Below are 45870 nucleotides of genomic sequence, written 5' to 3'. Positions count from 1 at the left end.
CCTCGAGCAACTGCCAGCCGGCAGCGTGGTCGGCCGTTGGCGTCGCGCTGACGGTCGAGCAGGTAGAACTCCAGCTCGGCGGCCATCACCGGGTGATAGCCCTCGCTCTTCAGCGCGTCGATGGTGCGCACCAGGAGGTGGCGCGGATCGGCGACGCTGGCGGGCAGGCCCTCGCTCGGGTGCATGCTGACCTGCACCGCCGCCGTCGGGATCTGCCGCCAGGGCAGGCGCACCAGGCTGCCGGACAGGGGGTAGGCGCGGCAGTCGATGTCGCCGACGTCCCAGACCAGGCCGGAGTCCTCGACATCCTCGCCGTTCATTGTCAGCCCCAGGATGGTGCTCGGCAGCGGCCGGCCGCTGCGGTAGACGGCCAGCAGTTCGTCGCGGTGCAGCAGTTTGCCGCGTGGCACGCCATTGGCGTCGAGGATGAACAGTTCGAAGAGTTCGATATCGGGATTGGCGGCCAGGAAATCCTGGGCTTCTTGTTCGCAGGCGAAGTTCATGGGGCTCTCTTGTCGGTCTTGTCCGGTAGCGTCGCGACGCTGGCAGCGGCGCTCCGGCGACGGCAGCGTCGCGGAACGGCATGCAAGCGGCAGGCCGGCCCCGCCGTTGCGCGGGGCCGGAGGGAAATCAGGCGTGACGAGCGTCCGGCGGACGCGCGTGGCGGCAATGCCAGAGCGCCCAGAAGGCCAGTTCGAGAGGGAGGGCGAGCGGCTCCAGTTCCAGCCAGCGGCTGTGCTTGCGGGGTAGACGCGCGGGCGTTCCGGCCGGGTTGGCGGAAGGCTGGTAGGGCAGGGTGCGCGTCGTCGGTAGGTGCATGAAGGAAAACTGGGCCAGGGGTTGGAACAGCCTCGCACAGGCTGACGGGTGAATTAAATGCGCTTTTTACGACCTTTGCTTGAGCGAAATCGAAACCGAAGGAAAAAGAAGGGCGCCCCCGAATGGGCTGAAGAGGCGCCCGGAAAGCGGCTCACCCCTTGTCGGCCTTGCCCGCGGCGGCGGCGAACCTGGCCAGGCGTACGTCGAGATGACGCGGGCGCCGGCCGACGTCTTCGGCGCGCTCCTTGCGGCGGATCGCGTTGCGCACCATCAGCGAACCGACATAGCGGATCGGCTCCGGCGGGAAGCGACCGAGCGGTCCCTGGGTCAGCGGCGAACGGGTCCAGGGATTGTCCAGGCCGAGCGCCAGCGAAGAAAGGATCTGCCCGCCCATGTGGCATGGGCCGACGCCGCTGCCGGAGTAGCCGAAGCCATAGAACACATTGTCGCGGCCGTCGAGCCGGCCGAAGAACGGCAGGCCGGTCACCGAGCGATCCGATGGACCGTTCCAGCTGGCCTCGATGGCGACCTCGGCGAACTCGGGGAAGAACTCCCGCAAACTGCCGCGTAGTTGCCCGAGATACGGTGAGGGGCGGTCGAACACCGGCAGCATGCGTCCGCCGTAGGCGAAGGTGTTGCCGCCCTTGCCGAGCATCAGCCGGCCGTCCGGGGTGTTGTGGTAGTAATGCACGAAGATCCGCGAGTCGAGCACGCTGACCCCGCTGGTCAGGCCGATCTCCTGCAGCAGGTCCGGTCGTGGCTCGGTGATGAGCATGTCGCTGGAGACGATCGCCACGCTGCGTTCGAACTGCGGGAAGGCCCTCGCCATCCAGGCGTTCAGCGCCAGCACCACGCGGTCGGCGACGACCCGCCCGTGGGGGGTGACCACTTCCGCCGGGCGGCCGTGCTCCAGTCCTCGCATCGGCGTACCTTCGTACAGGCGTACCCCCAGTTGCAGGGCGACCCGGCGCAGGCCGCGAACCAGCTTGCCTGGCTGCACCGTCGCGGCAGCCGGCGAGAACCAGCCTTCCAGGTGCCGGCGCGAGCCGGCCAGGCGTTGCACGTCGGCCAGCGGGCGCTTGACGAAGGAGTTGATGCCATGGCGTTCCAGGGCGGCGATCACGCTGTCGGTGCTGCCGACCTGGGCCGGGTTGGTGGCGGTATAGAGGGTGCCGTCCAGCCGGTAGTCGGCCTCGACGTCGTAGCGCTGGCAGAAGGCGCCGATGGCCCGGATGCTGTCCTCGGAGGCCTTGACCAGGCGGATCGCCTCGGTGAGCCCGAACAGCCGTTCCAGGGTGAAGAACTTGGCCGACCAGGACAGCGCGCAGCCGCCGTTGCGGCCGCTGGCGCCGGCGCCGCAGAGGTCGGCCTCGACCAGCACCACGTCGAGCCCGGGATCGTGCTCCTTGAGCATGATGGCGGTCCACAGGCCAGTGTAGCCGCCGCCGACGATGCACAGGTCGGCGCGGGTATCGCCGGCCAGCGGCGGGCAGGGGGCCGCATGTTCGGAGCGTAGGGCCTGGTCCAGCCAGAAGGGTCGGAAGGTCATGGCTGTGCTCTCACTGCGGACGGGCGGCGACGACGATCATTTCCACCCGCCAGCGCGGGTCGATCAACTCGGCCAGGCTACAGGCGCGGGTCGGCGCCCGGCCTTCGGGAAACCACTGGTCCCAGACCTGGTTGAGACCGGCGTAGTCCTCGCGGTGGGCGAGCAGGATGCGTACCGAGAGCACCTGGCCGCGGTCGCTGCCGACGCTCTGGAGCAGCCGGTCGATGTTCTCCAGGACCTGGCGGGTCTGGTCCTGGATGTCACCGCTGGGATCGTCGGCGACCTGGCCGCCGATGTAGAGGGTGTTGCCGTGCAGGGCCATTTCGGCCCGGCGTTTGACGACTTCGAAGCGTTCGATATGCATGAGGGTTTCCCTGGCTTGAAAAGACGCTGGTGGCGCGGCGGGCGCGCCGGAGTCAGGAGCGGATCGGGCGGAAGTCCCCCAGGCTGGGGATGTTCCTGTGGCCTTTCACAACACCGTCGGGTCGGCTGTTCCAGTGCGGGAGGAGCACCGCGGTGGCGATCAGGGCGGCGACGGTGAAGCCGATGAACACCGTGTAGGTGTCGAAATAGCCGGGCAGCAGGCCACCGAGGATCGCGCCCACCGAACCGCAGCCATTGACGAAGCCGGAGGCGGTGCCGGCGGCCTCGCCGGTGCCGAAGTCGATGGCGGCGGAGCCGCAGATCATCGAGTCCGGGCCGTACAGGGTCAGTCCCATCATGAACAGCAGGCCGACCACTATCGGAATGCTGCCGGTGGTCATCGCCGGGACGAACAGCGCCAGGCAGACGGTCAGCGCCAGCAGGCTGATCACGCAGGCCGGCATGCGCCGTGCGCCGAACAGCTTGTCCGAGGCGAAGCCGATCAGGATCGGGCCGAGCAGGCCGGCTACCTCGAAGGCGGTGGGAACGATCGCCGCGCCGACCTTGCCGAGCGCCGGCATGCGTTCGTAGACGATCACCGGTCCCCACAGGAGGATCGCGTAGCGCGCCGGCTTGAGCAGGAAGTAGGCCAGGCCGAGGCAGAGCACCGTGCGGTTGCGCACCACCTTGGCGAGTACCTGCAGGCTGCCGCCGTTGCCGCCGTTGCCGCCGTTGCCGCCGTTGCCGCCTTCCGGCCTGAAGCCGGCATAGCGCACGGCCTCGCTCGCGACCTGCGGTTCGACGGGTGGATGGCCGACGTCCTCCGGGCGGTTGCGCTGCAACAACAGGAACAGCAGGGCCACGCCGCCGACCACCGCGGCGCTGGAGTAGAACGCCGCGTGCCAGGTACCGAACACGCTGTACGCCCACCAGCCGGCGAACGGCGAGGCGACCAGTCCGCCGAAGGCGTAGCAGGTGCTCCACAGGCCGAGCACCCGACCGCGTTCGTGGGTGGCGAAGAAACTGCCGATGTTCTTGCACAGCCCCGACCAGCCGGTGGACTGCGCCAGTCCCTGGACCACCATGCAAGTGGCGAAGATCGGCAGGGTGGCGAAGGTGCCCATGACCAGCGCGGCCAGTGCGGAGATCAGCAGGCCGCCGAACACCACGATGCGCGGGCCGAAGCGGTCGGCCAGCACGCCCCAGGTGAACTGGCCGACGGCATAGGCGGCGAGGTAGATGGCGTCGAGATCGGCCATCGCCATCTTGTCCAACTGGAAGCCCGGATCTTCGGCGATGCCGAGCTTGGCGACGGAAAAGGCCTTGCGGGTGAAATAGAAGGCGGCGTAGGCCAGCCAGGTGATCGCGAATATCTGCAGGCGCCAGCGCTGGAAGCTGGACACGGGAGAGGACGGCAGCGCCGTCCCGGGACGTTGATTCATGGTTCTGACCTCGATCTTGTTATCGGTGCCGGCAGGTGTGAGGGGAACACGCCTTGTTGTTGTTCTGATGAGCACTTCCGCACCGCCATGTCGCGGTGCTTGGTCAGAGGGATCTGGAGTCGGCTTCACCTCCTGGGTAAGGGTTGCGGATGCCCAGGCAGGGGCTGGCTGCCGAGGCGCTGGCGCGCTGTGGTGAAGCGATGGAAACAATTCCGGATAAATAAATGAAATCGATTTATCAAATTTTAAATATAAGTTTTACTTGTTTGTCCGTAGGCCTGGCGCGGCGTGGGTCGAGGAAGTTGACCGAACGGTCATCCCCGTGTGCGCCGCCCATGGCGCGGAACCCCTTGTCCTGCCTGGAGTGGTGAAGGTCCATGTCGGTATCCCATGCGCAGTTGAAGGCTTTCCATGCAGTCGCCGTGTACGGCAGCTTCACGCGCGCCGCCGAGCGCCTGTTTCTCACCCAGCCGGCGGTTTCCGACCAGGTGCGCAAGCTGGAGGAGCGTTACGGCGTGCTGCTGTTCCACCGTAACAAGCGCTCGGTGCGCCTGAGCGAACTGGGCGAGCGCCTGCTCGCGGTGACCCAGCGGCTGTTCGCGATCGAGGCCGAGGCGGAGGAGCTGTTGTCCGCCTCCAGCGCCCTGCGGACCGGCACCCTGACCCTGGCGGTGGATGCGCCGGTGCACGTATTGCCGCAGATCGCGCGTTTCTGCGAGCGCTATCCGGGTATCGCGGTGCGGGTGGAGACCGGCAATACCGACGAGTCTCTGCAGCGACTGTTCAGCTACCAGGCCGACCTGGCCCTGTTGGGCCGGGACGTCAGCGACGAGCGGTTGCTTTCGCTGACCCTGCGCAACGACCCGATCGTCGCCTTCGTTTCGCTCAGCCATCCGTGGGCCGGGCGCGAGTCGATCCGCCTCGCCGATCTCGACGACATGCCGCTGGTGCTGCGCGAGCAGGGCTCGGTGACCCGCCAGACCCTGGAGGAGGAGATGAGCCGCGCCGGCCTGCGGATCCGCCCGGCGATCCAGGTCGAAGGCCGCGAGGCCTCGCGCGAGGCGGTGGTGGCGGGGATCGGCGTGGGGGTGGTGTCGGCCGCGGAGTTCGGCGCCGACACGCGGGTCCATGCGCTGCCCATCGTCGATTGCCAGCGACGCCTGACCGAGACCCTGGTGTGCCTGCGCGAACAGCGCTCGCGGCGGATCGTCGAGACCTTCCTCGACCTGGTCGGCGAGGACCTGTCGGCGCCGAGCTAGGGCGCGGCTTCGCGCAAGCGAAAAAAAGCCCGGCGGATGCCGGGCTTCGAAGTCGTGCTGGCGGGCACTCAGGCCTGCTTCTGTTCCTGCTCCAGGGACCTGTCCAGCTCGCGGCAGGCGCGCTGGATCATCACCTCGGTGATCGGGATTTCCCGGCCCTGGGCGTCGATGATGGCGCCACCGCTGTGCTGCTGCGTATTGAAGGGGATCACGCGGCGCTTGGCGGTATCGGTGTGTTGCGAATTCATTGCCCGTCTCCTCATCAGGTTTATCGGCAGTCTAGGGAGCGCAGATGAAACCGCCGTGACAAACGGCGGATGTCGTGCCGCTCCAACGCGAAAGCCATGGACCATAGCAATCTTGCAGTCGGCGTGCCAGCTTGCCGGCTACCGCTGGGTTTTTCTGGTTATAGTGGTCCGACCGGTGTGGGCGCCCTGGAGTTCGCCCGAGGATGAGTATGGACATGTTTCGCCTGGGATTGGTGGTCAATCCCCTGGCCGGGCTGGGTGGCCCGGTCGCCTTGAAGGGCAGCGACGGGGTGGCTGCCGAGGCCCTGGCCAGAGGCGCCGAACCACGTGCGCTGGAGCGCACCCGGATAGCCCTGGAGTGCCTGTTGCCGCTGGTCGAGAAGATCGAGTTCCTGACCTTTCCCGGGGCCATGGGCGGCGAGTTGCTCGAGCGCATGGGCTTCCGCCATCGCCTGCTCGGCGAGTGGCAGGGAGCGGTCAGCAGCGCGGCGGATACCCGGTTGGCGGTCGAGCGTTTGCAGGAGGCCGGCGTCGCCCTGATCCTGTTCGCCGGTGGTGATGGCACAGCACGGGATGTTGCCGGGGTGGTGCGCGAGCAACAGCCGGTGCTCGGCATTCCGGCCGGGGTGAAGATCCACTCCGGGGTCTATGCCATCAGTCCGCGCGCGGCCGGCGAATTGGCCAGGCGCCTGGTCGAGGGCGGCCTGGTGCGCCTGGCCAGCGGCGAGGTGCGCGATCTCGACGAAGAGGCGCTGCGCGCCGGCCGCGTCGCCGCGCGTTGGTACGGCGAGATGACGGTGCCGGAGGAGGGCCACTTCATGCAGCACGTGAAGCAGGCAGGGATGGAGTCCGAGGAGCTGGTGCTGGTGGACCTCGCCGATTGGCTGGCGGAAAGCTGGGAAGACGGCGTGCGTTATGTGCTCGGACCGGGCTCGACCCTGCATGGCCTGGCGCGCAACCTCGGCCTGGAAACCACCCTGCTGGGCGTCGACGTGCTGGAGAATGGCGCGGTGCTCGCCCGCGACGTCGACGAGGCGCGGCTGTTCGAACTGGTGGACGGTCATCCGGCGTTCCTGCTGGTCACCGCCATCGGCGGCCAGGGCCACGTGATCGGTCGCGGCAACCAGCAGATCAGTCCCCGGGTGTTGCGCGCCATCGGCCTGGAGCGCATGCGGGTGGTCGCCACCAAGCGCAAGCTGGGGACCCTCGGGGGCCGCCCGTTGCTGGTCGACAGCGGCGACCCGGTGCTGGACGACAGCTTCCCGGACGCCATCCGGGTCTGGGCCGGCTACAAGGAAGAACTGCTGTATCCGCTGGGATACGCGAAGGACCAGGACACGCCCGCGGGCGCTTAGGAGGAAAAGGATGGACAAGGACGTATCCGGCGCGCTGCGCCGCCTGTTGCTGCTCGCCATGCTCGGACTGCCACTGGCGGCGGCCGCTGCGGTCGAACCGCAGCGACTGGTGGATGCGGCGCGTGCCCAGGTGGGCGTGACCCTGGGCTACGACCCGGCCTACCGGCAACTGGACTATCCGGGCGGCGACGTGCCGCTGCAGACCGGGGTCTGCACCGACGTGGTGGTCCGTGCGCTGCGTGGACAGGGGCTGGACCTGCAGAAGGCGGTGCACGAGGACATGCGTCGCCACTTCGCGGCCTACCCGCAGCAATGGGGGATGAAAGGCACCGACCGCAACATCGATCACCGCCGCGTACCGAACCTGATGACCTGGTTCAGCCGCCAGGGCCTGGCACTGACGCCGAGCCGCGACGCCTCCGCCTACCGGGCCGGAGACATAGTCGCCTGGCGCCTGGACAACGGCCTGCTGCATATCGGCGTGCTTTCCGATCGCAGGCTGGAGGGCAGGCCGCTGGTGTTGCACAACATCGGTGCCGGCGTGCGGGAAGAGGACCTGCTGTTCCGCTACCAGGTCATCGGCCACTACCGCTTCCCGCAGGGCTGAATGGGCTAGGCAAGCCGCTCCGGCGGCGGATGAGCGTACCTCGATTCCTCCGCCGCCGCCGCTGGACGGCGGGCAAGAAAAAACCGGCCTGCGGCCGGTTTTCCTGTCTGCCCGGGCTCAGCGGTATTCGCAGAGGTAGGCGGTGTCCTGGGCGACCTTGAGCTGGAACTTGCTGTTCGCCGGGACGGTGAACTGGCTGCCGCTGGCGTATTCCTGCCACTCGTCGCTGCCCGGCAGCTTGACCGTCAGCGCGCCGGCGACCACATGCATGATCTCCAGCTGGCTGGTGCCGAATTCGTATTCGCCTGCCGCCATCACGCCGATGGTGGCCGGGCCGGCGGTCATGTCGAAGGCGATGGATTTGACGGTGCCGTCGAAGTATTCGTTGACCTTGAACATGGGCTTCTCCTGAAGGGGTGAACAGGCGGGTTTGAAAAGGCCCGCCAGTATGCCCAAGCCTCGGAAAGGCGTCACTAGGCGGCGCGGGCCTCGTTCAATGCTCCACCGGCAATACCAGCGGCAGCAGCCGTGCGGTATTGCGGGCATCCTCCAGGGCGCGGTGCTGCTGGCCCTGGAAACTCATCCCGGCCAGTTGCAGGGCCGCGTTCAGGCCGACCGGGCGGGGCAGCTGGCGGACTTCGCCGAAGCGTTGCTTGAGATTGACGTGCGGCACTTCGCTGAGCTGGCTGGTCAGCCCGTGCTGGCGCCATTCCTGCTCCAGCTGGCGGCGGTCGTAGTCGCCCCAGCTGGCCCAGCCGGCCAGTCGCGGACGATGCTGGGCGAGCCAGCGCTCGAAGGCTTCCCAGACCGTGTCGAGATGGGCGGCGCCATCGACGTTGGCCTGGCTGATATGCGTGAGGTCGCGGCAGAAGTGGGTCAGCAGCGGCCGCCTGACCGGCCGTACGAAACGCTGGAAGTGATCCAGTTCGCGGGCGTCCGCGGCGGCGACCAGGGTGGCGCCGATCTCGATGATTTCCATTTCCTCCAGGGGCCAGCCGCCTTCCGCGGTAGTGGCCTCCAGATCGATTACCAGCCAGTGAGGCATCGGAGCTATCCATACCAGGGTCCGCGCTGAGTATGGCGGGGCTTCCGGACCTCGGCAAACCGCTGTGCTAGGCTGCGGGATCGGATTTCGAGGAGATGACGGAATGACTGCGGTCGCATTTCTCGGCCTGGGCACGATGGGCTACCCGATGGCCGGGCACCTGCAGCGCGAGGGCTATCACGTCTGCGTCTACAATCGCTCGTCGGCCAAGGCGCTGCGCTGGGTCGAGGAGTACGCCGGACGATACGCCGATACGCCGCGCGAGGCCTGTGCCGGCGCCGAACTGGTGTTCTGCTGCGTCGGTAACGACGACGACCTGCGTGCCGTGGCGCTGGGCGAGCAGGGCGCCTTCGCCGGAATGGCGCCGGGCAGCCTGTTCGTCGACCACACCACCGCTTCGGCGGAAGTCGCCCGCGAGCTGTCGCTGCTGGCTGCCGAGCGTGAGCTGGGCTTTCTCGACGCGCCGGTCTCCGGCGGCCAGGCGGGCGCGGTCAACGGCGCCCTGACGGTGATGGTCGGTGGCGAGGAGGCCTTCTATCGACGCGCCGAACCGCTGCTGCGCAGCTATGCGCGGATGGTCCGGCGAATGGGCGACGTGGGTAGCGGGCAATTGACCAAGATGGTCAACCAGATCTGCGTCGCGGGGCTGCTCCAGGGCTTGGCCGAGGCGCTGCACTTCGCCCAGTGCGCCGGTCTCGACGGCGAGGCGGCGATGCAGGTGATCGGCAAGGGCGCGGCCCAGTCCTGGCAACTGGAAAACCGCCACCAGAGCATGCTGGCCGGAGAGTTCGACTTCGGCTTCGCCGTGGACTGGATGCGCAAGGACCTGTCGATCCTGCTCGCCGAGGCGCGACGCAACGGCGCGCAGTTGCCGGTCACGGCGCTGGTCGACCAGTTCTACGCCGAAGTGCAGGCGATGGGCGGCGGTCGTTGGGATACCTCCAGCCTGATCGCCCGGCTGCGTTCGTGACGCGGCTCAGGCGCGGAAGATGAAGTACACCGCGCCGAGCAGGCACAGGCCGGCCCAGAGGTAGTCCAGTTTCAGCGGCTGCTGCATGAAGTAGACGCTGAACGGGACGAAGACCGCCAGGGTGATGACTTCCTGCATGATCTTCAGTTGGCCGACCGAGAGTTCGGTGTAGCCGATGCGGTTGGCCGGCACCTGCAGCAGGTATTCGAACAGCGCGATACCCCAGCTGATCAGGGCGGCGATGATCCAGGGCTTGCTGTTGAGGGTCTTCAGGTGGCCATACCAGGCGAAGGTCATGAACAGGTTGGAGCAGGCTAGCAACAAGGCGGTTTGCAGCCAGACAGGCATGATGGATGGGCTCCGGAGGGCTGGGACGGCGCAGCCTAATTGGCTGCGGCGATAAAACCAAGTGGGCAGGCATCGGTCGGTAGGGGTTGGTGCTCGGAAAAGGATGAAAGGTATGCGGTTGCACAAGCGCTCGCTGGTCTGGGGGCTCGCGCTGAGCGGGCTGGCCGTCGTGCTGGCGGCCGCCTGGTGGGCGAGCCAGGCGTCGCGGGGGCCGGCTCTGTGGAGCGAGCTGCGGGTGCCGCCGGCGTTTGCCATCCCGCGCGATTTCGACCTGGGCGAATACCGCTTGAGCTGGGGCGGCAAGAGCCTCGCCCTGTCAGTGGCGGGTAGCGCCCGGCCGCCGTTGTGGGAGAGCGAGGGCGGTTTTCTCGGGGCCGGGCGGGAAAGCGCCGGTCGCCTGCAGTTGCGCTGCCAGGAGCAGAGCCTGGAGAGCTTCGAGCTGGTCGGTCGACGCTTGTCCCTGAAGGGGCACCTGCGCTGCGCCGATGGCCGGCTCAGCGCCTACGAGCTGTCGTTCGAGCCGCGCCAGGGCGGCGTGGAGGTGCGCGTCGCGCTGGCGGACAGCGAGCTGAACCGGGTCGCCCTGTCCTGGCGGCGTGGAGCGGGGGAGCGCTTGTCCGGTATCGTCGATGACGAGGCGGAAGGTCGCTCCTGGGTCTTGCCGGCCGGGGTCGCCGGCTACTGGAGTTCCGCTGGCAACGCCTTCCTCGGCCACTCGACGGCGGCGCAATCCCTCGACCTGCGCGAGCCGGGCCGGGTGCAATGGCGGGCTGCGACGGAGTCGGCCAGGGCCTGGCTGTTCGCTGCCGGCAACCGCGAGCAGTGGCAGCTTCGCAGCGCGCGTCTCGAGGCGGAAACGCGCCGCTGATCCGCCGGGCTTGGCGGCGGCCTGGCCGGTCCGTATTCTTTGCGCCCGTTCCGGACGGCTGTCCTGGCCGCTCCTCTGCCAACTTTCGGGCGAGATCCTTCCCATGCAATGTAGAGCCGGCTGCGGCGCCTGCTGCATAGCACCGTCGATTTCCTCTCCGCTGCCGGGCATGCCGGCCGGCAAGCCCGCGGGCGTACGCTGCCTGCACCTGGACGAAAACCATCTCTGCGGGCTGTTCGGCCGACCGGAGCGACCGGCTGTGTGCGGCCAGTTCGGCGCCGATCCGGAAATCTGCGGCGACAGCCGTGAGCAGGCGCTGGCCCTGATCGCGGAGTGGGAAGTCATCACTGCCGCGTGAACGGGTTGGAAGTCTGGCTGTCTCACGCCATACTGCTGCGCATCCTGCGCCGAAGGCTCAGGATCGCGGCTTGCAGGGCGTCGACCGCCCGGCCGGCGAACCGAAAATAACCATAAAGAGAGGAACAGGAACGATGCGTGGCATTTTGCGTATGACCGTGCTGGCTGCCGCAGTGTTCGGGGTGGCCGGCAATGCGCTGGCCGAAGACTGGAAGCTGGCCAAGGACGAGGATGGCGTGAAGGTCTACCTCAGCAGTGTCCAGGGCTCCAAGTACAAGGCTTATCGCGGCGTTACCGACATCAAGGCCGACGTGGCGACCATCGAGGCGCTGCAGGAGGACGTCAAGGGTTCCTGCAAGTGGATCCATGCCTGCGCCGAGATGAAACTCCTGAAGCAGGAAGGCGCCGACGCCTGGACTTACTCGAAGATCGACATGCCCTGGCCGGTCACCGGTCGCGACGTGGTCATCCATGTCACCACCGAGAAGACCGCGGATGGCACCGTGACCCGTCACCTGAAGGCCGATCCGACCTATATCCCCGAGGAAAAGGGCCAGATCCGCGTGCCCAAGCTGGTCGGCGAGTGGAAGTTGCAGCCGAAGGGGCAGGGCGTGACGGAAGTGACCTACCAGGTGGAAACCGAGCCGGGTGGCAGCATTCCTTCCTGGTTGGCCAACAGCTTCGTGGTCGACGCGCCGCTGAACACCCTCAAGGGCCTGCGTAGCGCCGCCGAGAAGCGCTGAGCGCGCCTTCCTTGCAAAAAGACCGCCTCCGGGGCGGTTTTTTTGTGTCCGGAGGAAAGGGGCGGGCACAAAAAAGGCTGCCGAAGCAGCCTTTCTCGCCAGGCGTGACGGGTTTCAGCCGCGATCCTTGAGGGCGGTGAAGTCGCGCTGGGTGTGGCCGGTATAGAGCTGGCGCGGGCGGCCGATCTTGTAGGGACCGGAGAGCATTTCCTGCCAGTGCGAGATCCAGCCGACGGTACGCGCCAGGGCGAAGATCACGGTGAACATGCTGGTCGGAATGCCGATCGCCTTGAGGATGATCCCCGAGTAGAAGTCGACGTTCGGGTACAGGTTGCGTTCCACGAAGTAGGGGTCGTGGCGGGCGATTTCTTCCAGCTTCATCGCCAGTTCCAGTTGCGGGTCGTTGATGCCCAGTTCCTGGAGGACCTCGTCGCAGGTCTGCTTCATGACCTTGGCGCGCGGGTCGAAGTTCTTGTAGACACGATGGCCGAAGCCCATCAGCTTGAACGGATCGTTCTTGTCCTTGGCCTTCTCGACGAACTTGTCGATGTTGGACACGTCGCCGATCTCGTCGAGCATGCGCAGCACCGCTTCGTTCGCGCCGCCATGGGCCGGTCCCCACAGGGCGGCGATGCCGGAGGCGATGCAGGCGAACGGATTGGCGCCGGAGGAGCCGGCCAGACGCACCGTGGAGGTGGAGGCGTTCTGCTCGTGGTCGGCGTGGAGAATGAAGATGCGGTCCATGGCCTTGGCCAGCACGGGGCTGATCGGCTTGGTCTCGCAGGGGGTGTTGAACATCATGTGCAGGAAGTTTTCCGCGTAGTTCAGGTCGTTACGCGGATACATCATCGGCTCGCCCTTGGAGTACTTGTACACCATGGCGGCGATGGTCGGCATCTTGGCGATCAGGCGATGCGCGGAGACTTCGCGATGCTTCGGGTTATTGATGTCCAGGGAGTCGTGGTAGAAGGCCGAGAGGGCGCCGATCACGCCGCACATCACGGCCATCGGATGGGCGTCGCGGCGGAAGCCGTTGAAGAAGGTCTTCAGCTGCTCGTGAACCATGGTGTGGTTCTTGATGGTGCCGACGAACTGTTCCTTCTGCGCGGCGGTGGGCAGCTCGCCGTTCAGCAGCAGGTAGCAGGTTTCCAGGTAGTCGGATTTCTCCGCCAGTTGCTCGATGGGGTAGCCGCGATGGAGGAGGACGCCTTTGTCGCCGTCGATATAGGTGATCTTCGACTCGCAGGAGGCGGTCGACATGAAGCCAGGATCGAAGGTGAAGTGGCCCGTGGCGGTGAGGCCCCGTACATCCACTACATCGGGACCCATGGTACCGGATAGGACGGGCAGTTCGACGGGGGCTGAGCCCTCGATGATCAACTGCGCTTTTTTGTCAGCCATGATGGCCTCCTATTTATGCTTGAAATCATCAGTACCCCCCACGCAGGGCCCGCACCACTATAGAGGGATAAATTCGAAAGTCAATTTGCGCGAATCCATGCCGTAGAGCCTTCCGTGGCGGGGTTTTCGCAGAAAAAGGGGGCTATTTACGCCTTTTATAAAAGGCCCGCAATCAACCATTTGGCGATGGGTGTTTTCGTTGTCATTAGTAGCCTAACTGTCTATACTCGGCGTCCGACCGCAAGGGGTATTCCTGGCCCGCTTTCATAGACGGTCGCCACTCCCTGGTGATGGGTACCTGACAAGTGCACTTCCCGACAACTAGCCCTGTTCGTTAGGGCTCTCAGTGTGAAAAAAGCCGTGAATAGCAAACGACCTGTAAACCTAGACCTAAGGACCATCAAACTCCCTGTCACCGCTTACACGTCCATTCTCCACCGTATCTCTGGCGTCATCCTGTTCCTCGGTATTGCCGTGCTGCTGTTCGCGCTCGACAAGTCGCTGAGTTCGGAAGAAGGCTTCGAGCAGGTGAAGGCGTGCCTGACCAGTCCCCTGGCCAAGCTGGTGATCTGGGGCCTGCTGTCTGCGCTGCTGTACCACCTGGTGGCCGGTGTTCGCCACCTGGTCATGGACGCTGGCGTCGGCGAGACGCTGGAAGGCGGTAAGCGTGGCTCCAAAATCGTCATCGCCATCGCGGTGGTGCTGATCGTTCTGGCGGGGGTATGGGTATGGTAACTAACGTCACAAACTTCTCGCGCTCCGGCCTCTACGACTGGATGGCCCAGCGCGTTTCCGCGGTCGTTCTCGCGGCTTATGTCATTTTCCTGCTGGGCTACCTCATTGCTCACCCCAACATTTCCTACGCGGACTGGCACGGCCTGTTCTCGCAGGGTTGGATGCGCATCTTCAGCCTGTTGACCCTGGTTGCCCTGAGCGTCCATGCGTGGGTCGGTATGTGGACCATCTCCACCGACTACCTGACTTCGATGGCTCTCGGCAAGGCGGCGACAGTCGTGCGTTTCCTCTTCCAGGCGGTTTGCGGCATGGCGATGTTCGCATTCTTCGTCTGGGGTGTGCAGATTCTTTGGGGTATGTGATCCATGGCTAGCATTCGTACACTTTCCTTTGACGCCATCATCGTCGGTGGCGGTGGCGCCGGCATGCGTGCCGCGCTGCAACTGGCCCAGGGCGGCCACAAGACCGCCGTGGTGACCAAGGTCTTCCCGACCCGTTCCCACACCGTATCCGCACAGGGCGGCATCACCTGCGCCATCGCTTCGGCCGACCCGAACGACGATTGGCGTTGGCACATGTACGACACCGTCAAGGGCTCCGACTACATCGGTGACCAGGACGCGATCGAATACATGTGTTCCGTCGGTCCCGAGGCCGTGTTCGAGCTCGAGCACATGGGCCTGCCGTTCTCCCGTACCGAAACCGGCCGCATCTACCAGCGTCCGTTCGGCGGCCAGTCCAAGGACTTCGGCAAGGGTGGCCAGGCCGCCCGTACCTGCGCCGCCGCCGACCGTACCGGCCACGCGCTGCTGCACACCCTGTACCAGGCCAACCTGAAGAATGGCACCTCGTTCCTCAACGAGTGGTACGCGGTCGACCTGGTGAAGAACCAGGACGGCGCGGTGGTCGGCATCATCGCCATCTGCATCGAGACCGGCGAGACCGTCTATATCCGTTCCAAGGCCGTGGTCCTGGCCACTGGCGGTGCCGGCCGTATCTACGCCTCCACCACCAACGCGCTGATCAACACCGGTGACGGCGTGGGCATGGCCCTGCGTGCCGGCGTGCCGGTGCAGGACATCGAGATGTGGCAGTTCCACCCGACCGGCATCGCCGGCGCCGGTGTACTGGTCACCGAAGGTTGCCGCGGCGAAGGCGGCTACCTGATCAACGCCCACGGCGAGCGCTTCATGGAGCGTTATGCGCCGAACGCGAAGGACCTGGCCGGTCGCGACGTGGTCGCTCGTTCCATGGTCAAGGAAGTCCTGGCCGGCAACGGCGTGGGCCCGAACAAGGACCACGTGCTGCTGAAACTCGACCACCTCGGCGAGGAAGTCCTGCACAGCCGCCTGCCCGGCATCTGCGAACTGTCCAAGACCTTCGCCCACGTCGACCCGGTCGTCGCGCCGATCCCGGTGATCCCGACCTGCCACTACATGATGGGTGGCGTTGCCACCAACATCCATGGCCAGGCCATCACCCAGGATGCCAATGGCAACGACCAGATCGTCGAAGGCCTGTTCGCCGTAGGCGAAGTGGCCTGCGTATCGGTACACGGCGCCAACCGCCTGGGCGGCAACTCGCTGCTCGACCTGGTGGTATTCGGCCGTGCCGCCGGTCTGCACCTGGAAAAAGCGCTGAAAGAAGGCATCGACGCCCGCGGCGCTTCCGAGAGCGACCTGGAAGCCTCCTTCAAGCGCCTGAACGGCGTGAACGAGCGCACCAGCGGCGAAGAAGTCGCTCCGCTCAAGCGCGAGCTGCAAAGCTGCATGCAGAACTACTTCGGTGTATTCCGCACCGGCGAGTACATGCAGAAGGGCATCGCCCAGCTGGCCGACCTGCGCGAGCGTATCGCCAACGTCAAGATCAACGACAAGAGCCAGGCATTCAACACCGCGCGCATCGAAGCGCTGGAACTGCAAAACCTCCTCGAGGTGGCCGAGGCCACCGCGATCGCGGCCGAGCACCGCAAGGAGTCCCGTGGCGCCCACGCCCGTGAAGACTTCGAGGAGCGCGACGACGAGAACTGGCTGTGCCACACCCTGTACTTCCCGGGTGAGAAGCGCGTATCCAAGCGTTCCGTCAACTTCGCGCCGAAGACCGTTCCGGCATTCGAACCCAAGGTTCGGACTTACTAAGGGTGCCCGCCATGTTGCAAGTGAGTGTTTATCGTTACAACCCCGACAAAGATGCTGCGCCGTACATGCAGGATTTCCAGGTCGACACCAACGGCAAGGACGTGATGGTCCTCGACGTGCTGGCGCTGATCAAGGAACAGGACGAGGGCTTCTCCTACCGTCGTTCCTGCCGTGAAGGCGTCTGCGGCTCCGATGGCATGAACATCAACGGCAAGAACGGCCTGGCCTGCATCACCCCGCTGTCGGCCGCCGGCCTGAAGGGCGGCAAGCTGGTGATCCGTCCGCTGCCCGGCCTGCCGGTCATTCGTGACCTGGTCGTGGACATGAGCATCTTCTACAAGCAATACGAGAAGGTGAAGCCGTTCCTGCAGAACGATACGCCGGCCCCGGCCATTGAGCGTCTGCAGACCCCGGAAGAGCGCGAGAAGCTGGACGGTCTGTACGAGTGCATCCTGTGCGCCTGCTGCTCGACCTCCTGCCCGTCCTTCTGGTGGAACCCCGACAAGTTCCTCGGTCCGGCCGCACTGCTGCAAGCCTATCGTTTCCTGGCCGACAGCCGTGACACCAAGACCGAAGAGCGCCTGGCTTCGCTGGACGACCCGTTCAGTGTGTTCCGCTGCCGCGGAATCATGAACTGCGTGAACGTTTGCCCGAAGGGTCTGAACCCGACCAAGGCGATCGGCCACGTGCGTAATATGCTGCTGCAGAGCGGAACCTGATCCTCTCGCAGTTGTTATATGAGTTGTACCTAGCAACACCTGTGGCGCCGGAGTTCTTCCGGCGTCGCAGCAACTAAGCGGGCCAAGCTCACAAAGCCATGGCCCAGATTTGAAAAATATGACCAGCAGGGGCATCCGGGCTGGTACCCGGACTATCTGCGGGATCTGTAGTGGCCATACCGATGTCGCTGCCTGAGGACTTCGGAGCCTTCAAGGTTTCGCCAGGTGGTTGTCCCCTTACCGAGGGTGACCTAGCATGCACGAAAGCGTAATGCAGCGGATGTGGAACAGTGCCCATCTATCCGGTGGTAACGCTGCCTACGTCGAAGAGCTCTACGAGCTCTACCTGCACGACCCTAACGCTGTGCCAGAAGAGTGGCGCACGTATTTCCAGAAGCTTCCCGCCGATGGCAATCCCGCCCCCGACGTCTCGCACTCCACAGTGCGCGATCATTTCGTCTTGCTGGCCAAGAACCAGCGCCGTGCCCAGCCGGTTTCCGCCGGTAGCGTGAGCAGCGAGCACGAGAAGAAACAGGTCGAAGTCCTTCGTCTCATTCACGCTTACCGTCTCCGCGGCCACCAGGCTTCCACCCTCGACCCGCTCGGCCTGTGGCAGCGTCCCGCGCCTGCCGACCTGTCGATCGACCACTACGGTCTGACGGGTGCCGATCTGGATACCACTTTCCGCACCGGTGAGCTTTACATCGGCAAGGAAGAGGCGACCCTGCGTGAAATCGTCGACAGCCTGAAGAGCACCTATTGCGGTACCTTCGGCGCCGAGTTCATGCACATCGTCGATTCCGAGCAGCGCAAGTGGTTCCTCCAGCGCCTGGAAAGCGTGCGTGGCCGTCCCGGCTTCTCCGCCGAGGCGCGTGCGCACCTGCTCGAGCGCCTGACCGCGGCCGAAGGCCTGGAGAAGTACCTGGGCACCAAGTACCCGGGCACCAAGCGTTTCGGCCTGGAAGGCGGCGAAAGCCTGATCCCGATGGTCGACGAGATCATCCAGCGCTGCGGTTCCTACGGCGCCAAGGAAATCGTAATCGGCATGGCCCACCGCGGTCGCCTGAACGTCCTGGTCAACACCCTGGGCAAGAACCCGCGCGACCTGTTCGACGAGTTCGAAGGCAAGAAGATCGTCGAGCTGGGCTCCGGTGACGTGAAGTACCACCAGGGCTTCTCCTCGAACGTGATGACCAGCGGCGGCGAAGTCCACCTGGCGCTGGCGTTCAACCCGTCCCACCTGGAGATCGTTTCCCCGGTGGTCGAGGGTTCCGTTCGTGCCCGCCAGGACCGCCGCAAGGACAGCTCCGGCGACAAGGTGGTACCGATTTCCATCCACGGCGATGCCGCCTTCGCGGGGCAGGGCGTGGTCATGGAAACCTTCCAGATGTCGCAGACCCGCGCCTACAAGACCGGTGGCACCATCCACCTGGTGATCAACAACCAGGTCGGCTTCACCACCAGCCGCCAGGACGATGCGCGTTCCACCGAGTACGCCACCGACGTGGCGAAGATGATTCAGGCGCCGATCTTCCACGTCAACGGCGACGATCCCGAAGCCGTGCTGTTCGTCACCCAGCTGGCCGTCGACTATCGCATGCAGTTCAAGCGTGACGTGGTCATCGACCTGGTCTGCTACCGTCGCCGCGGCCACAACGAGGCGGACGAGCCGAGCGGCACCCAGCCGCTGATGTACCAGCAGATCGCCAAGCAGCGTACTACCCGCGAGCTGTACGCCGACGCGCTGGTGAACGCCGGCGTGCTCAGCGCCGAGCAGGTTCAGTCGAAGATCGACGACTACCGCGATGCCCTGGACAACGGCCTGCACGTGGTGAAGAGCCTGGTCAAGGAGCCCAACAAGGAACTGTTCGTCGACTGGCGTCCGTACCTGGGCCATGCCTGGACCGCGCGTCACGACACCCGCTTCGACCTGAAGACCCTGCAGGAACTGTCCAGCAAGATGCTGGAAGTGCCGGAAGGCTTCGTGGTTCAGCGCCAGGTTTCGAAGATCTACGAAGATCGCCAGAAGATGGCGGCCGGTGGCCTGCCGATCAACTGGGGCTTCGCCGAGACCCTGGCCTACGCGACCCTGCTGTTCGAAGGCCATCCGGTACGGATGACCGGCCAGGACGTCGGCCGTGGCACCTTCTCGCACCGTCACGCGGTGCTGCACAACCAGAAGGATGACTCGGTCTACGTACCGCTGGCCAATCTGTTCGACGGCCAGCCGCGCCTGGATATCTACGATTCGTTCCTTTCGGAAGAGGCCGTGCTGGCGTTCGAATACGGTTTCGCCACCACCACGCCGAATTCGCTGGTGATCTGGGAAGCCCAGTTCGGCGACTTCGCCAACGGCGCCCAGGTGGTCATCGACCAGTTCATCACCAGTGGCGAAAGCAAATGGGGCCGACTCTGCGGCCTGACCATGCTGCTGCCGCACGGCTATGAGGGGCAGGGTCCGGAGCACTCCTCCGCGCGCCTGGAGCGCTACCTGCAGCTCTGCGCCGAGCAGAACATCCAGGTCTGCGTGCCGACCACCCCGGCTCAGGTCTACCACATGCTCCGCCGTCAGGTGATCCGCCCGCTGCGCAAGCCGCTGGTGGTGATGACGCCGAAGTCCCTGCTGCGTCACAAGCTCGCCATCTCGACCCTGGAAGATCTGGCCAACGGTTCCTTCCAGACCGTGATCCCGGAAATCGACAGCCTGGATCCGAAGAAGGTCGACCGCGTCGTGCTGTGCAGCGGCAAGGTGTACTACGACCTGCTGGAGAAGCGTCGCGCGGAAGGCCGCGAAGATACCGCGATCGTCCGTATCGAGCAGCTGTATCCGTTCCCGGAAGACGACCTGGCGGAAGTTCTGGCTCCCTACAAGAACCTCAAGCACATCGTCTGGTGCCAGGAAGAGCCGATGAACCAGGGCGCCTGGTTCTGCAGCCAGCATCACATGCGTCGTGTCATCGCCGCGCACAAGAAGGGCCTCAATCTCGAGTACGCCGGCCGCGAAGGCTCCGCTGCTCCGGCTTGCGGCTACGCCTCGATGCACGCCGAGCAGCAGGAAAAACTGCTGCAAGACGCCTTTACTGTTTAACGCCTACGCGCTGAAGAAACCGAATTTAAGGAAACGCACACAATGGCTATCGAAATCAAAGCCCCAACCTTCCCGGAATCGGTCGCCGACGGCACCGTCGCCACCTGGCACAAGAAGCCGGGCGAAGCGGTCAAGCGCGACGAACTGATCGTCGACATCGAGACCGACAAGGTGGTCATCGAGGTTCTCGCCGAGGCTGACGGCGTGCTGGCCGAGATCATCAAGAACGAAGGCGACACCGTTCTGAGCAACGAGCTGCTCGGCAAGCTGAACGAAGGCGGCGCCGCCGCTCCGGCCGCTCCGGCTGCCGCTGCGCCCGCCGCCGCTCCGGCTGCCCAGGCCGCCGCTCCGGCCGCCGCTGGCGGCGACGACGCCATCCTGTCCCCGGCCGCGCGCAAGCTGGCCGAGGAGGCCGGCATCGATCCGAACAGCATCGCCGGCACCGGCAAGGGCGGTCGCGTGACCAAGGAAGACGTGGTCGCTGCGGTCGAAGCGAAGAAGAACGCCCCGGCCGCCCTGGCCAAGCCTGCCGCCCCGGCTGCCGAGGCGCCGATCTTCGCCGCCGGCGACCGTGTCGAGAAGCGCGTGCCGATGACCCGCCTGCGGGCCAAGGTCGCCGAGCGCCTGGTCGAGGCGCAGTCCGCCATGGCCATGCTGACCACCTTCAACGAGGTCAACATGAAGCCGATCATGGACCTGCGTTCGAAGTACAAGGACCTGTTCGAGAAGAAGCACAACGGCGTGCGCCTGGGCTTCATGTCCTTCTTCGTCAAGGCCGCCACCGAGGCGCTGAAGCGCTTCCCGGGGGTCAACGCTTCCATCGACGGCAACGACATCGTCTACCACGGCTACCAGGACATCGGCGTTGCCGTTTCCAGCGACCGCGGCCTGGTGGTTCCGGTACTGCGTAACGCCGAGTTCATGAGCCTGGCCGAGATCGAGGGCGGCATCGCCAACTTCGGCAAGAAGGCGAAGGAAGGCAAGCTGACCATCGAAGACATGACCGGCGGCACCTTCACCATCTCCAACGGTGGCGTGTTCGGTTCCCTGCTGTCGACCCCGATCGTCAACCCGCCGCAGACCGCCATCCTCGGCATGCACAAGATCCAGGAGCGCCCGATGGCCGTGAACGGCCAGGTGGTGATCCTGCCGATGATGTATCTGGCGCTGTCCTACGACCACCGTCTGATCGACGGCAAGGAAGCGGTGAGCTTCCTGGTGGCGATCAAGGACCTGCTGGAAGATCCGGCTCGCCTGCTGCTGGACGTCTGATTTAGCGTTTCTCTTCACGGCGGCCCCCTCGTGGGGCCGTCCGGTTTCACCCGAATAAGGATTGAGATATGAGCCAGAAATTCGACGTGGTAGTGATTGGTGCCGGCCCCGGCGGTTACGTTGCCGCCATCCGCGCTGCCCAGCTGGGCCTGAAGACCGCCTGCATCGAGAAGTACATCGGCAAGGAAGGCAAGGTGGCGCTCGGCGGTACCTGCCTGAACGTTGGCTGCATCCCGTCCAAGGCGCTGCTGGACAGCTCCTACAAGTACCATGAGGCCAAAGAGGCCTTCAAAGTCCATGGTATCGAAGCCAAGGGCGTCACCATCGACGTTCCGGCGATGGTTGCGCGCAAGGCCAACATCGTCAAGAACCTGACCGGCGGCATCGCTACCCTGTTCAAGGCCAACGGCGTGACCTCCTTCGAAGGCCACGGCAAGCTGCTGGCCAACAAGCAGGTGGAAGTGACCGGTCTGGACGGCAAGACCCAGGTCCTGGAAGCCGAGAACGTGATCATCGCTTCCGGCTCCCGCCCGGTGGAGATCCCGCCGGCCCCGCTGACCGACGACATCATCGTCGACTCCACCGGCGCCCTGGAATTCCAGGCCGTGCCGAAGAAGCTGGGTGTGATCGGCGCCGGCGTCATTGGCCTGGAGCTGGGTTCGGTATGGGCCCGCCTGGGTGCCGAGGTGACCGTGCTGGAAGCCCTGGACAAGTTCCTCCCGGCTGCCGACGAGCAGATCGCCAAGGAAGCCCTGAAGGTCCTGACCAAGCAAGGCCTGAACATTCGCCTGGGCGCCCGCGTGACCGCTTCGGAAGTGAAGAAGAAGCAGGTCACCGTGACCTTCACCGATGCCAACGGCGAGCAGAAGGAAACCTTCGACAAGCTGATCGTCGCGGTCGGCCGTCGCCCGGTGACCACCGACCTGCTGGCCGCCGACAGCGGCGTGACCCTGGACGAGCGTGGCTTCATCTACGTCGACGACCACTGCAAGACCAGCGTTCCGGGCGTCTTCGCCATCGGTGACGTGGTTCGCGGCGCGATGCTCGCGCACAAGGCCTCGGAAGAGGGCGTGATGGTCGCCGAGCGCATCGCCGGCCACAAGGCGCAGATGAACTACGACCTGATCCCGTCGGTCATCTACACCCACCCGGAAATCGCCTGGGTCGGCAAGACCGAGCAGACCCTCAAGGCCGAGGGCGTCGAAGTCAACGTCGGCACCTTCCCGTTCGCCGCCAGCGGTCGCGCGATGGCTGCCAACGACACCACCGGCCTGGTCAAGGTCATCGCCGATGCGAAGACCGACCGCGTCCTGGGCGTCCACGTGATCGGCCCGAGCGCCGCCGAGCTGGTACAGCAAGGCGCGATCGGCATGGAATTCGGCACCAGCGCCGAAGACCTGGGCATGATGGTCTTCTCCCACCCGACGCTGTCCGAGGCCCTGCACGAAGCTGCCCTGGCGGTGAATGGCCATGCCATCCACATCGCCAACCGCAAGAAGCGCTGAGTGATCCGACGCCCCGGTTCACGCCAGGGGCGTCACAGCGACGCGGGACGCGTCGTCCGTCAGGCCAGGACAGGTTCCTGGCCTTGTCGGGTCCGGGTTCTGTAGAATCCACGGTTTGCCGCCTGCGTCGGGATGACGCAGGCGGCAGACTTTCAGAAGAACCACGGCGGGTGAGCGCCGGCGACCGTTGCGAGGTGGCCGCGGGCGTATGCCGCCGGACTGTTTTTTCGCGAGCCGGGTGGTTCGCGAAGCGACGGTCACAGGTGGTGGGGTGCCACGAGCGCTCCGCCGAAATGCGCAATACCTAGACGAATAACGGTAGACAAGCATGAATCTCCACGAATATCAGGGTAAGCAGCTGTTCGCTGAATACGGCCTGCCTGTATCCAAGGGCTTTGCCGTAGACACCCCCGAAGAGGCCGCAGAAGCCTGCGACAAGATCGGCGGCAGCGAGTGGGTCGTCAAAGCTCAGGTGCACGCCGGCGGCCGCGGTAAAGCGGGCGGTGTGAAGCTGGTGAAGAGCAAAGAGGACGCCAAGGCGTTCGCCCAGCAGTGGCTGGGCAAGAACCTGGTGACCTACCAGACCGACGCCAACGGCCAGCCGGTCAGCAAGATCCTGGTGGAGTCCTGCACCGACATCGACAAGGAGCTGTACCTCGGCGCCGTCGTCGATCGTTCCAGCCGCCGCATCGTGTTCATGGCTTCCACCGAAGGTGGCGTGGACATCGAGAAGGTCGCCCACGACACTCCCGAGAAGATCCTCAAGGTCACCATCGACCCGCTGGTCGGCGCGCAGCCGTACCAGGGCCGCGAGCTGGCCTTCCAACTGGGCCTGAAGGGCGACCAGATCAAGCAGTTCACCCATATCTTCGTCGGCCTGGCGAAGCTGTTCCAGGACTACGACCTGGCCCTGCTGGAAGTGAACCCGCTGGTGATCAAGAAAGACGGCAACCTGCACTGCCTGGATGCCAAGATCAACATCGACAGCAACGCCCTGTACCGTCAGCCGAAGCTGCGCGCCATGCACGACCCGTCCCAGGACGACGCCCGTGAAGCCCATGCGCAGAAGTGGGAGCTGAACTACGTCGCGCTGGAAGGCAACATCGGCTGCATGGTCAACGGCGCCGGCCTGGCCATGGGTACCATGGACATCGTCAACCTGCACGGCGGCAAGCCGGCCAACTTCCTCGACGTTGGCGGCGGTGCGACCAAGGAGCGCGTGACCGAAGCGTTCAAGATCATCCTGTCCGACAGCAACGTGAAGGCTGTCCTGGTGAACATCTTCGGCGGCATCGTGCGTTGCGACATGATCGCCGAAGGCATCATCGGCGCCGTCAAAGAAGTCGGCGTGAAGGTTCCGGTTGTCGTCCGCCTGGAAGGCAACAACGCTGAACTGGGTGCCAAGGTCCTGGCCGAAAGCGGCCTGAACATCATCGCGGCAACCAGCCTGACCGACGCTGCCCAGCAAGTCGTCAAGGCCGCGGAGGGTAAGTAATGAGCGTCCTGATCAACAAAGACACCAAAGTCATCTGCCAAGGCTTCACCGGTAGCCAGGGCACCTTCCACTCCGAACAGGCCATCGCCTACGGCACCAAGATGGTCGGCGGCGTGACCCCCGGCAAGGGCGGCACCACCCACCTCGGCCTGCCGGTGTTCAACACTGTCAAGGAAGCCGTGGAAGCCACCGGCGCCGAAGCCTCGGTCATCTACGTTCCGGCTCCGTTCTGCAAGGACTCGATCCTGGAAGCGGCATTCGGCGGCATCAAGCTGATCGTCTGCATCACCGAAGGCATCCCGACCCTCGACATGCTGGACGCCAAGGTCAAGTGCGACGAGCTGGGCGTACGCCTGATCGGCCCGAACTGCCCGGGCGTGATCACTCCCGGCGAGTGCAAGATCGGCATCATGCCGGGTCACATCCACCTGCCGGGCAAGGTAGGCATCGTGTCGCGTTCCGGCACCCTGACCTACGAAGCCGTGAAGCAGACCACCGACGCCGGCTTCGGCCAGTCCACCTGCGTGGGCATCGGCGGCGACCCGATCCCGGGCTCCAACTTCATCGACATCCTGAAGCTGTTCCAGGAAGATCCGCAGACCGAAGCCATCGTCATGATCGGCGAGATCGGCGGTTCCGCCGAAGAAGAAGCCGCGGCCTTCATCAAGGCCAACGTGACCAAGCCGGTGGTGTCCTACATCGCTGGCGTGACTGCCCCTCCGGGCAAGCGCATGGGCCACGCCGGCGCCATCATCTCCGGCGGCAAGGGCACCGCGGACGAGAAGTTCGCCGCCCTGCAGGACGCCGGTGTGAAGACCGTGCGTTCCCTGGCCGACATCGGCAAGGCCCTGGCCGAGCTGACCGGTTGGGAAGTGAAGAAGGCCTGATTTCCCGGGTTTTCTGAGTTCCAGGACGAAGGCCACCGCCTCACAGCGGTGGCCTTCGTCGTTCTATCGCATCCGTCAAACGAATGTTGCCGCGATGCGCTATCATTGCCAACGGTTCGTGTCCGACAAAACCCCGGGCGCGCCACGCATCATCCCGCAGGCCAGCGCGCCTGCAGCTATAGCGCCACATGGCCCTCAAAAGGGGTCGGGCGGCTTGACCGGTCCTCCTCATCCGGAAGGACGATGTTTCCTAACACCCCCAAAGGGAAACCCCGAACAACCGAGACTTCTGCCAGTGGTACATCCTCCTATGACTCATTTGAAAGGGTTCGACCTGCTCGCCCTTGGCTTCATGACGTTCGCGCTTTTTCTCGGCGCGGGTAACATCATCTTTCCTCCCAGTGCCGGCATGGCGGCGGGCGAACACGTATGGAGCGCGGCTTTCGGCTTCCTCCTTACCGGTGTCGGCCTGCCGTTGCTGACGGTGGTCGCCCTGGCCCGGGTCGGAGGCGGTATTGGCCGCCTGACCCAGCCGATCGGGCGGCGCGCGGGAGTAGCGTTTGCCATCGCCGTCTATCTTGCCATCGGCCCGCTGTTCGCCACCCCGCGTACAGCCGTGGTGTCCTTCGAGATGGGCGTCGCGCCCTTCACCGGGGACGGCGGCGCGCCATTGCTCGTCTATACCGTCGCTTACTTCTCCGTGGTTCTGTTCCTGGTGCTGAACCCGGGTCGCCTTGTCGACCGGGTCGGAAAGGTCATCACGCCGGTGCTGCTGTCGGCCCTGCTGGTCCTTGGCGGCGCGGCGATCTTCGCGCCGGCGGGAGAGATCGGCAGCAGTTCCGGCGAGTACCAGAGCGCGCCCCTGGTGCAGGGTTTCCTGCAGGGCTACCTGACCATGGATACCCTCGGTGCCCTGGTCTTCGGTATCGTCATCGCCACCGCCATTCGCGACCGCGGCATCAGCGACAGCCGGCTGGTCACGCGCTATTCCATGATCGCCGGGGTCATCGCCGCCACCGGCCTGTCCCTGGTCTACCTGGCGCTGTTCTATCTTGGCGCCACCAGCCAGGGCATCGCCGGCGACGCCCAGAATGGCGTACAGATCCTCACCGCCTATGTGCAGCAGACCTTTGGCGTTTCCGGCAGCCTGTTGCTGGCGGTGGTCATCACCCTGGCCTGCCTGACCACGGCGGTAGGGCTGATCACGGCGTGCGGCGAGTTCTTCAGCGACCTGCTGCCGGTTTCGTACAAGACGGTGGTGATCGTGTTCTCGCTGTTCAGCCTGCTGGTCGCCAACCAGGGACTGACCCAGTTGATCAGCCTTTCGGTACCGGTTCTGGTGGGACTCTATCCGCTCGCCATCGTGCTGATCGCCCTGAGCCTGTTCGACCGGCTCTGGGTGTCGGCCCCGCGGGTGTTCGTGCCGGTGATGATCGTCGCGCTGCTCTTCGGCATCGTCGACGGGCTGGGGGCGGCCAAGCTGAACGGGTGGGTGCCGGACGTCTTCGCCAAGCTCCCGCTCGCCGATCAGAGCCTTGGCTGGCTGCTGCCGGTATCCATTGCGCTGGTCCTGGCAGTCGTTTGCGATCGGCTGCTGGGCAAGCCGCGCGAAGCGGTCGCCTGAGACGTCAGGCGAACCCCAGGAAGGCCGCCTCCGGGCGGCCTTTTTCATGAGCCGACGAAAGTCGTGTCCTGGCCGCGGCGAGCGGCGTCCCAACGGCGCGAAACAACGGCGGGGCGATTCCCGGCCGGCTCAAGAGGGAGTTTTCATGACCGCCGAACTCGGCATTTTCAACGGGCACCTGCCGCAACACCTGCTGGCGGCGCTCTGGTTCCTGTTCTGCTGGGTGGGCTACACCCGCTACGCCACCTGGAAGGGCCGCGACACCGCTTGCCTGGCCAGCGTCCTGCACCTCTACCGGGAGGACTGGATGCGCCGGCTGCTGCTGCGTGACAACCGTATCGCCGACGCCAGCGTGATCGGCAACCTGGAGCGCAACGCGTCGTTCTTCGCTTCCAGCACGCTGATCATCCTCGCCGGCATCCTCACCCTGCTGGGCTCCACCGACCGCGCCGTCTCGGTACTGGCCGACCTGCCGTTCGTGGAGGAGGCCAGCCGGGGACTGTCGGAACTGAAGCTGCTGTGCCTGGCAGTGGTCTTCGTCTATGCCTTCTTCACCTTCAGCTGGTGCATGCGCCAGTACAACTTCGCGGCGATCCTGGTCGGCTCGGCACCGATGATCGGCGAGCGCAACGTCGGCGAGCTGGAGCGCAAATCCTTTGCCGAGCGTGCCGCCCGGGTCATCTCGCTGGCGGCCAACCAGTTCAACTTCGGCTTGCGCTCGTACTATTTCGGCCTGGCCATGCTCGCCTGGTTCATCAACTCCTGGTTCTTCATGCTGGTGACGGCCGGCGTGGTGCTGGTCCTGTATCGCCGCGAGTTCCATTCGGACGTGCTGGAGGTGATGGTCTACACCGAGACCGCAATCGCCGAAAGCCCGCGGGAAGGCGAGGGCGAGGTGCCCAGAGGCTGAATCCCGGGCATGAAAAAGCCCGCTTGCGCGGGCTCTTTCAGGGTACGTCAACGAGAACTTATTGCTGGTTCTGTTGCGGTTGCTCCGGAGTCGGTGCCGGAGTCTGCGGGGTTGCCGGAGTGTCGCTCGACGGCGCCGGGGCGCTGGGCTCGGCAGGGGGAGTAGCCGGAGCGCTCGGCTGGGTCTCGGTAGCCGGAGCTGCCGGGGCCGCTGCCTTGTCTTCCTCTTTCTTGTCGCAAGCGGCCAGGCCAAGGCTGGCAGCGAGCAGCAGGGCAAGAGTTACGGTCTTTTTCATCGTTTAGCCTCCATGTGCGGCTTTCCTCGTTGTAGCCCTTTGAACATTTGCGCTGGCGTGAAGTTCCACACACTTCGACTATTTCGATCGTTATGTCCAAAACCCCGGCTGCCGGGGCTTTGGCGGCAGGGTATGATTCGCCCTCCAGAAAACTCCCAGCAAGGTCGCCGTCATGTCGGAAAATCCTCTCCTCGAGCGCGCCCGGCGCTTTCTCTCGGCCTTGCGTCATTGCCAGGTGCTGGGGTTGACGGTCGAGGCCGCCGACGAGAAAGGACTGACCCTGCGCCTGCCCTACAGCCAGGCGATCATCGGCAACCCGGAAAGCGGGGTCGTCCACGGCGGCGCGATCACCACCCTGATGGACACCACCTGCGGTATTTCCACGGTCTGCGTGCTGCCGGACTTCGAGATCTGCCCGACGCTCGACCTGCGCATCGACTATATGCATCCCGCCGAACCGCACAAGGATGTCTATGGCTTCGCCGAGTGCTACCGGGTCACGCCGAACGTGATCTTCACCCGCGGCTTCGCCTACCAGGACGATCCGGGCCAGCCCATCGCCCATGTCGTCGGCGCCTTCATGCGCATGGGCGGTTCGGCTCGCTCCGGGGCGGCCAGGCCGGCCGCGCAGGGAGGTGCGGCATGAGCCCGACCAGCCTCGAGCAACTGGTCCGCGACGCGCGCCGGAACAACGACTACAGCCCGCTGGTGGAGCTGATCCCGTACGCCAAGCTGCTCGGCATCGAATGCCTGCGCCTGGGCGACGACATGGTCTTCCGCCTGCCGGCGAACAAGGACAACATCGGCAACCCGACCCTGCCGGCCATCCATGGCGGTGTGATCGCCGGCTTCATGGAGCATGCGGCGATGTTGCACCTGCTGACTTTCATGAGCATTCCGCACCTGCCGAAGATCATCGATTTCTCCATCGATTACCTGCGTGCCGGGCACTTCCGCGATACCTACGCGCAATGCCAGGTCTGGCGCCAGGGGCGACGGGTGGCGAACGTCGCGATCAACGCCTGGCAGACCACCCAGGGCGAGCCCATCGCCACCGCGCGGGCGCATTTCAAGGTGGACGAGCCGTGAGCCGTACGCTGCGGAAAGTGGGCTGAGGATATCGCGATGGATGCCTTGCTGATTCTGGGCGGCCTGCTGCTGATGGTCGCCGGCTATATCTGGGTCATCGTCCTGGCCTTCGGTACCGGTCTGCTGTGGGGTTACGGCAGCCTTTTCCCGCCGGTGGCGCTGGCCTATATCGGCGTGCACTGGCGTACGGCGCGCAAGGGCGTCGGGCTGGCCGCGCTGGGTTGCATCCCGCTGGTGGTCGGCCTGGCGCTGCTGGCCAGTCACGACGCTGCGCGACTGGAGGCGATCCTCAGCCTGCGCTGGCTGAAGCCGGAGGCCAGGCCGCCGGCGGAACTGGCCATCGCGCTCAGCGGGGAGTTCAACGGCAAGCCTTTCGCGCCGCAGAGCGGCGAGTTGATCGGCGGCGTGCTGAGCCTGCGCCAGGGGCACGATTTCTACGCCCAGCGCGAGCTGCAGATCCGCCTTCCGGCACAGCCGCTCGGGGCGCTGCGCCTGGACGTGCTGCCCGAGGACGGCGGCGCGTTGCCAGAAGTCGAGCTGAGCTGGCTGCAACCGGAGCAGGACCTGCCCGAGGCGCGTCGTCTCCTGCGTGGCTATACCTTGCACCTGGACCTGCGGCCCAAGGCGCCGAACCGCCTGGAGGGCGAGTTCCACCTGAGCCTGCCGAGCGACTACCGGACCACCCTCAGCGGCCACGTCGAGCTATATACCGACCGGCTGCGCTATCGGCACGGCAAGGTCGACCTGGGCTACGACTCCGACGATACCCTGGCCCTGGTCTTGCGCGACTATCTGCAGCGGCGCTTCGCCAGCCGCGACGTCAGCCTCGTGCGGGCGCCGTCCTGGCGCGCGGCCAGCCATGCGCGGCCGCTGCGTATCGAGGCCCTGGTGGCCGGCCAGACTCAGGTGCTGGAGCTGACGCTGGAGAAGAACGCCCGGCGGGAGTGGACGGTGCGCGGCGACGCGTTCCCCGCCTTGCCGGCGGAGCCTGCGACCGTGGCCGCGGCGGCGCCGCCCGAGCCGCAGGCGCTGCCGGCGCCGGGCAACGCCACCCTCGACCTGGAGCTGGTCCAGGTCGAACCGCAGCGCTACAGCCAGCGCCTGGTCAAGGCCACTACGGTACGCGGGCGTATCGCCGAGGGCCGTTTCACCGGCCTCGACAGCGAGGGGCGCCTGGTGATCCGCCGGGAAATGCCCGGTGCGGGGGAGGCGAGCTACCTGTTGCACCCGGCGGAGATCGCCCGTCTCGAACTGCTCGAACGCTAGTCGTCGCACGACGGTGCGCGGTTTTTTCGCATAAGCGCTTGAAAAGCCGGAAGAAGGCCCCACCTAGGGGACATCCGCCGTGGTACGCGGCTTATGTCATTGATGGAGCTTGGAGCGATGAGCGTGGAAACCCAAAAAGAGACACTGGGCTTTCAGACTGAAGTGAAGCAACTGCTTCACCTGATGATTCATTCTCTCTATTCGAACAAGGAAATCTTCCTCCGCGAACTGATTTCCAACGCCTCGGACGCCGCCGACAAGCTGCGTTTCGAAGCCCTGGCCAATCCCGAGCTGCTCGAGGGCGGCGCCGAGCTGAAGATCCGCGTCAGCTTCGACAAGGAAGCCAACACCGTCACCCTGGAAGACAACGGCATCGGCATGAGCCGCGAGGATGTGGTGACTCACCTGGGCACCATCGCCAAGTCCGGGACCGCCGACTTCCTGAAGAACTTGTCTGGCGACCAGAAGAAGGATTCGCACCTGATCGGCCAGTTCGGCGTCGGTTTCTACAGCGCCTTCATCGTCGCCGACAAGGTCGATGTCTACTCCCGTCGCGCCGGCCAGCCGGCCAGCGAAGGCGTGCACTGGTCGTCGAAGGGCGAGGGCGAGTTCGACGTCGCCACCATCGACAAGCCCGAGCGCGGCACCCGCATCGTCCTCCACCTGAAAAAGGGCGAGGAGGAGTTCGCCGATGGCTGGCGCCTGCGCAACGTGATCAAGAAATACTCCGATCACATCGCTTTGCCGATCGAGCTACCCAAGGAATTCCACGGCGAAGAGGCCGACAAGCCGGCCGAGCCGGAATGGGAAACGGTCAACCGCGCCAGCGCGCTGTGGACCCGTCCGCGCGCCGAGGTGAAGGACGAGGAATACCAGGAGTTCTACAAGCACGTCGCCCATGACTTCGAGAACCCGCTGAGCTGGAGCCACAACAAGGTCGAAGGCAAGCTGGAATACACCTCGCTGCTCTACGTGCCGGGCCGCGCGCCGTTCGACCTGTACCATCGCGAGGCGCCACGAGGCCTGAAGCTGTACGTACAGCGCGTGTTCATCATGGACCAGGCCGACGAGTTCCTGCCGCTGTACCTGCGCTTCATCAAGGGTGTGGTCGACTCCAACGACCTGTCGCTGAACGTCTCCCGGGAAATCCTGCAGAAGGATCCGGTGATCGACTCGATGAAGTCGGCGTTGACCAAGCGCGTGCTGGACATGCTGGAGAAACTGGCGAAGAACGAGCCGGAGCAGTACAAGACCTTCTGGAAGAACTTCGGCCAGGTCCTCAAGGAAGGCCCGGCGGAAGACTTCGGCAACAAGGAGAAGATCGCCGGCCTGCTGCGCTTCGCCTCCACCGGCGACGATTCGGGCGAGCAGAGCGTAGCGCTGGCCGACTACATCGGTCGGATGAAGGAAGGCCAGGACAAGATCTACTACCTCACCGGCGAGAGCTACTCGCAGGTGAAGAACAGCCCGCACCTGGAAGTCTTCCGCAAGAAGGGCATCGAGGTGCTGCTGCTCACCGATCGCATCGACGAGTGGCTGATGAGCTACCTGCCGGAGTTCGACGGCAAGCAGTTCGTCGATGTCGCCCGCGGCGACCTGGACCTGGGCAGCCTGGACTCGGAAGAGGACAAGAAGGCCCAGGAAGAAGTCGCCAAGAGCAAGGAAGGCCTGATCGAGCGCCTGAAGAAGGTGCTCGACGAGCAGGTCAGCGAAGTCCGCGTCTCCCACCGCCTGACCGATTCGCCGGCGATCCTCGCCATCGGCGAACAGGACCTTGGCCTGCAGATGCGCCAGATCCTCGAGGCCAGTGGGCAGAAAGTGCCGGACTCGAAGCCGATCTTCGAGATCAACCCGCAGCATCCGCTGATCGAGAAGCTGGATGCGGAGCCGGACGAGGACCGCTTTGGCGAGCTGTCGCATATTCTCTTCGACCAGGCCGCCCTGGCCGCGGGGGACAGCCTCAAGGATCCGGGCGCCTACGTACGCCGACTGAACAAGCTGCTGGTGGAGCTGTCCGCTTAAGCAGTAGCCCCGACAAAGCCCGCTTCGGCGGGCTTTGTCTTTTCCAACTCTCGCAGGAGCAGTACCCATGAGTGAGATTCGTGTAGAGCCGGTCGCCTACGACATCGATGGGCAGCCGTACGAAGGTCAACTGGTGTACGACGCCAGCCACGCGGGACCGCGCCCGGGCCTGCTGATGGCGCCGAACTGGATGGGCGTGAGCGCCGCCGCGCTGGACATCGCCCGGCAGGTCGCCGGCCGTGGGCACGTGGTGCTGGTCGCGGACCTCTACGGCAGGGACGTGCGTCCGCAGAACGGCGACGAGGCGGGCGCGGCGATGATGCCGCTGAAGAACGACCGGGCCCTGCTGCGCAAGCGCATGCAGGCAGCGCTGGCGGCCTTGCGCGGACAGGCGCTCGCGGCTGTCGATACGACCCGCCAGGCCGCCTTCGGTTTCTGCTTCGGCGGTTGCTGCGCGCTGGAGCTGGCTCGCGACGGCGCCGAGCTGAAGGCCTTCGTGTCCTTCCATGGCACCCTGGATACGCCGGACCCGGCGCATGCCAGGAATATCAAGGGCGCGGTACTGGTCCTCGACGGCGCCTCCGATCCGCTGGTGCCGCGCGAGCAGTTGCCGGCCTTCGCCAGGGAGATGACCGATGCCGGCGTCGACTGGCAGCTCACCAGCTACGGCGGCGCGGTGCATTCCTTCACCGATCCGAACGCCAAGGTGCCGGGCAAGATGCACTATGACGCCAGGACCTCCCGGCGTGCCTTCCAGGCGATGGACGACCTGCTGGCGGAAGTCTTCGCCTGAGACCGCCGGCTCACTCGCGCATGGCGAAGCAATGCCTGGCCTCGGGGAAGCGCCGTTCGCGCACGTCCTCGGCGAAGCGCCGGGCCGCCTCGTCGATTTCCCGGTCGAGGCGCGCGTAGCGTTCGACGAAGCGCGGTACCTGTTCGCCGCTTAGCCCGAGCAGGTCCTCGCTGACCAGTACCTGGCCGTCGCAGGCCGGCGAGGCGCCGATACCGATGCAGGGGATCGCCAGTTCTTCGCTAAGGCGACGGGCCAGCGGCTCGCCTACGCCTTCGATGACCACCGCGAAGGCGCCGCCGCGCTGCATGGCGAGGCCGTCGCGGCGTACCCGTTCGGCGCTTTCCGGGTCACGCCCCTGGGCCTTGAAGCCGCCCATGGCGTTGACCTGCTGCGGCATCAGGCCGATATGGGCGAGCACCGGTATGCCACGGCGTACCAGGAAGTCCACGGTTTCTTCCATTTCCTCACCGCCTTCCAGCTTCACCGCCTGGGCGCCGCTGTCGGCCAGCAGGCGTGCGGCGTTGCGGAACGCCTGTCGGGGCGATTCCTGGTAGCTGGCGAACGGCAAGTCGGCCACCACGCAGGCGCGCCGGCTGCCGCGCATCACCGCCAGGGTGTGGGCGACCATCATCTCCAGGCTCACTCCCAGGGTACTGGGCATGCCATAGAGCACCATGCCCAGCGAATCGCCGACCAGCAGCAGGTCGGCGTGCGGATCGAGGAGGCGGGCCATGGGCGTGCTGTAGGCGGTCAGCGCCACCAGGCTGCCGGCACCCTTGCGGCGCTGGATATCGGGAACGGACAGGCGATGTTGCGGGCGATGACTGCTCATGGCGTGGCTCCGGTTTGTCTATGGGGAGCCACACGCTACCATCGGCCACGCACCGCTCACTCGACGGATGGGGACAACCGATGCCGCAAACGGGACAAGAACGCGACCTGCCGCGATTCCGCAGCCTGCCCTGCGCGGTGTATCTGCGCGCCTTCGAGATGCCCGCCGGGCACCGGGTGGAGATGCACGACCACCCCTGGGGCCAACTGATGTACGCCGCCAGCGGCACTTTGCGCGCCAGCACCGAGCGGCACAGCTATCTGGTGCCGGCGCAGCGGGCGCTGTGGATTCCGCCGGGCGTCCGGCACGCCGCGGAGGCTTGCAACCCTGTGCTGTTCCGCAGTCTCTACCTGGATCGTTCGCTGCCCGGCGGTTGCCGGGTACTGGAGGTGTCCGGCCTGCTGCGCGAACTGTTGCTGCGGGCGGCGGAATTTCCCCGTGAATATCCGCCGGGTGGCGAGGCCGAGCGTCTCATGCAGGTGGTCGCCGATGAGGTCGGGCGCCTTCGCGAGGCGCCGCTGAACCTGCCGTTGCCTGGCGACCCGCGCTTGCGCCGGATCACCGACGCGCTACAGGCGGATCCCGCCGATCCGCGCGGCATCTCGGATTGGGCGGGACTGGTGGGGGCTTCCCGACGGACCCTGGCGCGGCTGTTCCGCGAGCAGACCCAGTTGTCGTTTCGCGAGTGGCGCCAGCGCCTGCGTCTGCTCAACGCGGTCGCCGCGCTGGAGGAGGGCGCCAGCGTGACGCGGGTGGCCAGCGACCTTGGCTACGACTCCACCTCGGCGTTCATCAGCCTGTTCCAGCGTCATTTCGGCCAGACCCCCGGTTGCTTCGCCCGCTCCCTGCGCTTGCCCAACTGAGCCGCATGCTTCAGGGCGCCGCCTGTCGGCGCAGGCTTGCCGCCTTGGCCGCGAGGTCCGGCCAGGCGGGCTTGCCGGCGAAACGCTCGCGCAGGTAGTTGGCCAGGGCGGCGACTTGCCGGTCGTCGAGGCTATGGCGGAAGCCGGGCATATAGCCGAGGTCGCCGGTGGCCGGGCTGTGGATGCCGTCGAGGATGATCCGCAGCAGGTTGTCCGGGCTGTCCGCATGCACATTGCTGTTCAGCGCCAGGGATGGACGCACGCCGAAGAAGCGCGGTCCGTCGCCGTCATGGTGGCAGGCCAGGCAGGCCCCGGCGAACAGGCGCGCGCCGCTGCCGCTGGGCGGTTGCACGCGGCCGTAGCCCTGCCGGTCGAGGCGTTGCGCCTGTTGCTGATCGGTTTCCCCGGCCGGGGCAGCGGCGTAGGACGCAAGGTAATGGGCCAGGGCCCGCAGGTCCTCGTCCGACTGCTTGGCCAGGCCTTCGCCGACCACTGGCGCCATCGGCCCGCTGGCGACCCCGTGGTAGGCCGAATAGCCGTGGCGGAGGTAGGCGTAGAGGGCCTCCTCGCTCCAGGCGATGGGCGCCGGCGAACTGGCGTTCAAGGCTGGCGCGGTCCAGCCCTCCGCCTCGCCGCCGGCGAAGTGCGCGCTACCGGACTTTTCCGCGCCGAGCGCATTGCGCGGCGAGTGGCAGGCGCTGCAATGGCCGAGGCCTTCGGCGAGATAGGCGCCGCGGTTCCATTGCTGGTTGCGCGTCGGCTCGTCGCGGTAGGCGCCGGGCTCCAGGAACAGCAGGTTCCAGCCGGCCATCAGCTGGCGTTGGTCGAAGGGGAACGGCAACTGGTTGGCAGGCGTTTCGCTGTGCACCGCCGGCTGGCTCATCAGGTAGGCGTACAGGGCCTTCAGGTCTTCGCCGCGAGTCCTGGTGAAGGCGGTGTAAGGGAACGCCGGATACAGATAGCTGCCGTCGCGGGCTACGCCATGCCGCATGGCCCGCTCGAAGGCGGGGTAGGACCAGCCACCGATGCCGCTCGCGCGATCCGGCGTGAGGTTGCTGCTGTAGATCGTCCCGAACGGCGTCGGCAAGGCCCGTCCGCCGGCGTTGCGCGGGCCGCCTTCGCGAGTGTGGCAGACCGCGCAGTCGCCGAGGGCGGCGAGGCGTTCGCCGCGGGCGATCTGCTCGGCGCTGAAGGGACCGGGTGTGCCTTCCAGTGGCGCGATGGCCGGTTGCCAGGCGTAGCCGAGGGCGATGGCGGCGAGCGCGACGAGGCTGCCGGAGGCCCAGAGGCCGATGCGTGTTGCCTTCTTCATCTGTCAGTCATCCACTGCGCGGGGCGCCGCGGCGCCCCGGGGAAAAGGATCAGGCCTGCGCGCTGCGCAGCGCCGCGAGTACGCGTTCCGGAGTGAACGGCACCTGTCGCAGGCGCGCTCCGGTAGCGTCGAAGATCGCATTGGCGATGGCCGCGGCGCTGGGCACCGAGGCTGACTCGCCAGCGCCCATCGGTGGCTGCTCGGGGCGGTCGAGCAGCAGCACGTCGATCTCCGGCAGTTCGGGGAAGCCGAGGATCGGGTAGCCGCCCCATTCCAGGCTGGTGACGCCGCGGCGGTCGAAGGTGGCGAACTCCTTGAGTACCCGGCTGGTGGACTGGATGACGTTGCCGTGGACCTGGTGCCTGACCCCATCGGGATTGACCATCTGCCCGCAGTCATGGGCGACCCAGACCTTGGCGACGCGCACCGCGCCGTTCTCCGGGTTCACCTCGACGTCGACGATCCAGGCGGCCCAGGCGGCGCCGAAACCGGGAAACTTGCTGTGGAAGTAGCGCGCATAGGCGAAGCCGCGTCCCTTCAGCACGCCGTCCCGGCGCGCCTCTGGGTTGGGGGAGGTGCGTGGCTGCCAGCCGGCGCGGGCGACCAGGGCGTCGATCAGCGCCAGGGCGCGCTGGTCGTCCAGGTAGCGGCGGCGGAAGGCGATGGGGTCGATGCCGGCCAGGTGCGCCAGTTCGTCGGCGTAGGACTCATGGGCGAACACGTTCGGCAGCGCCGAGACGCCGCGCATCCAGGACGCGCGGACGATGGGGACGGCGTCGTTGGCCACCACCCGCATCCGCGGGTAGCGGTATTGCGGGATCGCGGTGCGGTCGCCCATGTCGGCCACCTGCGGGGTGGCCGGGATCCGCCTGGTGAGGAGCAGGGCCAGGGTCGGCGCACCGTTGGAGGGGTAGCAGGTGGCGAAGTCGTAGGCCGCCACCCGGCCTTGCTCGTCGAGACCGCCGCGGACCTCGATCAGTTGCGCGGTGCCTTTCGGTTCCCAGCCATGTTCCTGTTCGCGCATCAGTTGTACCCGCACCGGCCGGCCCACCGTCTGCGCCAGGAGCACGGCGTCGGCGCTGACGTCGTCGGCGCCGTTGCGTCCGTAGCAGCCGGCGGCTTCCATGCGGATCACCTCGATGTCCCCGGTCTCGCGCTGCAGCAGCCTGGCCAGGTCGTTGCGCAGGTCGTGCGGGTTCTGCGTGCCGGACCAGACGCGAGCGCGCTGCGCATCGACCTCGGCGAGGGCGCAGGAAGGGCCGATGGAGGCGTGCAACTGGTAGGGCCAGACATAGGTGGCCGACAGCGGCCGGGCGATGCCCGCGAGGTGCTGCTCGAGACCGGGTGAGTCGTGCAGCGTGCGTGGCTTCTTCGGATGCCGGCGAAGCGTGTCCTCGAGCCGGTCGGGTTCCAGCGGCGGCAGGCCCTGCCAGTCCTTCCAGCGCACCTTGAGCTGGCGCGCGGCGCGGATCGCCTGCTCCTCGCGTTCGCAGACCACGCCGACGAAGTCGCCGATCACGACCACCTTGACCAGCCCCGGCAGCCCGGCGACCGAGCTTTCGTCCACCGCCAGCAGGCCGCTGCCGAGCGGGGCGCTGACATCCGCGCCGGTATAGGGCGGGCGTACCACTCGCCCATGCAGCATGCCGGGCAAGCGCATGTCGTGGACATAGGTCAGTTGACCGGTCAGCTTCGCCGGGATGTCCACCCGACGCACCGGCTTGCCGACCAGACGGTACTCGCTGCGCGGCTTGAGCGGCGCCTTGCCGTCGATGTTCAGGTTGAAGCGCTGGCCTCGCAGCAACTCGCCGTAGCCGATCCGTCGCTGCGGATTGGCGGCGGCGAAGACCTGGCCGTTTTCGCTGCGCAGGCTGTCCGGATGCACCGGGAAATGGCTTCCGGCCTGACGCAGGAGGAAGCGCCGGGCTTCGGCGGCGGCCTGGCGCAGCGGCACGGCGCTGACCTGGATGCTGGCGCTGGCGATGGTCGGCCCCTGGTCCGGTGTGCGACGGGTGTCGCCGAGGATCATCTCGACCTGCTCGAACGCGACGTCCAACTCTTCGGCGACGATCTGCGCCAGTGCCGTGCGGATGCCGGTACCAAGGTCGACGTGACCGCAGAAGGCGGTGACCTTGCCGTCCGCGGCGATGGCGATGAACGAGTCGACCTGGTCCAGCGGCAGGTCGGTGGCGCCCTGCTCGGCGAGGGCGAGTAGCGGGGCGGGCAGGTTGACGGTGACCAGCAGCAGGCCGCCGGCCTTGAGGAAGCCGCGTCGCGAGGGATTGGCCAGGCTCATGCCGGGTGCTCCTCCTGACGCTCCTTCAGGCTCTCGGCGGCACGCCGCACGGCCTTGAGAATCTCCACATGGGTGCCGCAGCGACACAGGTTGTAGGCCAATTCCTGGCGGATCTCGCCGTCGCTGGGGTTCGGGTTGCGATCCAGCAACGCCTTGGCGGTCATCACCATGCCGTTGATGCAGTAGCCGCATTGGGCGGCCTGTTCGTCGATGAAGGCCTGTTGCAGCGGATGGGGATGGGCGGCATCGCCGAGTCCTTCGAGGGTAACCACCTGGCGGCCCACGGCAGCCTCCACCGGGGTGATGCAGGAGCGGGTGGCGACGCCATCCATCAGCACGGTGCAGGCGCCGCACTCGCCGAGGCCGCAGCCGAACTTGGGACCGTTCAGTTGCAGGTCGTTGCGCAAGACATAGAGCAGGGGGGTATCGGGGGCGACATCGAGGCGCAGGGACTGACCGTTGACGGTCAGGGCAAGGGCATCGCTCATGGCGGTTTCTCCCCATGCCGGGGGCATGGCTGTTCATCAGGCGGATGTCCCGTCGGCCGTGCCTGGTAGCGTGCGGCTCTGCGGGAATTTGTTTGTATACAAACATGTTATGGATGCCTGCGGCGAACTGTCAATGGCAGGCCGCTACGACGAAAGGCGCAGCTCCGGACGACGTAACGCGGAAAAAAAGGATAGACCGCAATGGCCTCAGGTCAGGCGAGCGAGCAACCCGCGCAGGGTTTCCTGTTCTTGCGGGGAGAGGGGAGCCAAGGCCTGCCGGTTGATCTCGCGGGCGGCCGCCAGGCCGGCCTCGAGTTCGGCGCGTCCGGCAGGACTGAGGCTGACCAGCAGGCGCCGGCCGTCGTCCGGATCGGCGCTGCGCTGGATCAGTCCCCGTTTGTCCAGGCGCTCGACGACGCCCTTGATGGTCGCGGCGTCCATGGCGGTGAGCCGGCCGAGCTGGTTCTGCGGGCAGGGTCCGGTCTCGCCGAGGCGGACCAGGGCGGCCCACTGGGTGGGTGTCAGGCCGTTGCCGATGCCATTGGCGAACAACGCTGCATAGCGCTGGTTGGCCTGGCGCAGGATGAAGCCGATCTGGTCGTCGAGGCGGTACGGGGTGGTACGGGACATGCTGGGCATCGGTGGTGGCGTGAAGGCCTCATTCTAGCTCACGGCCGGTACCAGAGTGCCTCGCGCTGAAAAGGAGTTTTTCCTGGAAGATAGGGGTTTTTCAGCTCGATTATTCTCCGCTGCCGAAGGGCAAGCTTTTCCAGCCGCGTCTTGAAATGTCGCTCGAACAGCCGTTCGAAGCTACCGTCGGCAATCGCCTTCTCCAGGCCCTGGCGAATGGCCTCGGCCAGTTCCGGGCGTTGACGCGAAACGAAGAAATAGAAGGCCGCGGGGTAGTGCAGGGCCAGGTGCTGGTCGATCGCCAGGTGCAGCCCGGCGCGGGAGGCGTCCTCCAGTTCTCCGTCGATCACTACGACCTCGCGGGGGAAGACCTCGAAGCGGCCGGCATCGAGCATGCGGAACAGGCTCTCGTAGCTCTGGCTGGTCTTCACCTCCAGGCCGTTGGCGCGCAGGATCGGTGTGTCGGCCCAGTCCTGGCGCTGGCCGAAGCGCAGGCGGCGGAGATCGTCGAGGGTCCGCACCGAGGCCAGGAGGTCCTTGTTGGCGGCGCTGACCAGGGGAATGCGCCAGCCGATCAGGCCGCGATAGATCGGAATGCGGATCGGCAGCAGGGTCTCTTCCAGGTCGTCGCGGGACTGCGCCCACATCACCTGCAGGCCCGGATCGTCCTGCTCCAGGCGCAGTTGCGCACGGGACTGCGGCATGGGCTGCGCGCTGGGCTCCAGGCGGTAGTCGCCGCCGCTCCTGGCCAGCGCCAGTTGCAGCAGCTCGACGACGTAGGGTTCGGGGTTGCGCCCTTCGGAATGGCGCGGATAGATCACCCGTTCGCCAGCCCCGGCATGCCAGGCCAGCAGGCCGAACAGCAGGGCCAGCCAGCGGAGCGGCGAACCCTGGCCGAGCGGCTGCGGTCTATGTTCACTCAGGCCTATCAGGAGGAATGCCATGGCTGGCCCCCGTACGCGTGCCCTGTTTTCGACATTGTTCGCCCTGTCCCTGGTGACATCCTTGACCCATGCCAGGGATTATCGCTACAGCGACGCTCACGTGCACTACGTGGATTTCTTCCAGGAAAGCGAAGGCATGCCGCGCCTGCTGGAGGCGATGGACAAAGGCCGGGTCGACCATGTGATGCTCAGCGGCGTCGCGGTCGCCAAGAAATGGCACGAGGACGAGCCGAAGCGGCCGCGCTACTACGCTGGCGACGATGCCGGAGCCTATTGGTACAGCGCCACCGACGTGATCGTGGCGGCGGCGGTGAAATCCCTGCCAGCCGAGCAGCGGCGGCGCGTGCATCCGTTCCTGACCGGTTTCAACCCGACCGACAAGAACGCCGACGCGCACATCCGTCGCATGCTGGAGCTGGACCCGGGACTCTGGCAGGGCATCGGCGAGATCTTTACCCGGCACGACGACCTCACCGCGCTGACCTACGGCGACGTGCCGAGGGCCAACAATGAGGCGCTGGCGCGGGTCTATCACCTGGCCGCCGAATTCGACCTGCCGGTGTTGCTGCACGCCAACGTCACTTCCAAGCGCGAACGTAACCCGCTGTACCTGGCGGAAATCGAGGAGCCCCTGCGCAATCACCCGCATGTGCGGTTCATCTGGGCCCATGCCGGGACCAGCATGGAGATCCATCGCCACCAGAAGAAACTGGACTTCCTCCTGCCGACCCTTGGGCGTCTGCTGCAGCGTTACCCGAACCTCTACATCGACCTGTCCTGGTCGGTGTTGCGCCCGTACCTGCTGGACGAGCAGGGCAAGCCCGACCCGCAGTGGCTGGCACTGGTCGAGCGGTTTCCGCAACGCTTCATGCTCGGTTCCGATGTGGTCGGCCAGTTCGACAGCCTGCCCGAGTTGATGGCGAGCTTCGATCCGTTCCTCGACGCCTTGCCCGAGCAGGTCGCTCGCCAGGTGGCGCGGGACAACTTCCTGGCGGTGCTGCCGCGCCAGCCCGCCGATCCGCGAGGCGAATAACCCGGATTCGTCATCAGTCTGTCATGCCGGCGTCATAGGCTCGCGCCAGTCCCATCCAGGAGTGAGTCATGTCCTTCATCCGTTCTTGCATCAGTCGTTCCGTCTTCCTGCTCGGCGCCGGCGTCGCCGTGGCGGCGCAGGCCGAGGTGCGTATCGACGGCCCCATCGAATATGGCGTGTTCGAAAGCCGCTACCAGGATTTCCAGCCCGGCGAACGGGTATTGACCCGTAGCGAGCAGAACATCCAGCAGACCACCGAAGTCCCGGCCAAGCTCGGCACCAAGTTCGGCATGCGTTATCAACTCAGCGGCAAGCAGGAAGGCGATACGCCTTTGACGCTGCTCTACCTCACCCCGGGCGTGGTCACTCCGGATGGCCAGCGGCATGACAAGTTCGAAGTGGTGCAGAAGCTGGTGCCGGGCGCGCCGACCGATGTCATGGCCTACGAATTCACCGAGCCGCACGAAGTGGTGAAGGGCGAATGGCGGTTGATGGTGTTCCAGGGCGATCGCCTGCTGGCGTCGAAATCCTTCGACGTGCGCTGAGCGCGAGCCATGCAAAGCGCTGGTTTTCTTGTGTCGCGTGGATAACGCGGGGGCGCCATTCGCTCTACCGGGCAAGGGTTGCCTGCGTGCGGCAGGGCGAATAACCGCCCGCGGTTATCCGCCGTTTTGGCGGCGTACGCGCGGATGCCGATGGTAGCCTGTTCGTCCTTCGATCAGTCCCTGCTGACCCGGGTATCTTCCGCGGCGAGCGGACTGCCGTCGCCGGCGCGTACCTGCAGGCGCGGCACCGGCTGGCCGCTGTCGCGCTCGACCAGGCGGACATGGGATTCGTCCGGGGCGAAGAAATAGTCCTCGCCCCACTGCCGAATCGCCACCAGCAGGGGGAAGAGCGCGCGTCCCTTGTCAGTCAGGCGGTATTCCTGGTGACTGCCGCTTTCGGCCGGGACCGCCACCATCACGCCGTGCTCCACCAGGTTGCGCAGGCGCGCCGCCAGGATGTTCTTGGCCAGGCCGAGGCTCTTCTGGAATTCGCCGAAGCGCGTCAGTCCTTCGAAGGCATCGCGCACGATGAGCATCGACCAGCCGTCGCCGATCACGTCCAGCGGGCGGGCGACTGGACAACTGGCTTGCTTGTGGCTGGTGCGCTTGACCATCAGGGCGGCTCCGGAGGGGAGAGGATCGGGTTTCATGGTAAAACCCGGGCTCCACGCTGGGCAACCGCAGCAAGTGCGCCGCCGTGAGACGGCGCACGGCATGGTCAGACGACGAAGCGGGTGACCATGTTGTTCAGGTCGATGGCCAGTTGCGACAGTTCCTGGCTGGCGGCGGCGGTCTGGTTGGAGCCGGCGGACGTCTGCAGCGAGATGTCGCGGATGTTCACCAGGTTGCGGTCGACCTCGCGGGCCACCTGGGCCTGCTGCTCGGAGGCGCTGGCGATCACCAGGGTACGCTCGTTGATCTGGCCGACCCGCTCCGCGATCTCGTTCAGCGCCAGGCCGGCGGCTTCGGCGATCTCCAGCATGTTGCGGGCGCGTACGCTGCTGCTGTCCATGGCGCCGACCGCGGCGCCGGTGCCTTCCTGGATGTTGGCGATCATCTGCTCGATCTCGCGGGTGGATTCCTGGGTGCGATGGGCGAGGGCGCGAACCTCGTCGGCGACCACGGCGAAACCGCGGCCCTGCTCGCCGGCGCGAGCCGCCTCGATGGCCGCGTTGAGCGCCAGGAGATTGGTCTGTTCGGCGATACCGCGGATCACGTCGAGGACCTTGGAAATGTCCTGGGCCTTTTCCGCCAGGCCGCCGACCAGCGCCGAGGTATTGTCCACTTCTTCGCTCATCAGGCGGATCGCCTGGACCGTCTCCAGTACCCGCTGGCGTCCGTTCTGCGCCGATTGCTCGGAGGCGGACGAGGCGTCCGAGGTGGAGCTGGCGTTGCGCGCCACTTCCTCGACGGCGGCGGTCATCTCGTTGACCGCGGTGGCGGCCATCTGGATTTCGTCGTTCTGCTGGGTCAGCGAGCGGTTGCCCTGCTCGGTGACGGCGCTGAGTTCCTCCGCGGCGGAGGCCAGTTGGGTCGCCGAGCTGCCGATCTGCTGGATGGTCTGGCGCAGTTGTGCCTGCATGCCCTGGAGGGCGACCAGCAACTTGGCCGGTTCGTCGCGGCCAGAGGTGTCGATGCGGCTGGTGAGGTCGCCGGAAGCGATCACCTCGGCCACTCGCAGCGCCTCGCCGATCGGTTGGGTGATGCTGCGGGTGAACAGCCAAGCCAGTACCACGGTAGCGAGGCCGGCGACCAGCAGTACGCCGATCACTGCGGCGAAGGCGCTGTGATAGACCTCATCGGCCGTGTGGCTGGCCTGGCTGGCGCCCTTGACGTTGAAGTCGATCAGCGCCTGCAGTTGCTGCTGGGTGGCGCGGTACTGGTCGAGCAAGGTGCTTTCGGTGTACTGGCGGGTCTCTTCCAGCGGCTTGCTGCGCGACATCTGCACCAGGGTCTGCTGGCTTTGCAGGAGCGTCTGCCGGGTAGCCAGGTAGCGCTCGTAGATCGAGCGCTCGTCGGCACCACTGATCAGCCGTTGGTAGGCGCCCTCGCGATCGGTCAGTTCCTTGCCGATTTCCGTCATGCGGCTTTCCAGGAAGCGTTTGCTGCTGTCGTCCGCCGCCAGCACATGGGCCAGTTGCACCTGCCGCAGTTCGGCGAGCAGAACGTTCAACTCGGCGCTTTCGCGGACGCTAGGCAGCCAGTTGTCGCTGATGTCCGAAGAGGCTTCGTTGAGCGAACCCATTCGGTTCAGGGAAAAGATGCCGGTGATGACCAGCAGAGCGGTGATCAGGGCGAAACTCAGGGCGGCACGGGTCGCGATGGGCATACTGCGCAAAGACATGATGGCGGATTCCAGGGGGCAGGAGAGAGACGGGGCTGATCAGTTCTATCGGCAGGCGGGGCGCCAGGTTTAGCCCGTTCATGCAGTTCGGGTAAAGAAACGCTGGGTACAAAAAAGCGCCCCGAAGGGCGCTTCATGCGGCGATGGAGGGAATCAACCCTGCCAGCGCTTGAGGACCAGGGTGGCGTTGGTGCCGCCGAAGCCGAAGCTGTTGCTCATGACGGTATCGAGCTTGGCGTTCTCGCGGGTCTCGCGGAGAATCGGCAGGTCGGCCACTTCCGGGTCGAGTTCGTCGATGTTGGCGGAGCCGGCGATGAAGCCGCCTTCCATCATCAGCAGGCAATAGATCGCCTCGTGTACGCCGGCGGCGCCCAGCGAGTGGCCGGACAGGCTCTTCGTCGAGCTGATGGCCGGCGCCTTGTCGCCGAACACTTCGCGCACGCCTCGGATCTCGGCGACGTCGCCGACCGGGGTGGAGGTGCCGTGGGTGTTCAGGTAGTCGATCGGCGCGTCGACGGTGGCCAGCGCCTGCTGCATGCAGCGGATCGCGCCTTCGCCGCTCGGGGCGACCATGTCGTAGCCGTCGGAGGTGGCGCCGTAGCCGACGATCTCGGCGTAGATCTTGGCGCCGCGCTTGAGCGCATGCTCCAGCTCCTCGACCACCACCATGCCGCCGCCGCCGGCGATGACGAAGCCGTCACGCTTGGCGTCGTAGGCGCGGGAGGCCTTTTCCGGCGTCTCGTTGTACTGGGTGGAGAGGGCGCCCATGGCGTCGAACAGGCAGCTCTGGCTCCAGTGTTCCTCTTCGCCGCCGCCGGCGAAGACCACGTCCTGCTTGCCCAACTGGATCTGTTCCATGGCCTGGCCGATGCAATGCGCGCTGGTGGCGCAGGCGGAGGAGATCGAGTAGTTGACGCCCTTGATCTGGAACGGCGTGGCCAGGCAGGCCGATACGGTGCTGCCCATGGTGCGGGTCACGCGGTATGGGCCGATGCGTTTGACGCCTTTCTCGCGCAGGGTGTCGATGGCTTCCATCTGGTTCAGGGTGGAAGCGCCGCCGGAGCCGGCGATCAGGCCGGTGCGGGGGTTGGAAATCTGTTCCGGAGTCAGGCCGGAGTCCTTGATCGCCTGCTCCATCGCCAGGTAGGCGTAAGCGGCGGCATCGCCCATGAAGCGGAAGACCTTGCGATCGATCAGCTCTTCGAGGTTCAGGTCGACCGAACCGGAAACGTGGCTGCGCAGGCCCATCTCGGCGTAGGACGGATTGAAGCGAATGCCGGGCCGACCCGCACGGAGGTTGGCGGAAACGGTGTCTTTGTCATTGCCGAGGCAGGAAACGATGCCCAGACCGGTGATAACGACGCGACGCAT

Annotated in this window: 45 protein-coding genes and 1 pseudogene; 26 read left to right on the top strand and 20 right to left on the bottom strand. The window is 65.9% G+C overall.

Annotated elements, in window-relative coordinates; translation table 11 throughout:
• From HMPREF2581_RS19000 to HMPREF2581_RS18985, 5 genes and pseudogenes are all read right to left on the bottom strand, one after another.
• Positions 1-503, bottom strand: a pseudogene (locus HMPREF2581_RS19000) (glutamine synthetase); the annotation flags it as partial.
• 127 nt (positions 504-630) lie between these two features.
• Entirely contained in the window at positions 631-819 is a 189-nt protein-coding gene (locus tag HMPREF2581_RS32325) for a hypothetical protein (RefSeq protein WP_011666714.1), read from the bottom strand.
• Between the two features lie 151 nt (positions 820-970).
• Complete coding sequence (locus HMPREF2581_RS18995; protein WP_003140172.1) at positions 971-2368, bottom strand: FAD-dependent oxidoreductase; 1398 nt, start codon at positions 2366-2368, stop codon at positions 971-973.
• 10 nt (positions 2369-2378) lie between these two features.
• On the bottom strand, positions 2379-2732 hold the full coding sequence (locus HMPREF2581_RS18990) for a RidA family protein (protein WP_003087359.1): 354 nt from the start codon (positions 2730-2732) through the stop codon (positions 2379-2381).
• Positions 2733-2784: 52 nt separating this feature from the next.
• On the bottom strand, positions 2785-4173 hold the full coding sequence (locus tag HMPREF2581_RS18985; RefSeq protein WP_011666713.1) for an MFS transporter: 1389 nt from the start codon (positions 4171-4173) through the stop codon (positions 2785-2787).
• Positions 4174-4550: 377 nt separating this feature from the next.
• Here HMPREF2581_RS18985 and HMPREF2581_RS18980 point away from each other — a divergent pair, with 377 nt between their 5' ends.
• Positions 4551-5432: a LysR substrate-binding domain-containing protein gene (locus HMPREF2581_RS18980; RefSeq protein ID WP_003140168.1), complete on the top strand. Its 882-nt coding sequence runs from the start codon at positions 4551-4553 to the stop codon at positions 5430-5432.
• Positions 5433-5500: 68 nt separating this feature from the next.
• On the opposite strand, the gene HMPREF2581_RS18975 is transcribed toward HMPREF2581_RS18980, so the two are convergent.
• Positions 5501-5680 (bottom strand): PA1571 family protein, encoded by a 180-nt coding sequence (locus HMPREF2581_RS18975; RefSeq protein WP_003087367.1) that lies wholly within the window; start codon positions 5678-5680, stop codon positions 5501-5503.
• A gap of 209 nt (positions 5681-5889) precedes the next feature.
• Between HMPREF2581_RS18975 and HMPREF2581_RS18970 the strand changes: the two genes are divergently transcribed.
• Both HMPREF2581_RS18970 and HMPREF2581_RS18965 read left to right on the top strand, forming a co-directional pair.
• Positions 5890-7035 (top strand): ATP-NAD kinase family protein, encoded by a 1146-nt coding sequence (locus HMPREF2581_RS18970; RefSeq protein ID WP_003140167.1) that lies wholly within the window; start codon positions 5890-5892, stop codon positions 7033-7035.
• Between the two features lie 10 nt (positions 7036-7045).
• On the top strand, positions 7046-7642 hold the full coding sequence (locus tag HMPREF2581_RS18965; protein ID WP_003087371.1) for a DUF1287 domain-containing protein: 597 nt from the start codon (positions 7046-7048) through the stop codon (positions 7640-7642).
• Between the two features lie 117 nt (positions 7643-7759).
• Here the strand turns inward: HMPREF2581_RS18965 and HMPREF2581_RS18960 are convergent, their stop codons facing one another.
• Positions 7760-8041, bottom strand: coding sequence for a pyrimidine/purine nucleoside phosphorylase (locus tag HMPREF2581_RS18960; RefSeq protein WP_003087375.1), 282 nt, complete (start codon positions 8039-8041; stop codon positions 7760-7762).
• A 94-nt stretch (positions 8042-8135) separates the two neighbouring features.
• Positions 8136-8687 carry a 3'-5' exonuclease gene (locus HMPREF2581_RS18955; protein ID WP_003087377.1) on the bottom strand — a complete coding sequence of 184 codons (552 nt, stop codon included), beginning with the start codon at positions 8685-8687 and terminating at the stop codon, positions 8136-8138.
• 103 nt (positions 8688-8790) lie between these two features.
• Between HMPREF2581_RS18955 and HMPREF2581_RS18950 the strand changes: the two genes are divergently transcribed.
• Positions 8791-9657, top strand: coding sequence for an NAD(P)-dependent oxidoreductase (locus HMPREF2581_RS18950; protein ID WP_003110964.1), 867 nt, complete (start codon positions 8791-8793; stop codon positions 9655-9657).
• Positions 9658-9663: 6 nt separating this feature from the next.
• Here HMPREF2581_RS18950 and HMPREF2581_RS18945 read toward each other — a convergent pair whose 3' ends face one another.
• Positions 9664-10005 carry a DMT family protein gene (locus HMPREF2581_RS18945; RefSeq protein WP_003087393.1) on the bottom strand — a complete coding sequence of 114 codons (342 nt, stop codon included), beginning with the start codon at positions 10003-10005 and terminating at the stop codon, positions 9664-9666.
• A 112-nt stretch (positions 10006-10117) separates the two neighbouring features.
• On the opposite strand from HMPREF2581_RS18945, the gene HMPREF2581_RS18940 reads away from it, so the two are divergent.
• From HMPREF2581_RS18940 to HMPREF2581_RS18930, 3 genes are all read left to right on the top strand, one after another.
• The gene (locus HMPREF2581_RS18940) at positions 10118-10873 is read left to right on the top strand and encodes a hypothetical protein (RefSeq protein WP_003140164.1); all 756 of its coding nucleotides are present in this window, start codon (positions 10118-10120) and stop codon (positions 10871-10873) included.
• A 103-nt stretch (positions 10874-10976) separates the two neighbouring features.
• Complete coding sequence (locus HMPREF2581_RS18935) at positions 10977-11231, top strand: YkgJ family cysteine cluster protein (protein ID WP_003087397.1); 255 nt, start codon at positions 10977-10979, stop codon at positions 11229-11231.
• Positions 11232-11364: 133 nt separating this feature from the next.
• Positions 11365-11973 carry an START domain-containing protein gene (locus HMPREF2581_RS18930; RefSeq protein WP_003111654.1) on the top strand — a complete coding sequence of 203 codons (609 nt, stop codon included), beginning with the start codon at positions 11365-11367 and terminating at the stop codon, positions 11971-11973.
• Between the two features lie 114 nt (positions 11974-12087).
• On the opposite strand, the gene gltA is transcribed toward HMPREF2581_RS18930, so the two are convergent.
• Positions 12088-13374, bottom strand: coding sequence for a citrate synthase (gene gltA, locus HMPREF2581_RS18925; RefSeq protein ID WP_003087400.1), 1287 nt, complete (start codon positions 13372-13374; stop codon positions 12088-12090).
• 348 nt (positions 13375-13722) lie between these two features.
• Between gltA and sdhC the strand changes: the two genes are divergently transcribed.
• The 11 genes from sdhC to HMPREF2581_RS18870 all read left to right on the top strand — a co-directional run bounded on the left by sdhC (position 13723) and on the right by HMPREF2581_RS18870 (position 27747).
• Positions 13723-14109 (top strand): succinate dehydrogenase, cytochrome b556 subunit, encoded by a 387-nt coding sequence (gene sdhC / locus HMPREF2581_RS18920; protein WP_003104388.1) that lies wholly within the window; start codon positions 13723-13725, stop codon positions 14107-14109.
• Positions 14103-14471, top strand: a complete 369-nt coding sequence (sdhD, locus tag HMPREF2581_RS18915) for a succinate dehydrogenase, hydrophobic membrane anchor protein (RefSeq protein ID WP_003104386.1) — start codon at positions 14103-14105, stop codon at positions 14469-14471. Before sdhC ends, sdhD begins: the two co-directional genes overlap by 7 nt.
• Positions 14472-14474: 3 nt before the next feature.
• On the top strand, positions 14475-16247 hold the full coding sequence (gene sdhA / locus HMPREF2581_RS18910; protein WP_003087407.1) for a succinate dehydrogenase flavoprotein subunit: 1773 nt from the start codon (positions 14475-14477) through the stop codon (positions 16245-16247).
• Between the two features lie 11 nt (positions 16248-16258).
• On the top strand, positions 16259-16966 hold the full coding sequence (locus HMPREF2581_RS18905) for a succinate dehydrogenase iron-sulfur subunit (RefSeq protein WP_003087410.1): 708 nt from the start codon (positions 16259-16261) through the stop codon (positions 16964-16966).
• Positions 16967-17222: 256 nt separating this feature from the next.
• Complete coding sequence (locus HMPREF2581_RS18900; RefSeq protein ID WP_003087413.1) at positions 17223-20054, top strand: 2-oxoglutarate dehydrogenase E1 component; 2832 nt, start codon at positions 17223-17225, stop codon at positions 20052-20054.
• A 42-nt stretch (positions 20055-20096) separates the two neighbouring features.
• The gene (odhB, locus tag HMPREF2581_RS18895) at positions 20097-21326 is read left to right on the top strand and encodes a 2-oxoglutarate dehydrogenase complex dihydrolipoyllysine-residue succinyltransferase (RefSeq protein ID WP_011666712.1); all 1230 of its coding nucleotides are present in this window, start codon (positions 20097-20099) and stop codon (positions 21324-21326) included.
• Positions 21327-21394: 68 nt separating this feature from the next.
• Positions 21395-22831, top strand: a complete 1437-nt coding sequence (gene lpdA, locus HMPREF2581_RS18890) for a dihydrolipoyl dehydrogenase (RefSeq protein ID WP_003087422.1) — start codon at positions 21395-21397, stop codon at positions 22829-22831.
• A 328-nt stretch (positions 22832-23159) separates the two neighbouring features.
• Positions 23160-24326: an ADP-forming succinate--CoA ligase subunit beta gene (sucC, locus tag HMPREF2581_RS18885; protein ID WP_003140159.1), complete on the top strand. Its 1167-nt coding sequence runs from the start codon at positions 23160-23162 to the stop codon at positions 24324-24326.
• Positions 24326-25213, top strand: coding sequence for a succinate--CoA ligase subunit alpha (gene sucD, locus HMPREF2581_RS18880; protein ID WP_003087428.1), 888 nt, complete (start codon positions 24326-24328; stop codon positions 25211-25213). Before sucC ends, sucD begins: the two co-directional genes overlap by 1 nt.
• A 310-nt stretch (positions 25214-25523) precedes the next feature.
• Entirely contained in the window at positions 25524-26837 is a 1314-nt protein-coding gene (brnQ, locus tag HMPREF2581_RS18875) for a branched-chain amino acid transport system II carrier protein (protein ID WP_003087430.1), read from the top strand.
• A 145-nt stretch (positions 26838-26982) separates the two neighbouring features.
• Positions 26983-27747: a DUF599 domain-containing protein gene (locus HMPREF2581_RS18870; RefSeq protein WP_003111671.1), complete on the top strand. Its 765-nt coding sequence runs from the start codon at positions 26983-26985 to the stop codon at positions 27745-27747.
• Positions 27748-27805: 58 nt separating this feature from the next.
• On the opposite strand, the gene HMPREF2581_RS18865 is transcribed toward HMPREF2581_RS18870, so the two are convergent.
• Positions 27806-28042, bottom strand: a complete 237-nt coding sequence (locus HMPREF2581_RS18865; protein WP_003087435.1) for a hypothetical protein — start codon at positions 28040-28042, stop codon at positions 27806-27808.
• Positions 28043-28214: 172 nt separating this feature from the next.
• Between HMPREF2581_RS18865 and HMPREF2581_RS18860 the strand changes: the two genes are divergently transcribed.
• The 5 genes from HMPREF2581_RS18860 (at position 28215) to HMPREF2581_RS18840 (ending at position 33212) form a co-directional block, all read left to right on the top strand.
• Positions 28215-28688 (top strand): PaaI family thioesterase, encoded by a 474-nt coding sequence (locus HMPREF2581_RS18860; RefSeq protein WP_003087438.1) that lies wholly within the window; start codon positions 28215-28217, stop codon positions 28686-28688.
• A complete protein-coding gene (locus HMPREF2581_RS18855; protein ID WP_003087441.1) occupies positions 28685-29131 on the top strand; it encodes a PaaI family thioesterase in 447 nt (148 codons plus the stop codon). The genes HMPREF2581_RS18860 and HMPREF2581_RS18855 overlap by 4 nt, the downstream gene beginning before the upstream one ends.
• A 36-nt stretch (positions 29132-29167) precedes the next feature.
• Positions 29168-30397, top strand: a complete 1230-nt coding sequence (locus HMPREF2581_RS18850; protein WP_003140156.1) for a hypothetical protein — start codon at positions 29168-29170, stop codon at positions 30395-30397.
• A gap of 117 nt (positions 30398-30514) precedes the next feature.
• The gene (gene htpG / locus HMPREF2581_RS18845; protein ID WP_003087446.1) at positions 30515-32419 is read left to right on the top strand and encodes a molecular chaperone HtpG; all 1905 of its coding nucleotides are present in this window, start codon (positions 30515-30517) and stop codon (positions 32417-32419) included.
• Between the two features lie 67 nt (positions 32420-32486).
• Positions 32487-33212 carry a dienelactone hydrolase family protein gene (locus HMPREF2581_RS18840; protein WP_003087448.1) on the top strand — a complete coding sequence of 242 codons (726 nt, stop codon included), beginning with the start codon at positions 32487-32489 and terminating at the stop codon, positions 33210-33212.
• Positions 33213-33222: 10 nt separating this feature from the next.
• Here the strand turns inward: HMPREF2581_RS18840 and panB are convergent, their stop codons facing one another.
• Complete coding sequence (gene panB, locus HMPREF2581_RS18835) at positions 33223-34044, bottom strand: 3-methyl-2-oxobutanoate hydroxymethyltransferase (RefSeq protein ID WP_003087450.1); 822 nt, start codon at positions 34042-34044, stop codon at positions 33223-33225.
• Between the two features lie 80 nt (positions 34045-34124).
• Between panB and HMPREF2581_RS18830 the strand changes: the two genes are divergently transcribed.
• Positions 34125-34907, top strand: a complete 783-nt coding sequence (locus tag HMPREF2581_RS18830) for an AraC family transcriptional regulator (protein WP_003097919.1) — start codon at positions 34125-34127, stop codon at positions 34905-34907.
• A gap of 10 nt (positions 34908-34917) precedes the next feature.
• Here HMPREF2581_RS18830 and HMPREF2581_RS18825 read toward each other — a convergent pair whose 3' ends face one another.
• The 5 genes from HMPREF2581_RS18825 to HMPREF2581_RS18805 form a co-directional block, all read right to left on the bottom strand.
• Entirely contained in the window at positions 34918-36219 is a 1302-nt protein-coding gene (locus HMPREF2581_RS18825; protein WP_003140154.1) for a c-type cytochrome, read from the bottom strand.
• A 49-nt stretch (positions 36220-36268) separates the two neighbouring features.
• Entirely contained in the window at positions 36269-38515 is a 2247-nt protein-coding gene (locus HMPREF2581_RS18820; protein ID WP_003140152.1) for a xanthine dehydrogenase family protein molybdopterin-binding subunit, read from the bottom strand.
• A complete protein-coding gene (locus tag HMPREF2581_RS18815; protein ID WP_003140151.1) occupies positions 38512-39003 on the bottom strand; it encodes a (2Fe-2S)-binding protein in 492 nt (163 codons plus the stop codon). The genes HMPREF2581_RS18820 and HMPREF2581_RS18815 overlap by 4 nt, the downstream gene beginning before the upstream one ends.
• A 207-nt stretch (positions 39004-39210) precedes the next feature.
• The gene (locus HMPREF2581_RS18810) at positions 39211-39633 is read right to left on the bottom strand and encodes a MarR family winged helix-turn-helix transcriptional regulator (protein WP_003087460.1); all 423 of its coding nucleotides are present in this window, start codon (positions 39631-39633) and stop codon (positions 39211-39213) included.
• Positions 39634-39671: 38 nt separating this feature from the next.
• Positions 39672-40577, bottom strand: coding sequence for a substrate-binding periplasmic protein (locus tag HMPREF2581_RS18805; protein ID WP_003140149.1), 906 nt, complete (start codon positions 40575-40577; stop codon positions 39672-39674).
• Here HMPREF2581_RS18805 and HMPREF2581_RS18800 point away from each other — a divergent pair.
• Together HMPREF2581_RS18800 and HMPREF2581_RS18795 are read left to right on the top strand one after the other, a co-directional pair.
• Complete coding sequence (locus HMPREF2581_RS18800; RefSeq protein ID WP_003140148.1) at positions 40576-41610, top strand: amidohydrolase family protein; 1035 nt, start codon at positions 40576-40578, stop codon at positions 41608-41610. The two genes, HMPREF2581_RS18805 and HMPREF2581_RS18800, sit on opposite strands and share 2 nt — an antisense overlap.
• A gap of 68 nt (positions 41611-41678) precedes the next feature.
• Positions 41679-42155: a DUF3859 domain-containing protein gene (locus HMPREF2581_RS18795; protein WP_003140147.1), complete on the top strand. Its 477-nt coding sequence runs from the start codon at positions 41679-41681 to the stop codon at positions 42153-42155.
• 173 nt (positions 42156-42328) lie between these two features.
• Here HMPREF2581_RS18795 and HMPREF2581_RS18790 read toward each other — a convergent pair whose 3' ends face one another.
• The 3 genes from HMPREF2581_RS18790 to fabB all read right to left on the bottom strand — a co-directional run bounded on the left by HMPREF2581_RS18790 (position 42329) and on the right by fabB (position 45870).
• Positions 42329-42769 (bottom strand): biofilm oxidative stress transcriptional regulator BosR, encoded by a 441-nt coding sequence (locus HMPREF2581_RS18790; RefSeq protein ID WP_003087468.1) that lies wholly within the window; start codon positions 42767-42769, stop codon positions 42329-42331.
• A gap of 104 nt (positions 42770-42873) precedes the next feature.
• Positions 42874-44499, bottom strand: coding sequence for a methyl-accepting chemotaxis protein (locus tag HMPREF2581_RS18785; protein WP_003087469.1), 1626 nt, complete (start codon positions 44497-44499; stop codon positions 42874-42876).
• 153 nt (positions 44500-44652) lie between these two features.
• The gene (gene fabB, locus HMPREF2581_RS18780; RefSeq protein ID WP_003087471.1) at positions 44653-45870 is read right to left on the bottom strand and encodes a beta-ketoacyl-ACP synthase I; all 1218 of its coding nucleotides are present in this window, start codon (positions 45868-45870) and stop codon (positions 44653-44655) included.

This window comes from Pseudomonas sp. HMSC057H01 (genome assembly GCF_001836405.1).
In the GTDB taxonomy this organism is placed as follows: domain Bacteria; phylum Pseudomonadota; class Gammaproteobacteria; order Pseudomonadales; family Pseudomonadaceae; genus Pseudomonas; species Pseudomonas aeruginosa.
The sequence above is the reverse complement of the archived record's forward strand: the minus strand, read 5'-3'. Positions and strand labels throughout refer to the sequence as shown.

Excerpts from the sequence above, each read along its gene's own strand:
- HMPREF2581_RS32325 (WP_011666714.1), bottom strand. The coding sequence starts at position 819 with ATGCACCTACCGACGACGCGCACCCTGCCCTACCAGCCTTCCGCCAAC.
- HMPREF2581_RS18995 (WP_003140172.1), bottom strand. The coding sequence starts at position 2,368 with ATGACCTTCCGACCCTTCTGGCTGGACCAGGCCCTACGCTCCGAACAT.
- HMPREF2581_RS18990 (WP_003087359.1), bottom strand. The coding sequence starts at position 2,732 with ATGCATATCGAACGCTTCGAAGTCGTCAAACGCCGGGCCGAAATGGCC.
- HMPREF2581_RS18985 (WP_011666713.1), bottom strand. The coding sequence starts at position 4,173 with ATGAATCAACGTCCCGGGACGGCGCTGCCGTCCTCTCCCGTGTCCAGC.
- HMPREF2581_RS18980 (WP_003140168.1), top strand. The coding sequence starts at position 4,551 with ATGTCGGTATCCCATGCGCAGTTGAAGGCTTTCCATGCAGTCGCCGTG.
- HMPREF2581_RS18975 (WP_003087367.1), bottom strand. The coding sequence starts at position 5,680 with ATGAATTCGCAACACACCGATACCGCCAAGCGCCGCGTGATCCCCTTC.
- HMPREF2581_RS18970 (WP_003140167.1), top strand. The coding sequence starts at position 5,890 with ATGGACATGTTTCGCCTGGGATTGGTGGTCAATCCCCTGGCCGGGCTG.
- HMPREF2581_RS18965 (WP_003087371.1), top strand. The coding sequence starts at position 7,046 with ATGGACAAGGACGTATCCGGCGCGCTGCGCCGCCTGTTGCTGCTCGCC.
- HMPREF2581_RS18960 (WP_003087375.1), bottom strand. The coding sequence starts at position 8,041 with ATGTTCAAGGTCAACGAATACTTCGACGGCACCGTCAAATCCATCGCC.
- HMPREF2581_RS18955 (WP_003087377.1), bottom strand. The coding sequence starts at position 8,687 with ATGCCTCACTGGCTGGTAATCGATCTGGAGGCCACTACCGCGGAAGGC.
- HMPREF2581_RS18950 (WP_003110964.1), top strand. The coding sequence starts at position 8,791 with ATGACTGCGGTCGCATTTCTCGGCCTGGGCACGATGGGCTACCCGATG.
- HMPREF2581_RS18945 (WP_003087393.1), bottom strand. The coding sequence starts at position 10,005 with ATGCCTGTCTGGCTGCAAACCGCCTTGTTGCTAGCCTGCTCCAACCTG.
- HMPREF2581_RS18940 (WP_003140164.1), top strand. The coding sequence starts at position 10,118 with ATGCGGTTGCACAAGCGCTCGCTGGTCTGGGGGCTCGCGCTGAGCGGG.
- HMPREF2581_RS18935 (WP_003087397.1), top strand. The coding sequence starts at position 10,977 with ATGCAATGTAGAGCCGGCTGCGGCGCCTGCTGCATAGCACCGTCGATT.
- HMPREF2581_RS18930 (WP_003111654.1), top strand. The coding sequence starts at position 11,365 with ATGCGTGGCATTTTGCGTATGACCGTGCTGGCTGCCGCAGTGTTCGGG.
- gltA (WP_003087400.1), bottom strand. The coding sequence starts at position 13,374 with ATGGCTGACAAAAAAGCGCAGTTGATCATCGAGGGCTCAGCCCCCGTC.
- sdhD (WP_003104386.1), top strand. The coding sequence starts at position 14,103 with ATGGTAACTAACGTCACAAACTTCTCGCGCTCCGGCCTCTACGACTGG.
- sdhA (WP_003087407.1), top strand. The coding sequence starts at position 14,475 with ATGGCTAGCATTCGTACACTTTCCTTTGACGCCATCATCGTCGGTGGC.
- HMPREF2581_RS18905 (WP_003087410.1), top strand. The coding sequence starts at position 16,259 with ATGTTGCAAGTGAGTGTTTATCGTTACAACCCCGACAAAGATGCTGCG.
- HMPREF2581_RS18900 (WP_003087413.1), top strand. The coding sequence starts at position 17,223 with ATGCACGAAAGCGTAATGCAGCGGATGTGGAACAGTGCCCATCTATCC.
- odhB (WP_011666712.1), top strand. The coding sequence starts at position 20,097 with ATGGCTATCGAAATCAAAGCCCCAACCTTCCCGGAATCGGTCGCCGAC.
- lpdA (WP_003087422.1), top strand. The coding sequence starts at position 21,395 with ATGAGCCAGAAATTCGACGTGGTAGTGATTGGTGCCGGCCCCGGCGGT.
- sucC (WP_003140159.1), top strand. The coding sequence starts at position 23,160 with ATGAATCTCCACGAATATCAGGGTAAGCAGCTGTTCGCTGAATACGGC.
- sucD (WP_003087428.1), top strand. The coding sequence starts at position 24,326 with ATGAGCGTCCTGATCAACAAAGACACCAAAGTCATCTGCCAAGGCTTC.
- brnQ (WP_003087430.1), top strand. The coding sequence starts at position 25,524 with ATGACTCATTTGAAAGGGTTCGACCTGCTCGCCCTTGGCTTCATGACG.
- HMPREF2581_RS18870 (WP_003111671.1), top strand. The coding sequence starts at position 26,983 with ATGACCGCCGAACTCGGCATTTTCAACGGGCACCTGCCGCAACACCTG.
- HMPREF2581_RS18865 (WP_003087435.1), bottom strand. The coding sequence starts at position 28,042 with ATGAAAAAGACCGTAACTCTTGCCCTGCTGCTCGCTGCCAGCCTTGGC.
- HMPREF2581_RS18860 (WP_003087438.1), top strand. The coding sequence starts at position 28,215 with ATGTCGGAAAATCCTCTCCTCGAGCGCGCCCGGCGCTTTCTCTCGGCC.
- HMPREF2581_RS18855 (WP_003087441.1), top strand. The coding sequence starts at position 28,685 with ATGAGCCCGACCAGCCTCGAGCAACTGGTCCGCGACGCGCGCCGGAAC.
- HMPREF2581_RS18850 (WP_003140156.1), top strand. The coding sequence starts at position 29,168 with ATGGATGCCTTGCTGATTCTGGGCGGCCTGCTGCTGATGGTCGCCGGC.
- htpG (WP_003087446.1), top strand. The coding sequence starts at position 30,515 with ATGAGCGTGGAAACCCAAAAAGAGACACTGGGCTTTCAGACTGAAGTG.
- HMPREF2581_RS18840 (WP_003087448.1), top strand. The coding sequence starts at position 32,487 with ATGAGTGAGATTCGTGTAGAGCCGGTCGCCTACGACATCGATGGGCAG.
- panB (WP_003087450.1), bottom strand. The coding sequence starts at position 34,044 with ATGAGCAGTCATCGCCCGCAACATCGCCTGTCCGTTCCCGATATCCAG.
- HMPREF2581_RS18830 (WP_003097919.1), top strand. The coding sequence starts at position 34,125 with ATGCCGCAAACGGGACAAGAACGCGACCTGCCGCGATTCCGCAGCCTG.
- HMPREF2581_RS18825 (WP_003140154.1), bottom strand. The coding sequence starts at position 36,219 with ATGAAGAAGGCAACACGCATCGGCCTCTGGGCCTCCGGCAGCCTCGTC.
- HMPREF2581_RS18820 (WP_003140152.1), bottom strand. The coding sequence starts at position 38,515 with ATGAGCCTGGCCAATCCCTCGCGACGCGGCTTCCTCAAGGCCGGCGGC.
- HMPREF2581_RS18815 (WP_003140151.1), bottom strand. The coding sequence starts at position 39,003 with ATGAGCGATGCCCTTGCCCTGACCGTCAACGGTCAGTCCCTGCGCCTC.
- HMPREF2581_RS18810 (WP_003087460.1), bottom strand. The coding sequence starts at position 39,633 with ATGTCCCGTACCACCCCGTACCGCCTCGACGACCAGATCGGCTTCATC.
- HMPREF2581_RS18800 (WP_003140148.1), top strand. The coding sequence starts at position 40,576 with ATGGCTGGCCCCCGTACGCGTGCCCTGTTTTCGACATTGTTCGCCCTG.
- HMPREF2581_RS18805 (WP_003140149.1), bottom strand. The coding sequence starts at position 40,577 with ATGGCATTCCTCCTGATAGGCCTGAGTGAACATAGACCGCAGCCGCTC.
- HMPREF2581_RS18795 (WP_003140147.1), top strand. The coding sequence starts at position 41,679 with ATGTCCTTCATCCGTTCTTGCATCAGTCGTTCCGTCTTCCTGCTCGGC.
- HMPREF2581_RS18790 (WP_003087468.1), bottom strand. The coding sequence starts at position 42,769 with ATGGTCAAGCGCACCAGCCACAAGCAAGCCAGTTGTCCAGTCGCCCGC.
- HMPREF2581_RS18785 (WP_003087469.1), bottom strand. The coding sequence starts at position 44,499 with ATGTCTTTGCGCAGTATGCCCATCGCGACCCGTGCCGCCCTGAGTTTC.
- fabB (WP_003087471.1), bottom strand. The coding sequence starts at position 45,870 with ATGCGTCGCGTCGTTATCACCGGTCTGGGCATCGTTTCCTGCCTCGGC.